Below are 57,671 nucleotides of genomic sequence, written 5' to 3' on the forward strand. Positions count from 1 at the left end.
TAAAATAAAACTCTTCCAGTCTATACGCTCTAATATAATTTTTCCTTCACTGCGAAGATCCACGCTATTTTTCATAAAAGATGTCAACAGCAATAGCCCAGGTATAACTCCATAAATTTTAAACAAAAAAATTATATTAAAATCATATTCAGTAAACACGTAAGCATCTAAAAGTTGACACAATGGAGCAGAACCTAAAAGTGAGGCATACAAAGTGGCATATCCCAATACTCGACTACGCTGTGCATGAAATTGTCGAAATATTAAGGTAAACATAGTCCCTATAAAACCTAAAGAGAGCATCCCTCCTAAAAATCGAAAAACTAATAATATTGCAAAGTTTTTACTGAAATAGAGCAGTAAATTCAACAAAACAAAGATGATGCTACAACCAACTATATAAGGTTTCGAGGCAAAACGATTAAAAAAGTGTTTCTCTAATGGAAAAGCAGTTGCAATTGCAATGTAGAATACAACAACCGAATATTTGATATCTGTATTATCTACACCATAATAACTTGCTGCACTAGAAAGTCCACCAAGGTATATCCCTAATACCGAAGCAATAGGAATAAGTGTTAAGAATATAGCTATTAAAATTAGCCAATCTGGAACCCATTCTCTAAAAATCTGCTGATTCTTTTCGCTAGCCATAAATTAAGATTTTGGAATAGCAACCTCAGCATTCATACCGGCGCGTAATTTTTTTAGCTTGGCATTTTTATCTACAAACTCTATACGAACCGGAAATCGTTGTGTTATTTTTACAAAATTACCGGTAGCATTATCGGGAGGTAATAATGAAAATTGAGATCCTGTTGCTGGAGAAAGTGATTCTATTTTACCATGAAATTCCTCGCTAGGATAAGCATCTACAGTAATTTTCACATCTTGACCTTCTTTCATATTGGCAATTTGTGTCTCTTCAAAATTCGCAACAATCCATTTTCCTTGGTTTTGATCTACAATAAAACCAATTGTCTGCCCCTTTTGCACATATTGTCCTTCTTGTAAACTTCTTTTCCCCATATATCCATTAGAAGGTGCTTTAATTACGGCATATTTCATATCTAACTTAACACGGTCTAACATCGACTTTTTTTGCTGAATATCTGCTTTTGCTACCGCTATTTGAGCATTAACATCTCTAGTTTTTCCTTGAGAAGCACTAAATGAATTTTGTAAGCTCTCAAAGTTTGCTTTTGCTACCGCTAAACGAGTTTTTACATCTTCAAATTGTTGTTGCGTAACCGCTTCTCCTTCTAATAATTTTTTATATCTATTAAACTCTTGTTGTTGTTGCCACAACCTTGCTTTTGCAGCATTAATTTTAGATTCACTTGCATTTGCAGCACTACTTGTAGTGGTTACATTGCTTTCTAAAACTTTAAGCTTTGCCTCTGCTGATGCTAAAGCTGCTTTAGCTTCTTCTAAACGAACATTGGCTTCATCTATATCTAAAATAAGTAGAGTATCGCCTTTAGTGACTTTTTGGTGGTCTTGATATCTTATCTCTTCTACGTAGCCATTTGCCCTACTCAAAATAGGATTAATATACTCCTTTACTTGAGCATCATTAGTTTCTTCATAATTCCAAAAATTGATCATTGAAATTACTCCCCAAACTAAGAGTGCTAACAAAATTAGTAATGCAACGACATAAGTTACTTTTACGGCTATTTTATCTATATTTTCGTATTTCTTTATTTGATCGCTCATTATAACTGACCTGTGATTTTTAACAATTGGTAATAGTGTATTTTTGCTGAAATTCGGCTATTTACTAATTCGAATTTTGCTTGTAATAATTGTGTATCGGCATCTAATAAATCAGTTAATAATGATAACTGATTGAAGTAGGTTTGATTGACGATACGATAACTTTCTTTAGCCTGATCAATATTCATTTTTGCTACTTCAATTTTTTCTAAATCTTCCTGAAGACGCTTAAACGAGGTTTTAATTCCTTTTCTTAATTTATCGTCGGTATCCTTTTTAAGTAAGCGTTGCTTTCTCACTTCAATTTTTGCTGCTTCTTCTTTATGTTTATCATGATACAGGGCAGAAAGATCGTATGATAGTTTTACTCCAGCTATCCCTAATAAATAAGGAGCCGTTTCATAAGGGTATAATTTGATTTGTGGATACGAATACGTATACTCTCCAAACAAGCCTATTTTTGGCAACTTATCTGCTTTTAGGTTTTGCTCTTGCAACTCACTCATTTTAATTTTAGATTCGGCTATTTTAGAACGTGGCGAAGCTTCTGTTGCATCTGCTATATAATCCTGATAGGTTTTTGTAGCCTTCAAGAAATTTACCGGAATACTATCAATAGGATTTATAGGATGTTCATCTTCTAGGCCTATTAAAATATTGAGTGATTGCGTAGCAATACTTGCATTATTATTAATTTCTAACAAATTAGTTTGTTGCCGAGATAGCTGAAGTTTTGCTCGTAATAAATCACTTTTTAAAACCACACCGTTTTCATAAAGTTTAGTGATTTGATCTAAGCGTTTTTTATTGCGCTCTATATTCTGGAGAATAAGCTTTTTAAATGCTAAAGTTCGTTGCAAATCTAAATAAGCATGTGCTACTTTATAGTGAACTGCTGAAGTTGTCTCTTCTTTTAAGTATTCTACTAACTCTTGTCGAGTTTCAGCTTTCGAAACATATATATTAGTCTTGTTCCCACTATAAATATTGAAATATGCTTCAACCCCGGCACTATAAGTAGTATGATCTTCTAGATGAATAAAATCGGCATCCTCTCGAATTCCATCTGTAAAAACAGGAATATTAGATAATTGCCCATAACTACCATCAAAACCTAGTTCAGGTAAGCGTTTGCGTTTTGCATCTAACACCTTTTCTTTCCCAATATCAATATCAAAATCTTTTATGCGCAGCTCTTTACTATAGCTATTTGCTTTTTGCCAAGCAGTTTCTAGACTTAAGGCTAGACTATCTTTTTCTATTTGCGCGTTTGCTAATTGACTCAGCATCAACAGTACACTTGTACTAACAAGTACAATCGAGTTAAAATTTAGTTTCCAAAATTTCATCCTGCAAATATCCAACATAACTTCAAGTCTTATTTTATTAAATTAGACATTTTTTTTATAATTTAAGCCAACTAAAATTACTGCTTTATGGCAAGCTTTCTATCTCGTGTTGATAATAATCCATCCAGTGTTTTTATTCACCATTCTAAAATCGAAGAGCATATCCCCATGCACTGCCATGATAAACACCAAATGAGTTATGTAGAAGGTGGCGTTGCTTTTTTGAACACTAAAAAGAAATCGTATTTTTTTCCTGCCAGACATTTTATTTGGATCCCTGCCGGCAGAGAGCATAATGTAACTTCTAGAACCTCTGTGAAAATGGTTCACAATATTTATTTTCCAAAAACATTAATTCCAACAAATCATAAATTACAAAAGCATGGAGGTATTTTTCCCGTAACTAACTTATTAATGGAAATGATTTATTACACGGAAAATTGGAATGGCGATATCAATAAACTACAAAAGAAATCTAATTATGAATTTATGTTGGCGCTTAAAAATATAGTGTTAGATGTGGCCGAAACCCCATTGCCTGTTGTATTGCCAACTACTGAAAATGAAATTTTAAGACCAATTTTAAAATATATTCATCAAAATATCGAAAAACCATTAAATTTAGAAGGAATCGCTTATGAGTTTGGACAAAGTTCGAGAACGCTCTCTCGCTTATTTCAAAAAAATATGGAAATGTCTTTCCTACAATATGTAAAACTAACTCGTATAATTAAAAGCATGGAACTTCTACTACAATCTGAACTTTCTATCACACAAATTGCTTTTAGTTGTGGGTACAATAGTCTTTCGGCTTTTAGCTATGCATTTCAGCAAATTGTGCACCGATCTCCAATTAACTTTAGAAAGCAAAATCGATAGTATAAATATTATGTTGAATTACAAATTCAAAAAGTATCAAAAAAAAATACTGTTTTGCTGTAATCAAATTGAAATTTATATGACTTATAACCTTCAGAATTGATTCAAAATTTAATAGTTATAAATAATTATTAAATAAAAAATTGACGCTAACATACATTTAAAAAAGCGATACTTTTGGTATACATTAAATAGTATTTTATATGAAAAAAATTACACTGCTAATAAGTTTCTTTCTGATAACCAGTGGTATTTACGCACAGTTTAGGAAACAAGAACTTATAGATTCTTTAAAAAATCTACCGGCTTTCGGTATTCATAAAGACAATTACTTTATCACAGGGATTCCGTTACACACCGGAATAGATTCTAACACAGCAGATGCTAAATACCAAATCAGCTTTAAACAATTACTTTTTAGAAATAAAGTTCCTAATGATTCTTATTTCTATTTAAAATATACACAAAAAGCTTTTTGGAATATATACGAGTTTTCAAGCCCATTTAAAGAAATAAATTTTAATCCTGGATTGGGATTCTCTAAATTCTTCTATAAAGATGATATTGTAAAAAGCCAAGCTACACTTACTTTAGAGCATGAATCTAATGGTAGAGATAGTATTTATTCTCGTAGCTGGAATTTTGTTTCATTAGAATATAATGTAGCGCTTAGTAAAAAATTAGTTGGTAGTATTCGTGGTTGGCTACCCTTTTATTATAAAGATGATAATCCGGATTTAATGGATTATACCGGATATGGACAACTAAATTTTGATTACGAATTTCTACCTAATAAACTTTATGCACAAGTAATGATTCAGAAAGGAATTTCTTGGGACTGGAAAGGAGCCACTCGCACTCGAATTCTATACAACCCTTTTAATAGCACTAACCAATTTTTGGTATTAGAATGGTATAATGGATATGACGAAAACCTACTTAATTACGAAGAATATAGAAATATGATACGAGTAGGATTTGTACTTAAAAGTGATGAACTAAACTTTTTACGCAAATAATTTAACTTTTTTTTAAGTTTTATTAGTTCGGTATATTCCGAACTAAATGTATTTTTGCGAACAATTTTTTTAAATGCCTATGAATTGTTGTACAGATGAAAAGAGAAAATTAATTGAAGAGGTTGGCGTTCATTTTGAGCAAATCCATCAATTTGCCCCATTAGCTGCAAGGATTTATGCTATTATGATTCTTTCTCCAAAAGACGGACATACTTTTGATGATATTTTAGAAATAACATCTGCCAGTAAAAGTTCAGTTTCTACTCACCTTAATAACTTATTACACTTAAGAAAGGTGGAGTATTTTACAAAACCTGGAGAACGAAAGCGGTATTTTAGAGCAAGTCCATCCTACTTAAAAAACACATTAGTGGAATATAAAACTACCATTGATGGAGAATTAAAAGTAATCGATAAAATTATTGATTTTAATAAAACAAATAATAGAAAAAAATTTGAAAAAAATGGAGAGATCACAGCCTTATTTAAAGAATATTTAATAAAGCAAAAAGATAACATTCAAAATGTTATTGCAAAAATGTCCAATATAGAATACTAAAATTCAACCCCTAATTAATATAAAATGAAAAAAATTAAAACTTATATTTTATTATTTGCCGGTGCTTTATCGCTATTTTCATGCGGTAAAGGTGCAGAAGGTCAACAGCAACAAGCGCGAGCTAATCAAGTTCGACCTTTTCCTGTAATAAGTATTCCTGAGAAAACTGTAACCGGATACAACTCTTACCCTACACGAATTGAAGGTATTGTAAATAGTGATGTACGCGCTAAAGTACAGGGATATATAAAAGAAGTTCTTGTAGATGAAGGAGAGAAAGTTAAAAAAGGGCAACCTTTATTTAAACTAGAAACTCAGTCACTTACGCAAGATGCAAATGCTGGTAAAGCAAATGTAAATGCTGCTCAAGTAGAAGTAAATAAATTAAAGCCTTTGGTTGATAAGGGTATTATTAGCGAAGTACAATTAGAAACTGCTAAAGCTAAATTAGAACAAGCTAAAAGTCAATACGAAAGTGTTACTGCAAATATTGGGTATGCTACTGTAAAAAGCCCTGTAGATGGCTTTGTTGGTTCTATCCCTTTTAGACAAGGAGCTTTAGTTGGACCTAACGATCAAAACTCACTAACTACTGTAACTGATATTACACAAGTTTATGCTTATTTTTCTATGAATGAATCGGATTATTTAAACTTCATTCAGTCTACAGAAGGAAAAAATTTACAAGAAAAAATTAATAATTTCCCAGATGTTACTTTAATTTTAACTAATGGCAGTACTTACGATCAAAAAGGTAAAATTGAAACTGTTACTGGTCAAATAAACAGAAATACAGGTACGGTTAGTTTTAGAGCTGTTTTCGATAATCCAAATCAATTAGTTACCAATGGAAATAGTGGAACTATAAAAATACCTGTTACTTACAAAAATGTACCAGTAATTCCTAAAAATTCAACTTTTGAACAACAAGGAAATATTATGGCTTATAAAATTGCTGACAGCAATAAAGTAGAGTCAGTAGCAATTCAAACAAAAGCTAATGTTGGTAATTTATATATAATTAACTCAGGTATTAAAAAAGGAGATAAAGTAGTAGCTAAAGGAGCTGGAAAATTAAGTCCAGGAGCAACTATTAAACCTCAAGAGGTTCCTTTCGATAGTATAGCGAAGCCTGTAGATCAATTATTCCAATAACCATATAGATAATAATAAAATGCTTAAAACATTTATACAAAGGCCCGTCCTCTCTACAGTAATTTCAATAATTATTGTAATTCTAGGGGTTTTAGGGCTTAGTAATTTACCGATAGAGCAATATCCCGATATTGCTCCACCTACCGTAGAGGTTTCCGCAACTTATACCGGAGCCAGTGCAGAAACAATACTAGAGAGTGTAATTATCCCTATTGAAGAACAAATAAACGGTGTAGAAGGGATGACATATATTACCTCTACTGCTACCAATAATGGTACAGCATCAATTACCGTTTATTTTGACCAAAGTACCAATCCGGATATTGATGCAGTAAACGTACAAAACAGAGTTGCATTAGCAAGTCCATTACTTCCACAAGAAGTAACACAAGCCGGTGTGGTAACTCAAAAAAAGCAAACAAGTGCTTTAATGTTCATGTCTTTTTATTCTACAAATCCAGACTACGATGCTACTTTCTTAAACAACTATCTTAATATAAATGTTGTTCCGGAATTTAAAAGGGTTAATGGGGTTGGAGATGTAAATGTATTCTCAAGACAAAATTATGCAATGAGAATTTGGTTAAAACCAGAGAAACTTAATGCTTATAGTCTTGCTCCTTCGGATATTACCGCTGCTTTAAAAGAACAAAGTTTAGAGGCTGCAGCAGGTACTTTAGGACAAAATAGTGGAGAAACATTTTCATACACTATAAAATATCCAGGCCGTTTTAAAGAAGAAAAACAATACGAAGACATTATAATTAAGGCTTTGGGCAATGGTGAATTTTTAAGACTTAAAGATGTTGCGGATATTCAATTAGATGCACAATCCTATCAAGTAAGTTCAAATACATTAGGTTATCCTAGTGTAAGTATGGCTGTTTACCAAACTAAAGGGTCGAATGCTCAGGAAATTATTGAAAACATCAAATCTAGATTGCATGACTTAAATAAAGATTTTCCTGAAGGAATAAAAGTGTTTATACCTTATGACACTAATGAATTCTTAAATGCATCTATAGAAAAAGTGGTGCATACTCTTATTGAAGCGTTTATTCTTGTATTTATAGTAGTATTTATATTCTTACAAGATTTTAGATCTACACTTATTCCAGCTATTGCAGTACCTGTTTCTATTATTGGTACGTTCTTTTTCTTGAACTTATTTGGATACTCCATTAACCTCTTAACATTATTTGCTTTAGTACTAGCAATTGGTATTGTGGTGGATGATGCGATTGTTGTTGTAGAAGCAGTCCACGCCAAAATTGATCAAGGTGCAAAAAGTGCTCAAACGGCCACTATTGATGCCATGCACGAAATTTCAGGTGCAATTATATCTATTACACTTGTAATGGCAGCTGTATTTATTCCGGTAACATTTATAACAGGTCCTACGGGGGTATTTTATGAACAGTTCGGGATTACACTTATTGTAGCTATATTTATATCTGCAGTTAACGCATTAACATTAAGCCCTGCTCTATGTGCTTTATTTTTAAATACACATGATGAAAATGAAGAACATAAGAAAAAAAACTTCTTACAACGATTTTATGCAGCTTTTAATAGAGGTTTTAATGCTACAATTAATAGATATGGACAATCACTACATTTTCTATATAAAAACAAATGGATAACAGCTGTAATATTACTATTATCAGGTGTTGGTATTTGGTGGGCGGCTTCTACAACTCCTAGTGGTTTTGTTCCTAGCGAAGACCGTGGAATTGTTTTTGCTAACATTGAACTTCCTGCTGGATCTTCTTTAGATAAAACAAATTCGATAAGTCAAGAACTTTATAATAAAGTAAAAGATCTTCCTGGCGTTCAAGGTTTGAACATGGTTGATGGTTTTAGTTTATTAAGTGGACAAGGTAGTAACTATGCCCTTGGTTTTATTAAATTAGATGATTTTGAAAATCGTAAAGATGAATCATTATCAGCTGAAGCTATTACTGGAAAATTATTTGGTATAGCCTCAACAATACCTGATGCAAATATAATTTTCTTTGCTCCACCGAGTATTCCTGGGTTTAGTGCATCTGCTGGTGTTGAAGTAAACTTATTAGACCGAACAGGTGGGAAATTCACTGATTTAGATAAAGCAAATCAGGAATTTATGAGAAACATCATGTCTCATCCAGAAGTACAATATGCCCAATCTTCATTCAACACTAATTACCCTCAGTATAAATTAGATATCAATATTCCACTTGCCAAACAAAATGGTGTAAACGTGAGTGATATTTTTGCTACCATGCAAGGATATATTGGTGGTATTTATGCTGCAGATTTTTCTAGATTTGGTAAGCAATATCGTGTATATATACAAGCCTATCCTAATGCCAGAGCAGAGAAGGAAGATCTTAGCCAGATGTTCGTAAAAACAAATTCAGGAGAAATGTCTCCATTGAATGAATATGTTACCTTAAACAGAGTATATGGTCCACAATCTGTTACTAGGTTTAACCTTTTTAACTCTACAACTCTAAATGTTGCCATGAATCCTGGCTTTAGTACTGGAGATGGTATTAATATCGTTGAAAAAGAAGCTGCAAAACTAGGTAGTAACTATTCTACTGCATATTCAGGATTAACTCGCGAAGAGGTTAGTTCAGGAAGTCAAACAGTATTGATATTTATTTTATGTGTTGTGTTTGTATACTTTTTACTTTCTGCTCAATACGAAAGTTATTTACTTCCTTTAGCAGTAATTCTATCATTGCCTTTGGGTATTTTCGGAGCTTATTTTAGTACCAAATTAATGGGACTAGAAAATAATATATACTTCCAAATTGCCTTAATAATGCTTGTAGGTTTATTAGCGAAAAACGCAATTTTGATTGTGGAGTTCGCCATACAGCGTAGAAGGAATGGAGAATCTATTGTAGACTCTGCGATAGATGGAGCAAAAGCGCGTTTACGACCTATTTTAATGACTTCATTTGCATTTATTTTAGGTTTAATGCCTCTAGTTTTAGCAAATGGTGTTGGAGCTGCAGGTAACCGATCTATCGGTACTGGAGCAGTAGGAGGTTTATTAATTGGTACAATACTAGGTGTATTTGTTATCCCAATTTTATATATCCTATTCCAGTGGCTACAAGAAAAAATAGGAAAAAAGCCTGAGGCTGTAACCCAAGCGGAATCATAGAAAAGAAAAGAAAATGAAAAAATTTATAAATTTTAAAGTCGTACTATTTCCGGCTATAATTCTCAGTCTACAGTCTTGTTTTGTAGCTAAAGAATACGAAAGGCCAGAAGATGTAGTAAAAGAAGAAAATTTCAGAACAGATAATTTGTCACAGGATAGCATATCCATGGCAGATATCTCTTGGCGAGAAATGTTTACCGATCCAGTATTGCAACAGTATATCGAAGAAGGACTCCAAAACAATATCGATATTCGAGTTGCGCTTCAGCAAATATTGTCGGCCGAAGCTTATCTAAAGCAAGGTAAATCCGGGTATTTTCCAACAATAAGTGGAAGTGGTACATTTACTCGTAATTATTTCTCTAAAAATGGGCAATTAGGTTTTCAATTAAACAACCCCAATAGCGGCAACAGTCAAAGCAGTATAGGAGATCATATTGATAACTATGAATTAGCCGGTAACCTTTCTTGGGAAGCCGACATTTGGGGTAAAATCCGTAGTAATAAACGAGCTTATGAAGCTACTTATTTACAAAGTGTAGCAGCACATCAAGCTGTAAAAACGCAGTTAATAGCAAATATTGCTAGCTCGTATTATCAATTATTATCTTTAGACGAACAAATTAAAATAACTAAAGAAACCGTTGAAACACGTAAAAATAGTTTAGAAGTTACTAAAGCTTTAAAAGATGCTGGTAATGTTAATGGAGCAGCTGTTAAACAAACAGAAGCTCAATACTATACCGCCCAGAGCATCTTATTAGATTTAGAAAATCAGTCTAAAATTCTAGAGAATACACTTTCAATTTTATTAGGCGAAGCACCTCATAATATTGAACGTACCGATCTAGAGGATCAAAAAATTGAAACGGAACTTAAAACAGGAGTACCCTCTCAATTATTGAGAAACAGACCTGATGTAATTGCTGCGGAATATGGCTTGGTAAACACGTTTGAATTAACTAATGTTGCCAGAAGTAACTTTTATCCATCAATTACTATTACTGCCAATGCAGGTTTACAAAGTTTGAAAACAGGAAATTTATTTGATACAAATTCTCTATTTGCAACTCTAATTGGAGGTTTTACCCAGCCAATTTTTAATGGAAGACAAATTAGAACTCAATATGAAGTTTCTAAGTCGCAACAAGAACAAGCTCGTTTAAATTTTAGACGAGCTGTACTTACTGCAAGCAAAGAAGTTTCGGATGCACTTTATAGTTATCAAACTGCAACTAAAAAAATTGATATTAAACAAAAAGAATATGATGCATATAAAACGGCAACAGAATATTCTGAAGAATTACTAAATAATGGTTTAGTAAACTATCTTGAAGTATTAACAGCTCGTGAAAGTGCGTTAAATTCTAGATTAGATTTAATTAATGCTAAATATTCACAGCTTAACTCTGTAGTAAACCTATACCAAGCAGTTGGTGGCGGATGGGAATAAAGTAATTTAAATTTTAATTGTTAAAACCAGCCCCGTATCCTAAAGATTCGGGGCTGGTTTATCACTACTGAAAGTGAAATATCATATGAAGCAACTTTACTATTCTAATTTTTATTCTTTTTTTAATGCGCACCCTATTTTAGGAAAAATATTAAAGCAAATTGTTTTTTGGATAATATCGTACGGGTTACTATTTGTTATAATACATTTTACAGCTTTATCGGTTTTAAAAACTATGGAGGCAGAACCAATAAATTTATCAATTTGTGGACTACTCTCTTTATTTATTCTTTTAGGTGTTGTGCTAGGGGTCACTCTTGGTTTTCTTGATACTGTTTTAAAAGATCATCTTCTTAAAAATCGGTCGTTAGGTTCTAATATATTAATTGGAGGTATCGCTTATTTTGCAGTATTAATAATCATAATATTGTTTATTCGTTTTATTGTATTGCAATATTCATCGGAAAATTTTTTAAATAGTTATACCCGTGATATTATCCGGCTTAATTGGAAATATTATAATGTAATTATTCTAAGTTACACGCTGTTTATGACGCTTATACTTAGTTTTATTACACAAATGACAAGTAAATTCGGTCCAGGACTTATTCTTCCCTTTTTATTAGGAAAATTTAGATATCCTAGAGAAGAAAATCGATTGTTTATGTTTCTAGATTTAAATAATTCTACTCAATTAGCGGAACAATTAGGACACATAAAATACAGTGGTTTTATCCAAGAAAGTTTTATGGACATTAATCAAGTAGTAAAAAAATATAATGCTGAAATTTATCAATATGTAGGCGATGAGATTGTTCTTAGTTGGCCTTTAAAGCGATTTGAGACCTCAGTTGCAATTAAATTTTTCTTCGCTGTGAATAAACGTTTTAAAGATAGAAAAGAAAGCTATCTGAAAAATTACAACAGCATTCCTATTTTTAAAGCTGGAGTCCATCAAGGCCTTGTTACTGCTGTTGAAGTAGGAGAAGTAAAACGTGAAATTGCTTATCATGGAGATGTATTAAACGTAGCATCTAGAATTGAAGGTCTATGCAAAACATTTAACAAACGCATCTTAGTATCAAAAGAAATACAACAAAACAAAAGTATCCAAAATGAATTCAACATCAACTCCCTTGGAAATCAAAAATTAGAAGGTAGAAAAGAAAGTGTTGAGGTATTTTCTGTAGAAGAGATTGAAATGCAATAACTTCTTTGTTTAGATTTTAATCTATATTTAGTAAATTTATAGGAAACGAATAAAGCTTATGAGCACTTTTGGAACTATCATTTCTGAAGAACAACCTGTTTTAATCGATTTTCATGCTTCTTGGTGCGAGCCCTGTAAAGCTCTATCTCCTGTTTTGAAAGAAGTAAAAAATGAACTAGGAGAAACTGTAAAGATTATTAAAATAGATATTGATAAAAATCAACAGCTCGCTAAAAAATATCAGGTTAAAAGTGTCCCAACACTTATTTTGTTTAAAAACGGGAAACAAGTTTGGAGGCAATCAGGCATTGTACAAAAAAATGTTATTGTAAGCATTATTAATTCACGTAAACCACTTCCCTAACAAAAACTTATTTCTTCCAGTTTTTAAAAGGGTTTTTAGATAACTGAGAATTATAATATTCAGGATGGCCTGTTACTTCTACTCCAAGCCATTCCGGTTTTTCGAATCGTTCGTCTTCTTGCAATAATTCGATTTCTGCCACTACTAAACCTTCGTTATCTCCATAAAATTCATCCACTTCAAAAACATGATCATCAAACCTTACTAAGTAACGTGTTTTATCAATTATTTCTGATTCGCAACGTTTAATAAGTTCTTCAGCTTCATTAGAAGGAATCTCGGTTTCCCATTCAAAACGAGTCAGCCCACTCTCATTATTCTTCCCTTTAATAGTCAAAAAACCTGTATTGTTTGTTATACGAACTCTGACTGTTCGCTCAGGATGAGAATTTAAAAATCCTTGTTTTATTCGAGTAAAAGCATGAGATTGTTTCTTAAAATCTTCATTTTTCACCAAAAATTTTCGCTCTATTTCAATCATCTGCTTTTTTTGCTAAGCTACTAATTTCATCAGATTTAATTATTATGTTCGAATAGCTATTATTTGCCACATATAGCATAGCTTTTGCTATTTTTTCAGCAGAAATTGATCGATATTTTTTTAATTTACCAATTAATAAAGGGTTCAGAACAGAAAAAATAGATTGTCCTAATTTTTCAAAAAAACGCACTTCACCTCGATTACCGGTTATTAGAGAAGGTCTCAAAATATAAAGCTTTGGTATAGCTTGTTGCTTTATTCCATTCTCCATTTTTCCTTTTATTTGATTATAAAGAAAAGAACTGTTTGCATTAGCACCCATAGCAGAAATTACAGTATATACTTTTACACCATTTTTAGCACTTAATTTTGCTGCAGTAACCGGAATACCACAATCTATCTTAAAATAAGTTTCTTTGTTAGGTGTTTTTTTTCGAGTAGTACCTACGCAACAAAACACATGATCTGCTTTAAAAAGGTTCTCAAAATCATCTAATTTCAATAGATCTATAAGGTGTTCTTCTATTTTATTATCTTTAATTGTGCAACTACTTCTAGAAAACAATATAACCTTTCCATATTCCTTATCTACTAAGAGTTCTTTCAAAACAAAACTTCCCGTAAGCCCCGTTGCTCCAAGTAAAATTGCTGTTTTAGTCATTATTTTTATTTAAATATACAGATTATTCGATAGGTATTACCATACTGTAATTCTTCAATTTAGTCTTAACTTTGCAATAGTATAGAGCATGATGAGGAAGATTATTCATATCGATATGGATGCATTTTACGCTTCTGTGGAACAATTAGACAATCCTGAATTACAAGGTAAAGCCATTGCTGTGGGTGGTAGCTCTAAAAGAGGCGTAGTAAGTGCTGCAAGCTACGAAGCTCGCAAATATGGCGTTAAAAGTGCTATGAGCAGCGTTATTGCTACACGCAATTGTCCTCATTTAATTTTTGTAAAACCAAGATTCGAAAGATATCGAGAAATTTCTAAACGAATTAGATCCATATTTTTAGAATATACTGATTTGGTAGAGCCACTATCTCTAGACGAGGCTTATTTAGATGTTACTGAAAATAAAAAAGGACTCCCTAGCGCTACATTAATTGCTAAAGAAATTCGTGAAAAAATAAAAGCAAAAACAGGTTTAAATGCTTCTGCCGGAATATCTATTAATAAATTTATAGCTAAAGTAGCAAGCGATTATAATAAACCTAACGGACAAAAAACAGTTTCCCCAGAAGAGGTTGAAAGCTTTTTAGAAGATTTAGAAATACGTAAATTTCATGGTGTTGGTAAAGTTACTGCTGAAAAAATGTACCGATTAGGTATTTTTACCGGCAGCGATTTAAAAGCTAAAACAAGAGAAGAACTCGGAAAACATTTTGGCAAAAATGGCCCCTATTATTACGACGTGGTTCGAGGAATACACCGTGCAGAAGTAAAACCAAACCGAATTCGGAAATCCTTAGGTGCAGAACGTACATTTAATGAAAATATTTCTTCGGAAGTTTTTATGCTAGAGCGCTTGGAAAATATTGCTGAAGAAATTGAACGCCGATTGAAAACAAGTAAGGTAGCCGGAAAAACAATTACACTAAAAATAAAATATAGTGATTTTACATTACAAACCCGTAGTAAAACTATTGCTTATTATATAGCTGATAAGCATTTAATTTTAGAAAATGCGAAAGAGTTATTATACCAAGAACGCATGAAAAATTCAGTCCGGCTTTTGGGAATTTCGCTTTCTAACCTTAATACCGAAAAAGATAAAACAGCTTTTAAAAAAGAAGAAATCATAGTACAACTCAAATTTGAATTCTAACAAAAAAACCCCGAAAATTAATTCGAGGTTTATTATAGAATACTAAGTTAATTTAGTCTATTTCAGATACTCTGATAGTATTCACCATTCCTTTAGAAGCAATAGGCATTGCCGCTAAGTTAATTGTAAAGTCTCCACTTTCTACAAATTTTCCTTCTTTTGCGATATGGTTAATATCTTCTATAGTTTCGTCTGTTGTAGAATATTTATCGTAATAAAACGCTTGTACTCCCCAAAGAAGACTTAAACGATTTAAAATTCTTTTATTAGAAGTAAATACAAGAATATGACTTTCTGGACGCCAAGCTGATATTTGAAAAGCTGTATACCCACTATTTGTTAACGTACAAATAGCTTTAGCTTTAATTTCGTTAGCCATATTTGCTGCATGGTAACAAACCGATTTTGTAATATATCGTTTGGTACGTACATGTGGATGATCCTGAGGAACTTTAACTAAAGGAGAATTTTCTACACTTCTAAGGATAGAAGCCATTTTCTCTATTACCTCTACTGGGTATTGCCCTACTGAAGTTTCTCCACTAAGCATTACTGCATCAGCTCCATCCATTACAGAGTTAGCAACATCATTCACTTCCGCACGAGTTGGAGTAAGACTGTTAATCATAGTCTCCATCATTTGTGTGGCAATAATAACAGGAATTCTAGCTTTTTTAGCCATCAAAACCAATTGCTTTTGAATTAATGGCACTTCTTGAGCAGGAATTTCAACTCCTAAATCTCCACGAGCTACCATAATACCATCACAATACGCTACAATTTTCTCGATATTTTCAACTCCCTCTGGCTTTTCGATTTTAGCAATAATAGGAATTTTATATTTGCTATGTTTCTCGATTAGCTCTTGTAATTGGATAATATCGTGCTCATGCCGAACAAATGATAATGCTATCCAATCTACCCCTAAACTACAAGCAAATTCTGCATCCTTTATATCCTTTTCTGTTAAAGCAGGAAGTGAAATATTAGTATTAGGAAGATTTACTCCTTTTTTAGATTTTAAAGGGCCTCCTTGAACTACTTTTGTTAAAACCTCATTCTTTTTATTAGTAGAAACAACTTCAAAAATAAGCTTTCCATCATCTAATAAAATACGTTCTCCAGCATTCACATCTTTAGGAAAAGCATCGTAATTCATATATACACGCTCTGCATTTCCTTTAAAAGCTTCTCCGGTAGCAAAAACAATTTCTTGCCCATCTACTGCCTCAACATCATCTTCCATAACTCCTACCCTTAATTTAGGGCCTTGAAGATCGGCTAATATTGCAGCATTATAACTATATTCTTCATTTAGTTCTCTAATGTATGCAATCCGTTCTTTTACATCATCATAATCAGCATGCGAGAAATTTATTCTGAAAACGTTAACACCTGCTTCAAGCATGTTTTTCAAAATTTCTTTTGAACTGGTTGCTGGACCAAGTGTTGCTACTATTTTAGTCTTTTTACTTATTGACATTATTCAAAAATTAGATTTTGTTTGGATTTAAGTTGATTGACCTCGATCTTGTAGGCAGCCTGTATTTTGGGAATATTGCTTATAATTCCTACCATTTTATGTACTTGTTGATCTTCTATATTTTCTTCAATCTTCAAAAAAAAGTCAACTTTCTTATACTGTGGTATTAGACTGATCAGCAAAGGTCTTATTTCTTCTTCAATGAATAAAGAGCCGGCTTTTAAAATTTGCCTACTTTCTCCTTTGAATTTATTACTCACTAAGCTATAATCTCTATAGTTTTTTTGGTCTTTGTATGTAAATAAAGCATACATAGCTTGAATATTGTTTTCTGTAAAATCAACATCAAAGCGATGACGCTTCAATTTTAAATCAAAATGTTTATTTAACAAATAAGCCATCTTGTAAGCTTCTATATTTGCATAAATAGCAATTAACTTAAAATCAATATCTTCAAATTCATTAAGCGACATTTTATGCGCTTGCATACCCTTTTCTCTTTAGCGATAAAGTAACTACAGCAAAAATAAGGACTTATCTTGGATAAATACCCATAATTTTAATCGAAAATGATGGATATTCCTTATTAATCAATTTTTTTTTGAAGTGCATAATAAGCACGCTTTGAAGCTTTTTCTTCCGCCTTTTTTTTAGATGTCCCTCGTGCTTTAGCTACTACTTTTTTCGAAATCCATAATTTTACTGCAAAATGTTTTAATTCATTTTTACCAGTATCTTCATAAATTTCAAAGCTAAATTCCTTTTTTTGCTTTTGGCACCATTCTATCAATAAACTTTTATAGCTAATTATTCGCCCTTCTAGTTTTTCAATATTTATATAAGGGGCTATTATTTGTTTATGAATAAATTTAGTACAGTAATTGTACCCTCTATCTAAATAAATTGCACCTACTAGCGCTTCAAATATATTTCCATAAATATTAATGCTAAATTGATCGCTAGGAATATTCGATTTTATAAATTGTATTAAATTAAGCTCTTTCCCTAATTGGTTTAATTGTTGCCTGCTTACAATTTTAGAACGCATTTTAGTAAGATAACCTTCATCTTCATCAGGAACTTCTTTATATAAGTGAGAAGCTATAACAGCTCCCAACATAGCGTCTCCTAAAAACTCTAACCGTTCGTAGTTAAGAGCATTCCCTTCCTCATCCTTTATATTTAAAGAACGATGGGTAAATGCTTTTTTGTAGATTTTTAAATTTTTAGGTTTAAAACCTAAAAGTTGATTTAAGTTATCAAAAAAAATCCCGTCCTCTGGAGAACGGGAGTTAAATATGTTTTGAATAACTCGCATTCTCGAGTATTATTCGTTTATTTTTTTAAATAAAACACAGGCATTGTGACCTCCAAAACCAAAAGTATTACTCATTGCAACTTTTACATCACGTTTCTGAGCTTTATTCAGGGTTAAGTTTAGTGAAGCATCAATATTTTCATCAACATTCTCGTGATTTATTGTTGGCGGAACTATACCATGTTTCATCGCTAACACACTTGCTATACTTTCTATAGCTCCGGCAGCACCTAGTAAATGCCCCGTCATAGATTTTGTTGAATTAATATTAATGTTTTTAGCGTGATCGCCAAATACTTTAGTAATCGCTTTTAATTCTGCCACATCTCCTAATGGAGTAGAAGTACCATGCGTGTTAATCGCATCTACATCTTCAGGCTTTAAGCCAGCATCTCTTAAACAATTTTCCATCACACGCACTACACCATTCCCATCAGGATGCGGAGCTGTCATATGATGAGCATCGGAAGAAAGACCGCCTCCAATTACTTCTGCGTAAATTTTTGCACCTCTTGCTTTGGCATGCTCATATTCTTCCAATATAAGTGCCCCAGCTCCTTCACCTAATACAAATCCATCTCTAGTTGCATCAAAAGGTCTTGATGCAGTTTCTGGACTTTCATTACGTGTAGAAAGGGCATGCATTGCGTTAAACCCACCCATTCCTGCAAGTGTAACAGCAGCTTCAGAACCACCAGAAACAATTACATCATTGTATCCTAAACGAATATTGCTTAAGGCATCTATCATTGCATTGGCAGAAGAAGCACATGCTGATACCGTAGTATAGTTAGCTCCCATAAAACCATGCTTGATAGAAATATTACCAGGGGCAATATCAGCAATCATTTTAGGAATAAAGAAAGGATTAAAACGCGGAGAACCATCGCCTTGCGCAAAGTTTATTACTTCATTTTGAAAAGTTTCCAATCCACCAATTCCGGCGCCCCAGATTACTCCAACACGATATTTATCTACCGTATTAAGATCTATCCCGGAATCTTGAATAGCTTCATCTGAAGCTACCATGGCGTATTGCGCAAACTTATCCAACCTTCTTACTTCTTTTCGATCGAAATAATCAAGCGGATCAAAATTTTTGAGTTCACAAGCGAATTTTGTTTTAAACTTTTCAGGATCAAAATGTGTAATGGGGCCACTACCACTTTTACCATTAACAAGGCCATCCCAATACTCATCAATATTATTACCTATTGGCGTAAGGGCACCCATACCCGTTATTACAACTCGCTTTAACTCCATATAATAATGGTTCTTTTAAAATTTATTTTTTCGCGTCTTCAATATAAGAAATTGCTTGACCAACTGTTGCGATATTTTCAGCCTGGTCATCTGGAATTTGAATATCGAATTCTTTTTCGAATTCCATAATTAATTCCACAGTATCCAATGAATCAGCACCTAAGTCATTTGTGAAACTAGCTTCATTAACAACTTCATTTTCGTCAACACCTAATTTGTCAACGATAATTGCTTTTACTCTTGATGCAATGTCAGACATAATTCTCTATTTTTATTTTGATTTAGGAGGCAAAAATAAAAAACTTTATTTTAAAACCGATTTTTCCTTTAAAAATGTGGCGTTAAATTACACAATTTTCAGTTAAGAAGTTTAACTTTAAGACCAAATAATTTTTAATCGTCTTATTTTGAGCATTTCACAGAAAAATAAAAAAGAAAAAAAAATAGTGATTTTTGCTTCCGGTTCTGGGTCAAATACCGAAAAAATCATTCGTTATTTCGAAAATTCCGAAGAAGTGAAGGTTGCAGCCGTCTTTTCTAACCGAAAAAAAGCTAAAGTTTTGCGTAGAGCTTTCGATCTTGATGTGAAAGCTTTACATTTTGACAGAGAAGCCTTTTACCATACTAACGAGGTACTACATGTGTTGCTCGATATTAATCCTGATCTTATTGTGCTTGCTGGTTTCTTATGGTTAATGCCTGAATCCATAATAAAAGCATTTCCAACCCGTATTATTAATATTCACCCTGCTTTGTTACCCAATTATGGAGGAAAAGGTATGTTTGGAATGAATGTTCACAATGCTATAATTGCAAATAAAGAAAAAGAATCAGGGATAACTATCCATTATGTAAATGAACGATTTGATGAGGGTAATTCTATTTTTCAGGCCAAAATAAGTATTTCAGAAAAAGATTCTCCTGAAAGTTTAGCTTCAAAAATTCATGAACTAGAACATCAGCATTTCCCAATAGTTATTGAAAAAATACTACTAGAAAACAACGATTCTTAATGCAAGAGGATGTTCATATTTACACAGACGGTTCTGCAAGAGGAAATCCTGGACCAGGAGGCTATGGTATTGTAATGGAATGGGTTGGAAAACCATATAAAAAAGAATTCGCTCAAGGATTTAAGCACACTACTAATAACAGAATGGAATTATTGGCTGTGATTGAAGCTTTGAGAAAATTAAAAAAGAAAAAATTAAAAATTAGAGTTTTTACAGATTCTAAATATGTAGCTGATGCTGTAGAAAAAAAATGGGTTTTTGGCTGGGAAAAGAAAAAATTTAAAGACCGAAAAAACAGCGATTTATGGAAATATTTTTTAGTTGAGTACCGAAATCACTCCGTAAATTTCACTTGGATTAAAGGACACAACGATCATCCTCAAAATGAACGTTGCGATTATTTAGCCGTTCAAGCTTCCAAAGAAAAAAATCTACTAACAGATATCGGTTTCAAAAATTAAGAAATTAGCCAAAGGAATTTCTTTTTTTGATTTAGTCCTTGAAAAAACAAACTGTATATTTGCAGCATAATTTTTTTAATGCATTTATGAGCAAATTATTGATTATAGGCTCTGTAGCCTTCGATGCCATAGAAACACCCTATGGTAAAACCGATAAAATTTTAGGCGGAGCGGGAACTTACATAGGACTTTCTGCTTCTAATTTTAATGTAGATAGTGCTATAGTTTCTGTTGTTGGAGGCGATTTTCCAGATAAATATATAGAGCTTTTAGCATCTAAAAACATCAATACAGAGGGTATAGAAATTGTAAAAGACGGAAAAACATTTTTTTGGAGCGGTAAATACCATACCAATCTAAATAAACGTGATACTATAGAAACACAGCTAAATGTATTAGCAGATTTTAATCCTGTAGTCCCTACAGCTTATAAAGATGCAGAATATGTAATGCTAGGAAACTTGCATCCTCTAGTACAACTTAGTGCTTTAGAACAAATAGAAAATCCAAAATTAGTAGTCCTAGATACTATGAATTTTTGGATGGATTCTTGTTTAGACGATCTTAAAAAAGTAATTGCAAAAGTAGATGTAATTACTATTAACGATGAAGAAGCTAGACAACTATCTGGAGAAGAGTCTCTAGTTCAAGCTGCACGTGTTATTGAAGCAATGGGACCAAAATATGTAGTTATCAAAAAAGGGGAGCATGGAGCTTTACTCTTTTACGAAGATCAAACATTTTTTGCACCAGCACTTCCTTTAGAAGAAGTTTTCGACCCAACTGGTGCCGGAGATACCTTTGCCGGAGGTTTTATTGGCTACCTAACCAAAACAGACAATCTGTCTTTCGACAATATGAAAAATGCCGTTATTTACGGTTCAAATTTAGCTTCTTTTTCAGTAGAAAAATTTGGAACAAATCGAATGCAAGAACTAACTAAAAAAGAAATTGGAGAACGCTTAGAGGCATTTAAGCAACTGACGCACTTTAATATAAAATCATATTAAAAAAACACACGCCCTGTAATTTCAGGGCTTTTTTTATTACTAAGCTTATACAAAAATCCCCACGGGAAGAATAAAAAAATTATGAGTGACGCTATAAAACACGAATGCGGAATTGCCCAACTTAGGTTATTAAAGCCTTTAGAGTACTATAAAGAAAAATATGGCACTGCTTTTTATGGAGTAAACAAGATGTATCTTTTAATGGAAAAGCAGCATAACCGTGGACAAGATGGTGCCGGATTTGCCAGTATAAAATTGAATCTAGACCCAGGGGAACGCTATATAAGCCGTGTTAGATCTAACAAAGCACAGCCAATACAAGATATTTTCGAGCAAATTAATTTACGAATTAATGAGGAAATTAAATCACACCCTGAGTATGCGGACGATGTTGACCTCCAAAAACGTAAAATTCCTTATTTAGGAGAGTTATTTTTAGGACATGTTCGCTACGGAACATTTGGAAAAAATAGCATCGAGAGCGTTCATCCATTTTTACGCCAAAATAACTGGATGCACCGTAACTTAATTGTTGCCGGGAATTTTAATATGACCAACGTAAATCAACTTTTTGATAATCTAGTTGAAATAGGTCAGCATCCCAAAGAAAAAGCCGACACCGTTACTGTAATGGAAAAAATCGGGCACTTTTTAGATTCTGAAGTACGTAAGTTATACAAAAAGCTTAAAAAAGAAGGTTTCAATAAAAAAGAAGCTTCTCCACATATTGCCGAACAACTAAATGTTGCCAAAATATTAAGAAAATCGGCTAAAAACTGGGATGGTGGTTATGCAATGGCTGGCCTTATGGGACATGGCGATTCATTTGTACTTCGTGATCCTTCAGGAATTAGACCAACTTATTATTATAAAGATGATGAAGTTGTTGTAGTTGCCTCGGAGCGTCCTGTTATTCAGACTGTTTTCAATGTAGATTTTGATGATGTAAAAGAACTAGAACCAGGTCACGCTATTATCACCAAAAAAAGTGGTGAAGTACAGATAAAGGAAATTGTTACTCCTTTAGAAAGAAAAGCTTGTTCTTTTGAACGTATTTATTTTTCTAGAGGAAGTGATGCTGAAATTTACAAAGAACGAAAAAAACTAGGCCGATTATTAATGCCTGAAGTTTTAAAAGCTATCGATCACGATACAATTAATACCGTTTTTTCATTTATACCAAATACAGCAGAAACTTCTTTCTATGGAATGGTAGAAGCTGCTCAAGACGAATTAAATCGTCAAAAAAATGAAGCAATTTTAACTGAAAAAGAAACGCTAACAGATGATCGGCTTCAAGAAATTTTAGCGCATCGTTTAAGAACAGATAAAATTGCTATTAAAGATGTTAAGCTTAGAACTTTTATAACCGAAGATAGCAGCCGAGATGATTTGGTAGCCCATGTTTACGATGTAACATATGGCGTTATAAAACCCGAAGATAACCTCGTTATTATAGACGATAGTATTGTTAGGGGAACTACTTTAAAAAAGAGTATCATTAAAATGATGGACAGGCTAAACCCAAAACAAATTGTAGTGGTTTCTTCTGCTCCTCAAATACGTTATCCAGACTGTTATGGTATCGATATGGCTCGTCTAGAAGATCTAGTTGCATTTAGAGCTGCTTTAGAACTACTTAAAGAGAATAACCAATATCATATAGTTGAAGAGGTATACGAAAAATGTAAGAAACAAGTAAATTTAGATGATAAAGAGGTTATTAATTTTGTAAAAGAAATTTATAATCCTTTCACTGATGAAGATATTTCTGCTAAAATCTCTGAATTATTGAGTGAACCAAGTGTAAAAGCAAATGTAAAAATCATCTATCAATCTGTTGAAAATTTACATAAAGCATGTCCTAAAAATTTAGGAGATTGGTATTTTACTGGAGACTACCCTACACATGGAGGTAATCGCGTAGTAAATAGAGCTTTTATCAACTTTTATGAAGGAAATAAAGATAGAGCTTATTAAAAACGAGCACTTTAACTAAAATTTAAGCCTTTCATCTAAAATATTTTATAAAACATATAATACTAAGTATGTTTGATTTGCCATAAAATTTAATAGGTTAAGTTCATGGTAGATTTGGGGCTAAAAGGTGGATGAAAATCCGCCTTTTTTTATTCCTCAAAAAATTATTATGCATAAAAAAAGACTGCTTACATAGTAAACAGCCCTCTCCACTTTAACAATTAATCACTTTTCTATTTTTCTTTTGCATAGCGACTTGCTACTTCTTTCCAGTCGATTACATTAAAAAATGCATCGATATAAGCAGGACGTTTATTTTGATAATTTAGGTAATAAGCATGTTCCCACACATCTAAACCTAAAACTGGTGTTCCTCCACAACCAATCTCTGGCATTAGTGGGTTATCTTGATTTGCTGTTGAGCAAATTTCTAATTTTCCGCCTTCATGAACACAAAGCCAAGCCCAACCTGAACCAAACTGACCGGCTGCAGCTTTAGAGAATTCTTCTTTAAAAGCTTCAAAAGATCCGAAAGCACTATCAATAGCACTTGCTAATTCTCCTTCTGGCTGTCCTCCTCCGTCAGGAGACATTACTTCCCAAAATAAGGAGTGATTATAAAAACCACCACCATTATTTCGAACTGCTTTATTAGAAAGATCTAAATTTTCAAGAATATTCTCGATAGTTTTACCTTCAAGATCAGTTCCCTCAATTGCATTATTTAATTTAGTTGTATATCCTGCATGGTGCTTATCATGGTGAATTTCCATGGTTTTTGCATCTATATGTGGCTCTAACGCATCGAATGCATATTTTAGCTTTGGTAACTCAAATGCCATAATTATTGTCTTTTTTTTATTATTACTATTTAAATTCACTCAAATTTACTATTTAGACTGTGTAAAAAAAACTATATAATGTTATAAATTACTTAAAACCATAGTGAAAACTAAAATCAATTTTATATTGGCTTAGACCTAAAATTAGCGACTTGAAAAATACTTTTGCAATATATAATGCCTCGGCAGGATCGGGTAAAACCTTTACTTTGGTTAAAGAATATTTAGCGCTTCTGTTTAATTCGAAAAAAACCGATGCTTATAAAAATATTCTAGCAATTACGTTTACTAACAAAGCAGTAAGCGAAATGAAAACCCGAATTGTAAATAGTCTTTACGATTTCACAAAACAACCTACCCCAGATTCTTCTGTTTCGTTATTAAATGCTGTTGCTGAAGCTACTGGACACACTACAACCGAAATTCAACAAAAATCGGTAGGTATTTTAAAAAATATAATCCATAATTACGCTGCTTTCGAAATATCAACTATTGATGGGTTTACGCACCGTATTCTCAGGACTTTTGCCAAAGATCTTGGTTTACCAGTTAATTTTGAAGTTGAACTAGATACCGATAAAATTTTAACGGAAGCTGTAGATAGTCTTATTAGTAAAACCGGAGAAGACGAGCAACTAACTAAAGTACTTACTAATTTTGCACTAGCTAAGGCAGACGAGGATAAAAGTTGGGATATTAGCCTAGATTTATTAGACATTGCGCGACTTTTAGTTAATGAAAATAACCAGCATTACCTTCAATTTTTAAAATCGAAATCGGTAAAAGATTTCGAAGCATTTCGAGAAAAATTAAAAGGAGCTATAAAAAATCACCAAACCGAGATTAAAGAAAAATCGAATAAATTTTTCAGTATCATCGAAAATCAAGGTTTATCGGTAGCTGATTTTACAGGACAATATCTTCCGAAACATTTTCAGAAATTAATAGAAGGAGATAAAGAACCCAATTTTTCATCAAAATGGGTTGAAAAACTAGAAAATGAACAAATTCTGCCTATCAAAAAGGCAAAACAAGATTTAGGAGAGGCTGTTAGTAGCCAAATAACCGAAATTTTTAAGGAGACAAAAAAACAGTATTTTAAAATTAGTTTTTATACTGAAATAGGAAAACGCTTAACCCAATTGTCGCTGTTAAATGCTTTAAACAAAGAAATTGAAACCATAAAAAAAGAGCGACAAATTTTATTGATTTCCGAATTTAATCCCATGATAAGTGCTCAGGTAAAAAATCAACCAGCACCATTTATTTACGAACGTTTAGGGGAACGATATCGAAATTATTTTATCGATGAATTTCAAGATACCTCAGAAATGCAATGGGAAAATTTAATTCCGTTAATCGATAATAAACTTTCTGCGGAAGCTTTACCAAACGAACAGGCAAGCTTGCTATTAGTGGGAGATGCAAAGCAATCTATTTATAGATGGCGAGGTGGAAAAGCCGAACAATTTATAAGTTTAAGCCACCAAAACAATCCGTTTCAAATTGAAAAACAAGTATTTAATTTACCTGATAATTACCGAAGTGCGCCCGAAATTGTAAATTTCAATAATAACTTTTTTACCTATACAGCTTCATTTTTAGGATTTCCAGAATATCAATCTTTATTCGAAAATAGTACGCAAAATCCGAAGAAAAATCGCTCCGGCTATGTTGATATCAGTTTTATTTCTGCGGAAAACCGAACCGAGGAATTTGAAGTTTATCCGGAACGTGTTTTAGAGATTATTACATCGCTTTCTGAAAAAGGATTTAGCCGATCTGATATTTGTATTCTTACCCGAAGAAGATCAGAAGGAGTTGCCATTGCAAATAGCCTTAGCGAAAATGGCATTGAAGTAGTTTCTTCGGAAACCTTATTAATTTCACGCTCGCCTGAAGTGCTATTTCTATGCGATATTCTACGATTTTCGCAATCTCCCGGAAATAATGAATTAAAAATTAGCATTTTCGATTTTATTCAGAAACAGCTATTACAACTAAACGATCCGCACCATCAAATTGTAAGTATACTTGAACAAAATGGCAACGATTTTTTCGAGTGGCTACAAGAATTCGAAATTGATTTTAATTTAGATAAACTAAACTCACTATCGGTTTACGAAAGTTGCGAATACATTATACGCTGTTTCAGTTTAGTGGCACACTCAAATGCTTATATTCAATTCTTTTTGGATTTTGTGTACGAAACTACTCAGAAGCAAGCCGAAGGAATTCAGGGATTTATAGAAATTTGGGAGCAAGAACACGAAAAATTAAGCATTATCGCGCCAGAGCAAGAGAATGCAGTTAGCATTATGACGATTCATAAAGCTAAAGGACTTGAATTTCCAATTGTTATTTATCCATTTGCAAATTCCGATTTTCAGGATACTAGAAAAGATTCGCTTTGGGTTCCTAACGATGATGAAATGAATGACATCCCATTTAGCTACATCAGTGCTTCTTCAAAAATGCAAAACTGGGGAGAAATTCCAGATGCATTATATACACAACTTCTTTTTCAAAATGAATTAGATACGCTTAACGTTCTTTACGTAGCTTGTACTCGACCGGTACAGCAGCTTTACGTAATCTCTAAAAAAGAACTCGATCATAATGGGAATGAGAATCCTGCCAAAACATCTGGGCTGTTAATTGGATATTTAAAAAGAAAAGGAATATGGGATGATGAAAAAGATCAGTATTCCTTCGGAGAAATTGAAGTTCCTAAACAAAAAAGCACTTCTTTATCTGGCAATTTTCAGCAACAATTTTATTCGGCTTCTACTCAAAACGATGCCGTTTCAATTGTAACACAATCTGGAAGTTTATGGGATACTACTCAGCAAGAAGCTATTGAAAAAGGAGAAATTTTACACGATATTTTAGCTGAAATTAATACTGTTAAAGATGCAGAAGCTATTATTCAGCAAGCTGTTGTAAACGGAATTGTTTCAAAAGAAGCTTCAGAAAAAATACAAGACGTTATCAAACGTATTATTACCCATCCTCAATTAGAGACCTTTTTTGATGGTAGTACAGAAAATAGTAACGAGATAGACATCATTACAGCAAACGGAAAGCGTTTACGGCCCGATAGATTAAATTTTTCGGAAAATGGAGTGAGTATTATCGATTATAAAACCGGAAAATTCGATCCAACTTATAAACAACAAATCTATAAATACGCAGATGCTTTAAAAGAAATGGGATACAAAATCGATAAAAAAATTCTTATATACACAAATAAAAAAATAAGTTTAGAATTTGTATAATTTCAGATTCTTAATTTTGCAAAAAAACATTTATATGTACGGAAAAATAAAAGAACACTTAGAAAACGAACTTGAAAATATAAAAGAAAACGGTCTTTTTAAAAAAGAACGAATTATTACGTCACCACAGGATGCGGTAATAAAAATTAATACCGGAGAAGAAGTAATTAACTTCTGCGCTAATAATTATTTAGGGCTTTCTTCTCACCCGGAGGTAATTAAAGCAGCAAAAGACACTATGGATACTCATGGCTTCGGAATGTCTAGCGTTCGCTTTATTTGTGGTACTCAAGATATTCATAAAGAATTAGAGCAAAAAATCGCTGATTTCTACGGAACAGAAGATACTATTTTATATGCTGCTTGTTTTGATGCTAACGGAGGTATTTTCGAACCGCTATTAACTAAAGAAGATGCAATTATTTCAGATTCATTAAATCATGCTTCTATTATAGATGGTGTCCGCCTTTGTAAGGCAGCTCGCTATCGCTACCAAAATGGTGATATGGCAGATTTAGAAAAACAATTAAAAGATGCTACCGCAAATGGCGCTCGTTTTAAATTAATTGTAACAGACGGTGTTTTCTCTATGGATGGTTTGGTTGCGCCACTAGATAAAATCTGTGATCTAGCCGATAAATATGATGCCTTAGTTATGATTGATGAATGCCATGCTACCGGTTTTATTGGTGAAAAAGGAATAGGAACCTTAGAAGAAAAGAATGTTTTAGGCCGAGTAGATATTATAACCGGAACTTTAGGTAAAGCTTTAGGAGGTGCTATGGGTGGTTATACTACTGCCAAAAAAGAAATAATAGAACTGCTAAGGCAACGTTCTAGACCTTATTTATTTTCAAACTCCCTAGCTCCTTCAATTGTGGGTGCTTCTTTAAAGGTTTTTGAAATGTTAGAAAACGACGATAGCCTTAGGAAAAAATTAAAAGAAAACACCCAATACTTTAAGCAAGGAATAAAAGATGCAGGTTTCGATATTATAGATGGCGATGCTGCAATAGTTCCGGTAATGCTATATGATGCAAAGCTGTCTCAAAAAATGGCAGATAGACTTTTAGAAGAAGGTATCTATGTTATTGGATTTTTCTATCCGGTTGTTCCTAAAGAAAAAGCACGTATTCGCGTCCAATTATCAGCAGCACATCAAAAAGACCATTTAGATAAAGCTATTAAAGCTTTTACAAAAGTTGGTAGAGAATTATCGGTTATAAATTAAGGTTCCTTTAATAAGGAATATTATAATTCTTAAAAATAACATAAAATTATAAATTTAAGGCTGTTTTTTGAGAATTTTATAGTTTATAATTAAGAAAACTTTATTACAACAAACTTTGGGGATGCCTTGTTTGCAACTACTTTTGCTTCAATTAACACTCAAAACTAACAATTAGATATGAAACATCTTTCTAGAATTCTAGTGCTATCGATTTTTTTACTGGGAATTACCTCAGTAAATGCACAGGATGCAAATAATCCTTGGGCCGTAGGTATTGCAACAAACGCAGTAGATTTTTATCCAAATGGGGAAGGTAACCCATTTAGTAGTGGAGTTTTCGACGAATATTTTAATACTGGTGATCACTGGAATATACTTCCATCTGTATCACAATTAACAATAGGTCGTTATATTGGAGCAGGTCTTGTTGCTGAAATCGACGGATCTATTAACCAAATAGACAAAGTAGGGGATCAAGATGCTGATGATCTTGCTTATTATTCTGTAGATGCATCTATTAACTATAGCTTACGATCTATGCTTAACGACGGATGGTTTGATCCTGTTGTTGGTATTGGTGGTGGTTACACTTGGGTAGGTGATCAAGATGGAGATGACTTAGAAAATTTCGATGCGCCTACTTTAAACGGTAGCGTAGGTATCAATTTCTGGTTTACAGATAACTTAGCTCTTTTTGTAGAATCTAAATACAAAAAAGCTTTTGATCCAGATACTGGTTCTCACTTCCAACACAGTGCAGGTCTTAGATTTGCTTTTGGCGGTACAGATACTGATGGCGACGGTATTTACGATAAAGACGATGAATGTCCAGAAACTCCAGGTTTAGCTGAATTTAACGGTTGTCCTGATTCTGATGGCGATGGTATCCCAGATAAAGATGATGAGTGCCCTAACACTCCTGGATTAGAGGAATTTAACGGTTGTCCTGATTCTGATGGCGATGGTGTTCCAGATAAAGATGATAAATGTCCTGAAGTAGCTGGTTTACTAGAACTTAACGGTTGTCCTGATTCTGATGGTGATGGTATTGCTGATAAAGATGATGAATGTCCTGAAACTCCTGGATTATCTGAATTTAACGGTTGTCCTGATTCTGATGGCGATGGTGTTGCAGATAAAGATGATGAATGTCCTGAAGTAGCTGGTACAGTTGCAAACAACGGATGTCCAGAACCAACTGTTGAAATAATGAACGAATTAAATGAATATTCAAATACTATTTTGTTCGATTTCAACAAATCTTCAATTAGAAGCGAATCTGAAGAAGCTTTAAATAATATCACCGATATTATGAAAGAATATCCTAACACTGTTTTCCACATTGGAGGACATACTGATAGTGTTGGTAACGATGAATATAATTTAAAACTTTCAAAAGAAAGAGCTGCTTCTGTAAGAGAGTATTTAACTAATCATGGTATCTCTACTGACAGAATTACTTCTGAAGGTTATGGAGAAACAAAACCAATTGCAACTAATAAAACTGCAGCTGGTAGACAAGAAAACAGAAGAGTTGAAATTAGTTTAGATAAAAGTAAAGAAATGAAAGATAACATGTAGAATGTTTCTTTAATCTTAAAACTTCAATAAAACGCGCTGCAAACACAGCGCGTTTTTTTATTTTTAGCCTATGAAATCTTTTATTCGTCAGGTTCTAGAAAAACTCCAAGAGTCCAAAACCCCTATTTCTAATTATACTTTTGTACTCCCTAGTAAACGGGCAGGCGCTTTTTTATTAAATGAATTAAGCCAGCTAACTACTAAAACTATATTTGCTCCCAAAATTTATAGTATTGAAGAATTTACTGAAGAAATTTCTGGATTAAAATCTATAGATAATACTACTAGTTTATTCGAGTTCTATGAAGTCTATCAAAAGTTAACTCCAAAAGAAGAACTAGAAAGCTTCGAAACATTTTTAGCTTGGGCACAAAGCTTATTACACGATTTTAATGAGATTGATAGGTATTTAATTGAAGCTGCTTCTTTTTTCGATTATCTATCCGATATTCAAGATGTAAACCACTGGTCTAAGCAAAACCGAACAGAGCTAATTGAAAATTACCTTAAATTTTGGGATAAACTTCCCATTTATTACAATGCACTTCAGGAGAATTTATTAGATAAAAATCAAGGTCACCAAGGACTTATTTATCGGGTTGCAGCTTCAAGAGTAAGTAATTATGCAACTGTTCATAAAAATCCCCATATCTTTTTAGGCTTTAATGCGCTAAATACTTCAGAACAAGAAATATTTCAGCACTTATTAAAAGTCGGAAAGGCTAAAGTATTTTGGGATATCGATGATGTTTTCTTGAATGATGCTCAGCATGAAGCTTCATTATTTATCCGGCAATATTTAAAAGAATGGGATTATTACCAAGAATATCCTGAAAAACCAGGTATTAAAGAATATGCTACAGAAAAAAATATTCATATTACTGGAATTCCTAAAAATATAGGCCAGGCTAAACATTTAGCCGAAATTTTATCGGGTTATAGTGATGAAGAATTAGCAAAAACAGCTGTTGTTTTAGGTGACGAAAGTTTACTACTTCCTGTATTAAATAGTTTACCTCCCAATATTAAAGAGTTAAATATCACAATGGGGTTTCCATTAAAAAATGCTCCTATTACATCGCTTTTCAATAATTTATTTGATTTGCACACTACAAGTACTTCAAACTATTATTACAAACAAGTAATAGCTATTTTAAACCATGCTTCTTTAAGCAATATTCTGCAGCCTTATGCGCACAATTTTATTGAAAAAATCCATAAGAATAATATTGTTTATTTAAGTTTTGAGAAAATTAAAAGTGCGTTTCCGGAAGAGCTTTATAGTGTAATTGAAGCCTGTTTTAAAAATTGGGAGAATAAAGCTCAAGAAGCATTAAATAATTTTCAACATTTAATATTCAGTATAAAACCTACTATAGATAAAGAGACTAATCAGCTAACATTAGAATTTTTATACCATTTCCACACGCTATTCAATCAACTGGAAACTTTAAATAGTAGTTATCCTCATATCCAAAGTTTAACCGCTTTACGTAATTTTTACGATGAGATAATGAGTACTCAAAATCTAGATTTTCAGGGTAAGCCTTTTAAAGGATTACAATTAATGGGAATGCTAGAGTCTAGAGCTTTGGATTTTGAAAACATAATTATTACCTCTGTAAACGAAGGTACATTACCTTCTGGTAAAACAAATGCTTCATTTATTCCATACGATCTTAAAAAGGCAAACCAATTACCTACTTACCGAGAAAAAGATGCGGTATACACCTATCACTTTTACCGACTTTTACAACGTGCTAAAAATATTAGACTACTATACAATACAGAAAGCGGGGGATTAAATGCCGGAGAAAAAAGTAGATTTTTAACGCAATTGGTAATTGAAAAACAAGATAAACATTATCTAACCGAACAGACTATTTCTCCACAAGTTCCCAAAATTACCTCATCGCTTAAGATAGTTGAAAAAACACCGGAAATAATCGATAAAATTAAAAATTTAGCGGCATACGGATTCTCACCCTCAGCATTAACCACATATATGCGTAATCCTATCGATTTTTATTATCAGTATATTTTAGGAGTTAAAGAGCAAGAAGAAATAGAAGAAACTGTGGCTTTCAACACGCTGGGAACAATCATACATGATAGTTTAGAAGAATTCTATAAGCCTTTGCAAGGCAAAATTTTAACAAAAGCGCACATTCTCAAATTTAAAAAGAAAATTACAAGCGAGGTATCAAATCAATTTAACAAGACCTATAAATCGGCTAAGCTACAAGGTAAAAATTATCTTATTTACGAAATATCGAAACGGTATTTAGAAAACTTCTTAAGCTTTGAACAAAAGCGCCTTACAGAAGAAGATTCAATTAAAATTCTAAAAATTGAAACTAACCTAAAATCAAAAATCAATATTTTTGAACTCGATTTTCCAGTTTTTATCCGTGGTAAAGTAGACCGAGTAGAAAATTGTAACGGTATTACCAGAATTATTGATTATAAAACGGGGAAGGTAAACCAAAACCAAATAGAAATTGTAGATTGGGATAACCTAACTACCGATTACGAAAAATATAGTAAAAGCTTTCAAGTATTAGCCTATGCTAGTATGATCAAAAAAGAAGAAAACTTGCCTTTACCTGTAGAAGGTGGTATTATTTCATTCAAAAATTTAAAAAGTGGTTTATTAAAATTTGCTAAGCGAGAAAAACCTCGCGGCGGAACTAAGAATCATTTAATAGACGAAGAAATTTTCTCTGATTTCGAAATACAACTACAAAAGCTAATTATTGAAATTTGTAATCCGGAAGTTCCATTTACCGAAAAAGAAATATAAAGCTATGGAAATTACTAAAAAGAAGAATATCAGTATAGAAGGAAAGCATAATAAACCTATTTTATGCGATTACTATTTTAATACGGAAGAGAAACCAAACCCCATCGTCATATTTTGCCATGGTTATAAAGGCTTTAAAGACTGGGGAGCTTGGGATAAAATGGCTGAATGTTTTGCTGAAAATGGATTTTTCTTTATAAAATTCAATTTTTCACATAACGGAACCACTCTAGAAAACCCAACAGAATTTTTAAACATAGAAGCTTTTGGAGATAATAATTACTCCATAGAGTTGGACGATCTACAATCGGTTATTGACTGGGTTTTACGTCCAGATTTTAAATATGCTTCTCATATAGATGTTAGCAATTTAAGTTTAATTGGCCATTCTAGAGGCGGTGCTATTGCAATTTTAAAAGCCGCACAAGAAAAACGAATTAAAAAACTAATTACATTTGCTTCTGTAAGCGATCTTAGTAAAAACTTTCCTACCGGAGATGCTCTAGAAGAATGGGAAGAGAAAGGGATTTATTATATTACAAACTCCAGAACAAAACAACAACTTCCACATCACTACCAATTCTACAGAGATTTTGAAGAGCATAAAGAAGATTTCAATATTAAGAAATCTACTGAAAATCTAGAAATTCCGTATTTAATAACTCATGGTAGCAGCGATACTTCTGTTTCAATAGCTGCTTCCGGGCAATTATTTGAATGGAGCTCAATTTCCAAATTATTGTTAGTTGAAAATGCTAACCATGTATTTAATACTTCACATCCATGGAAAGAAGAAAGCTTACCAGAAAAATTTACCTATTTAATAGAACACACATTAGATTTCTTAAAGACTGATAATGATACATTAATTGAAGAGTATGGCGACAATGATGATTAAGAAAAGATTCTAAATGTAAATTAACAACCTCCTTTTTTCTTCTAAGATATCTGGAGGTTCATTTTTTTAATATTCTATTATCTTTGGCCAAAACCTATACAAAATGTATCAATTAATAATTTTCTGCTTTCTACTTAGTATTTCTGCGAATGCACAGTTTAATAAAGAACATAATTTAAACTATGAAGAAACGATTACTGTTGAAGGAAAAACTCAAGCACAACTCAAAGAAAAATTCCACAAGTGGATGCTATCGGAATTTGATAAATCTAATATAAAAGCTTCAAAAAACACCGATAATGAAATATTGCTAGATATTGCCTCACAACTTGATATAAAACAAGGCAATACTAGTATGCCAATAGCTATTTATTTTGGGATATTAAGTGAATTTGAAGACAATCAATTCAAGATTCAGATAAACCACATTGATGTAGGGCCAACAAAAACACCGGTTAAAATAGATTTCCCCGATTTCAAATCCTTCAAAAAGGAAATGCAAGAAACGGTAAACCATTTAAGTGGCGACGCAAAAGCTAAAAACCAAGCTATTTTAGATGATGAAAAAAAAATAAAACAGATTTATAATCGCGGATTAAACAACCATAACAACATGCTAACAGCAGTAAAAAAATATATTACTGAATTAGTTAAAAAAATGAAGAATTATATAAAATAAAAACCCCGCAATATTGCGAGGTTTTTGTGGAGAATATCGGAGTCGAACCGATGACCTTTTGGCTGCCAGCCAAACGCTCTAGCCAGCTGAGCTAATCCCCCTATTTTATAGAGCAAATTTATACTTTTTTTCGAACTATAAAAGTTTTACAATCAATTTCTAATAGAAAAATTAGCTTGTTTTAACTTCTCTAAAGAATAAAAAAGGGTTCTATCTTTATACAGGTTATGAAAAAAATAGATGCTTCTTCAGTTAGTTTTAAAAACATAAATAAAATTGCAATACCAGCAATATTTGCTGGTATTGCGGAGCCTTTAATTTCTCTTACCGATATGGCCATTATTGGTAATATTAAAGATCATTCTGTAGAAGCATTAGCCGCAGCGGGTATTGTAGGTTCTTTTTTATCGGCTATTATCTGGATTTTAGCACAAACTAAAACGGCTATTTCAGCCAAAGTTTCTCAATATTTAGGAGCTAATCGTTTACATGCTGTAAAAACATTAATTCCGCAAACAATTGCTATTAATTTAATGCTTAGCTTATTAATATATGGAATTACAGCACCACTTGCTGAATTAATATTCAAAGCTTATAACGCAAATGGCTTAATTTTAGAATATTCAGTTAACTACTATCAAATAAGGGCCATAGGTTTCCCATTAACTCTACTTACTTTTACTATTTTTGGTGTTTTTAGAGGACTGCAAAACACCTCTTGGGCTATGAAATGTAGCCTTAGCGGTGCCGCCATTAATATTTGTCTAGATTATTTACTAGTTTATGGAGTAAAAGGATTTATCCCAGCTATGGGTCTAGAAGGTGCAGCTTACGCTAGTTTAACAGCACAAGCTGTTATGCTAATAATGGCTTTATATTATTTCTTCAAAAAAACTCCTTTTCATTTAAAGGTCAGTAAAAAAATTAATCCTGAATTAAAGCCATTATTAATTATGGCTGGCAATTTATTTCTTCGGACATTATCACTAAATATTGCCATAATGCTAGCTAATGCATACGCTACTGATTATGGCGATAATTATATTGCGGCACAAAGTATATTAATGAATATCTGGTTATTTTTCAGCTTCTTTATTGATGGTTATGCCAATGCTGGCAATGCTATTGGCGGAAAGTTATTAGGGGCTAAAGATTATACTAACTTATGGAATCTCAGTAAAAAAATAAGCAAATATGCTGTTATTATTGCTATTATTCTGGCAATAATTTGCCTAGGGCTTTATACCAATATAGGTTTATTATTTAATAAAGATGAAGCTGTATTAGCGTTGTACGGAAGTATTTTTTGGTTATTACTACTCATGCAACCTGTAAATGCCATAGCGTTTATGTTCGATGGGATTTTTAAAGGTCTAGGTGAAGCCAAATATTTACGCAATTTATTATTAGTTGCCACTTTTTTAGGCTTTACCCCTACGCTTCTTATTGGCGATTATTTTGGTTTGAAACTTTACGCTATTTGGATTGCTTTTTTTGTTTGGATGCTTATTCGAAGTATAGGCTTGGTTATCAAATTCCGAAGAAAATATTTACAAAAAGAAGTTTAATTTTAAGCAATATCGGTTATTGATTTGCCACTCTTCTACTTTTTTGATTTAATGGCATTTTAAAACTAAAAATAGTTTGGCCATCTTCAGAAGAAAAATCCATACTTCCATTATGTGCCTTTGCAATCTCATGCGCTACATACAAACCTAAGCCTAAATGTTTGATGTTATTTTTCGAATTTTGCTTAACATAAGGCTTAAAGATATTTTTGTGCATAAATTCCGGAATAGTACGGCCACTATTAATTACCGAAATTATAAAATTTCCGGAACTACATAATACCCGAATTGTAATGTTTTCCTCAGGATCGCCATACTTCATTGCGTTATCTAAAACATTATGAAAAAGCTGGGAAATTCGATATAAATCACAATTAACTAAACTGGTTAAAGAAATGTCATAATCTACATTTTTATGATTATATAAAGAAGATAAAGAATCTATTATTTCGGTTAAATAATATTTTAGTTTTAAATTATCTTCTTGTAAATCTAACTCTAAATTATTCTCAAGATTCATTTTTGCATAACTCTGTAAGTTATTTATAAGATCTTGCATTTTTAATGAGGATGATTTTATAGCTCTTAACTGATCTTTTGTTTGCGGAGAAAACTCTTTACCTAATAAATTTTCTGTATTTTCTCGTACTGTATTAACCGGTTTTGCTAAATCTTTACCAACAATAGACATGAAAATTTCTTTCAATTCTTTTGTTTTATTAGCTGTATTTAAAGCACTATTAGTTCGCTCTAATTCTTTTATAGATTCTAAATGAAAAGAAATAAGGTCGGTATACAATTCAAACATTGTTCGGACTTCCTCTACATTAATAGATCGAGGTTCCGAATCTATAGCGCAAAGTGTCCCAAAAAATTCTCCGTTCTTTTTAAAGATCGGGTACGAAATATAACTTTTAAAACCGTATAATTTTGGAGCGCAATGTTTCTTAAAAATAAAGTTATTAGCTACATCGTTAATAATAACCGGAATATTATGTTCCCTAATTTCATAACAAATTGTTGTTTCTACATCTAATTCATCTCCAGGTTTTAAACCAAAATCAAGTTTATCTTCAGAAACACAAGTCACCCATCGATCTTCGGTAACTCTAGCTATAGCTACAAATCCCATTTTGGAACTATGCCTAATAACCCGTAAAAGTTTCTGAATGCCGGGAATCATATTAATATCTTCGACATCCTTTTTTAAATCTGTTGATAAACCCGCTCTCCCTTTCATAATAAAAATTGAAACAATTCGAAATTTACAAAAACTAAACCGCCCTTTATAGGTTTTTAACTTAGCTTTTAAATTTAAGTTCCGTTCAAATACTATATTTATCCATAATATGTAAATTGAAATAAAATGTCCACTTCTAGAAAAAATGGTAGCCTATATACTAACATTATCAACAACGTAGCATATCTTGAGTTTGGCCATCCGGCAAGTAACAGTTTTCCATCGGTATTGCTAGATCGTTTAGCTAATGCTTTCGAAAAATTATCTGATAACGAAGAGGTTGCTGTTATCGTTTTAAAATCTGAAGGTGAAAAAGCATTTTGTGCAGGAGCTTCCTTCGATGAGTTATTGACTATCGAAAATATGCAACAAGGAAAATTATTTTTTTCCGGTTTTGCAAAAGTTCTTAACGCCATGCGAAAATGTAAGAAATTGATTATTGGCAGAATTCAAGGAAAAACAGTTGGTGGAGGTGTAGGCCTTATTGCTGCCTGCGATTATGCTATGGCAACCGAAGCTGCTTCTATTAAACTTTCCGAATTAAGTATTGGCATTGGTCCATTTGTAATTGCTCCTGCTGTAGAGCGAAAAATAGGAGTTTCTGGATTAGCAGAATTAACTCTCGCTGCTCAAGATTGGAAAAATGCATACTGGGCAAAAGAAAAAGGCTTATATGCTCGTGTTTTTGAATCTATAACAGACATGGATAAAGAAATTGAAATTTTTGCTGAAAAATTAGCCAGCTATAATCCTGAAGCCTTGCACGAAATGAAAAAATTATTGTGGAAGGGTACCGAAAATTGGGCTACTATTTTGGTAGAAAATGCAGCGATAAGTGGTGAATTGGTATTATCCGATTTTACCAAAAATGCACTCTCTAAGTTTAAAAATAAGTAATTATAATTTTACAATACAACGTATAATACATGTTTTAAAACAGATAGATATTAACTATTTACACGAGAAAATTTATTAATAGGTTTTCCTCTATTTTTTATTTTTTCCAATAGCTTATTTTAATATAATTACGTCACGAAAAATAAAATCATAATCTTTCATAAAAAACACTAAAACAAGTGTTTAAAAATTAGATTTAAAATTGTTGATAACCGGTTTATAATTTGGTGATTTTCTGATTCTACTTCAGAAAAATCTATTGTACTTTTAAGCTAAATAAATTATTTAAGAGATATCTCTAGGAGTAATTTATAGATAGAATTTTTGGTTTCGAACTTAACACAGAAATTCTTAATATAAAATATGAAGTAAGGTTTTTGAACTGCTTCCTGTAGCTCAAAATTAAAAGGGAATATTAGTGAAAATCTAAAACTGTTCCCGCAGCTGTAAGCAATTTAAACGGCACCACATAGTCACTATCTAATTAAGGTGGGAAGACGCCAACATGCAAAGTCAGAAGACCTGCCTTACTATACTAGTATAGAACTTTCGGGTAAAAAGTTACTGTATTATAATAAACACTGACTATTAATTTTCTGAATAAAAATCAGATTAGTGAACAAGGCTTATGAAGTTTGCGCAAAAAGAAATTGTGCTACAAGAAGTACCTGGTGAAGTAAGTATTTGCTTCAGTATTACTGGTTGCCCTTTAAAATGCAAGGGGTGCCATTCTCCTTATTTATGGAAAGAGAATAATGGAGAACTTCTAACTACCGATATTTATAAAAATATACTCGAACAATACAAAGGTTTTGCAACTTGCGTCCTATTTATGGGTGGCGAATGGTTTCCTAAAGATTTGGAAGAATTTTTAAAAATCGCAAAAACCTTTAATTATAAAACCTGTTTATATACAGGCTACAATGCTATCCCCGATTCTATATTGCAACAATTAACTTGGCTTAAAACTGGGCCTTGGAATCCTTCGTTAGGCGGATTATCAAATCCTAATACGAACCAAAAATTTATAGAAGTAGCTACTGGAAAAAAACTTAACCACTTATTTATAGCGTCATGATACGATTAACTCCTAAACAAGTAGATAAAAAAATAGCATTTATAGAAGAGTATATCTCTGCACAAAATGCAGCCGATGGGTCTAGTGTTGATGCCAATGCAAATGTTACTTCCAAAAATATAGCTACTATGGAAGCCGAGCTCAATAAAGACATTAACATTCAGGTAAATCGACAACTCATTAAAAATCAAATAGCCGAGTTATACGATGAAACTTTAGCTAACGAATATATACGCCAAATCGAAAATCATGAAATTTATGTTCACGATGAAACATCACTAAAGCCCTATTGTGTTTCTATAAACATGTATCCGTTTTTATTAGATGGGCTTACTAAAATTGGAGGTGAAAGTAAAGCACCTTTACACTTAGAAAGCTATTGTGGAGAATTTGTAAATTTAGTATTTGCCATTAGCTCTCAATTTGCAGGTGCGCTCGCTACAGTAGAATTTTTATTGTATTTCGATTATTTCGCAAGGAAAGATTATGGAAAAAACTACTTAGAAACAAATACAAAAACTATAGAGAATCACCTTCAGCATGTGGTGTACGCCATTAACCAGCCTGCTGCTGCTAGAGGATATCAATCTGTTTTTTGGAATATTTCAATTTACGACGAGAAATATTACGAAAGCATGTTTGGTGATTTTGTATTTCCGGATTTCGAAAAACCAGCATGGGAAAGCTTAAAAAAACTACAGGTCTTTTTTATGAAATGGTTTAACAAAGAACGTAATAAAGCACTGCTTACTTTTCCGGTAATAACAGCAGCTATGCTTATAGAAGATGAAGAACCCGCCGATACTGAATTTGCTGATTTTTGTGCTGAAGAATTAAGTAATGGAAATTCATTCTTTATTTACCAATCTGAAAGTGCCGATAGTTTAGCTTCTTGCTGCCGTTTACGGAACGAAATTGGTAAAAACACATTTAGCTATTCTTTAGGAGCCGGTGGAGTAGCTACCGGCTCTATTAATGTTATTACCATGAATGTAAATAGATTATTACAACAAGGTAAAAACTTAACTACAGAAGTAGAAAAAATTCATAAATATCAGGTGGCTTACCGAAAATTAATGGAGCGCTACCAAGCTGCAGGAATGCTACCTGTTTACGATGCCGGTTTTATAGATCTTAACAAGCAATTTCTAACTATAGGAATTAATGGTATGGTTGAAGCTGCCGAAAGTTTAGGTATTAAAGCTACCAACTCCAAAGAATATAAAGACTTTCTAAGCTATCAATTAAAAAAGATTTACAAAGCTAATCAAGAAGCTAAAAAGCAATACGGCTATCAATTCAATACAGAGTTTGTTCCTGCTGAAAATCTAGGGGTAAAAAATGCAAATTGGGATAAATTAGATGGTTTTGAAGTAAACCGAGATTGCTACAACTCGTATTTCTATCCGGTTGAAGATTTATCGATTAATATTCTCGATAAAATAATGCTACACGGTAAAGAAACTATTCAGTATTTAGATGGTGGCTCTGCACTTCATTTAAATTTAGAAGAATATCCTAATAAAGAAGGATTCTTAAACTTATTAAAAGCTACCGCAAAAGCAGGTTGTAATTACTTTTGTTTCAATATAAAAATCACCATTTGCAATACTTGCAACCATATCGATAAACAAACCTCTTTTTCTTGTAAAAAATGCGGTTCTGAAAATATAGACCATGCTACTCGAATTATAGGCTATTTAAAGCGAGTTTCTAGTTTTAGCACGCAACGCCAACAAGAACACCGTTTACGATTTTATCATCAAGAAAATTAAAAAACATAAAAAAGACTGCTTATTTTTAGCAGTCTTTTTTTATATCGATTTAACGCAAAATTGGCGGATTCCCTTCTATTTTTTGGTATTTTTTATTAAAAAATGATTATTCAGCAACCTGAATTACCCAAAGATAAACCCGCAACCGAATCGCAACAGTATGGGTTTGAATTATCCGACTTTATTTCTGAAAATATCTGGTATTTAGCTATCTTCGTTTTAATAGTTGCCTTAGTAATTCTTGATTATTACCGCAGAAAAAACCGTTAACTATGCAAAGCACTTTACCTGAAAACGAGGAAACTTTTGAAATTTTAAGCTTTTTAAGCGGATACGGATTTTGGATGATTTTAGCTGTAATACTAATCATATTGGTTTTATATAAGAAGTTTAGAAAATAAATTCTTCAACCTAATTTTTTTGCGTTAGGGATTGTAATGAAAATCCTTTTGCTCGTCCCTCGCAAAAGATTGTAATGGAAAGCCCGGCCGAAGGCAACGCCAAATAACTAAAATTCTTTAAATTTTATCTGGTTTTCAACCATCCGGTAATACTCAACCGCTCGGAGTTTTTAACTTCTTTTACCTCGTGCTCTAGAATCTGACTTTCGAAAATCACGACCCTTCCCGGTAATGGATAAATTACTTCTTCGCTTCCATCTTCTTTATAAATCACCAGTTCTCCGCCATTAGTTTTCAACCAGCTTTTATCATTTAAATAACTTACAACAGAAAGTTTACGGCGAGAATCATTTTGAAAAGTATCTAAATGTCGCTTATAAAATGTGCCTTTTGGGTAGACTGCGTAGTGGAATTCTTTATGAAGAATTCCCATAAAACAAGTCCTGTTAAGATACTCGATAAGATTATTGATTTTATTAAAAAAAATCTTCTCGGTTTCACCAGCTTCGGCTTCATTCATCCATAAAATAAAATCACCACGAATGGTTTTTGCCACCAACTCGTTTGTTTTATTACCGATGGCCGATTTCTTAAATTGATCTTCTTGAAATTTAGTAATTAAATTATTGCGTAATTGCTGAATTTCTTCTGCTTTAAAAAAATTGTCGATAATACTGTAATTTTTAATAAGTAAATCATCGATAATGCGCTCGTATTGCTTATTCAACCTATAATCGAGCTGCTCAAAAAGTTCTGTTTGTTGCACCTATTTTTAAAAAATTTGCGCAAAATTAAGCTATTTTTGGTTTGCTTGTACCAAATTTATTCCTCCTTCTAAATTTAAAATTTTTTTCTGCGGAAATTCCTGCTGAAGTTGGGTTACTGCTATTTTACTTCGGCTTCCTGCTGCGCAATACACCACCAAGTTATCGTTATTTTCGAGTTCAAGAGCTCGCTTACTAAGTTCGGAAAGCGGAATATGCAAACCGCCTAAACTTTTTAGGTTTCGTTCGGAATCGGTTCGAACATCTACTAGTGTAAACGACTCTTTTTTTTGCTGAAATTCTTCAAAACTGATGGTCTTTATGGCATTTTCGTCAGGACAAGAAATAGCGATTTTTTCGAGTTTATCGATATCTATTGAAGAATCTTTCTGAAAACTGAAGACTTGAAATTGAAACGTTAAACTATTGAATCTTAATAAACGCCCTTGCAATATTTCGCCTATTCCTAAAATAATTTTCAAAACTTCGTTCGCCATTAAATTTCCCATAATTCCCGGAAGCACCCCCAAAACACCAACTTCACTACAGGTTGGTATACTTTCGGCAGCTGCCCGATCGGGAAATAAACAGCGATACGTTGGTCCGTTGTTATAATTGAATACACTTAATTGGCCTTCAAACTTAAAAATGGAAGCCATCACTAATGGTTTATTCGCGAGTACTGCAGCATCGTTCGCTAAATATTTAGTACTGAAATTATCACTGCCTTCTACAATGAGATCAAAATTTTTAAAAAGTGACAAAGCATTGTTGGCTGATAAAGCTTCTGTAAAATATTGAATTTCAATAGTTGGATTTTGGGCTTGCAATCGCTTTGCTGCCACTTCAGCTTTGGGTTTACCAATATCTTTTTCAGCATACAAAATTTGGCGTTGCAAATTACTTCTGGAAACAATATCTGCATCTATAATTACGATATTTCCTACGCCTGCCGCTGCCAAGTATTGCAGAGCCGGACAACCGAGCCCCCCGGCTCCTATCACTAAAACCCTCGAAGCTTTTAATTGCTTTTGGCCTTCTTCGCCAACTTCATCTAGTAAAATATGGCGAGAATAGCGTTCTTTTTCGATAGCTGTTAATTCCATATTACCAAGCTTTTTCCCAATCTTTCCAAACCGGTTCAATTCCGTTTTCCCGTAACATGGTAGCGATAGTTTCGGTACTACGCTCATCTGAAATTTCAAACTGCTCCAACGACTGCGGTTCCACCACATAACCACCCGGATTGGTTTTTGATTCAGCACTCATAGAAGTAATGCCCAGATGTGCAATATGATCACGGAATTTTTGCTGTTCTCGCGTCGAAATAGAAAGCTCAACATCTTCATCTAAAATTCGGTACGCACAAATCAATTGCAATAAATCAGGATCGGTCATTTCAACCTTAGGTTCTAAGCCACCGCTAAAAGGTCGTAATCTCGGGAAAGAAATCGAATACTTTGTTTTCCAATATGTCTTCTGCAAATATTTTAGATGTAAAGCGGTAAAAAAACTATCTGCACGCCAATCTTCTAATCCAAATAATGCTCCGATTCCAATTTTATGAATTCCGGCTTTCCCCAAACGATCCGGTGTTTCTAAGCGATAATCAAAATTTGATTTTTTTCCTTTAGGATGATGAATTTTATAGGTCTCGCGATGATAGGTTTCTTGATATACTAAAGTAGCATATAAGCCATCGTCAATCAATCGTTCGTATTCTTCCAGATCCAGCGGTTGGACTTCAATAGAAATATTTGCAAAATGTGGTGTTAAAAGACGAACAGCATTACTCAAATAATCAATGCCCACCGTTCTATTCGCTTCCCCTGTAACCAGTAAAATATGCTGGTAGCCTTTCTTTTTCAGAAATTCAGCTTCTTTTAAAATTTCAGCATCGGTTAAGGTGCGCCGCGGAATCTTATTCGTTAAACTGAATCCGCAATACGTACAAATATTCTGGCATTCATTACTTAAATACATTGGCGCGTACATTTGCATGGTATTCCCAAAACGCTTTTTGGTAATCAGCCTGCTTTTCGTAGCCATTGGCTCTAAATAAGCTTTGGCAGCCGGAGAAATTAAGGCTTTAAAATCTTCAAGATCGGGTTTTACGGCACTTAAAGCGCGCTCTACATCCACGATGCTTTTTTGCTGAATACTTTCCAACACCTCATCCCAATCATACTGCGCAAGTACTGTTTTAAAACTACTCATATAAAAATTGTGTTAGTGGACTACTAGCTTCAGCAAGTTTGCCGGTTTCGGCAAGTTTTGCTTCGTAAGCCATTCGCCCGGATTCTACAGCCATTTTAAAGGCTTTTGCCATTTGCACCGGATTTTTAGAAACGGCAATCGCGGTGTTTACCAAAACCGCATCAGCTCCCATTTCCATCGCAAAAACAGCGTGTGAAGGGGCACCAATACCGGCATCTATAATTACCGGAACATTACTTTGCTCGATGATGATTTCTAGAAAATCGAAGGTTTTTAAGCCTTTATTAGTACCAATAGGAGAACCTAAAGGCATCACACATTGGGTGCCGACATCTTCTAAGCGCTTACACAAAACCGGATCGGCATGAATATACGGCATGACCACAAAGCCTAATTTCACCAATTCTTCACAGGCTTTCAAAGTTTCTATGGCATCGGGTAATAAGTATTTAGGATCGGGATGAATTTCGACTTTCACCCAGTTTGTTCCCAGCGCTTCCCGAGCCATCTGGGCCGCAAAAACAGCCTCTTTGGCATCGCGAACTCCTGAGGTATTGGGTAACAAACTTAATTTTTTGTGAGCTAGGCTACTAATCATATCATCTTCTGTATTGCCCGCTTCAACTCTTTTGAGCGCCACGGTTACCAATTCACTTTCTGAAGCTAAAACCGCTTCGCGCATTAGCTTTGAATTACTGAATTTCCCCGTTCCCGTAAATAACCGAGAATCGAAGCTTTTATCTGCTATTTTTAGTTTTTCCATTTTGTATTTTTTAGTTGTTAGCCATTAGCTTTTTAAAATTTAAGCGGGTTATGGTTCGTCATTCCGGACTTGCTCAGCAATCCCATTCCTAGATGAATCAAGTTCAACATGACGTGCTAAATAATTCAGGTTGAAATTTCACGAGGAATTTTCGCCAAGCCGGAACCTCAATCATTTAAAATTCAACATTTAGCATTCAAACTAAATAAGTCTTTATTCTTGTTTCATGATTCTCTTGTCTCTCATCTATTTTATAACATCTAAACTCTCACAGCAAATCGATCTAAAACCTGCTGAATCTCTTTTTCCGGATGTTCCGAATGCGTCAATAAACCGGAAACCGCGATTCCGCTTAATCCAATTTCTCGGAGTTCTTCTATGTCGTTTAGTGTAATTCCGCCAATGGCAATTATAGGAACCGTCTTTTCCTGCTGCGAATATTTCTCTATCAATTCCTGATAACCTGAAAATCCAAGAATAGGACTCAGTTTTTTTTTGGTGGAAGTAAATCGTAAAGGGCCCAAACCAATATAATCAACTCCGTTTTGCAGATGTTCCATACAATGTTGAAGCGTATTGGCAGTACCGCCAATTATTTTTTCTTCTCCTAAAATCTGGCAAGCTTCTAAAACATCGGTATCTTCTTGTCCTAAATGAACGCCGTCGGCATTACAGGTTTTTGCAATTTCTACGTGATCGTTTATAATCAGTTTTGCTTGATAAGCTGAGCATATTTCACGAGCTGAAATTGCGGTTTCTAACACTTCTTTTGCTGAAGTTTCTTTCAGTCGTAGCTGAATACAATTGCCACCGGCTTGTAACACGCGTTCTATATTTTCTAAATGAACTTTAGCATTTTCTCCTTGAGAGATATAATGCAGTGCAGAAATTTCTTTTTGCAAATTCACCGGTTTATTTAAAAACTGATTCATAGTGTTGCTGAATTTTAATAAAACTTTTTATTGGATTTTCTTGTTGCCAAACCGCGCCAAGCACTGCCGCGCCACTAAAACCCATTTTACGAATTGCTGAAATTTTTGCTGAATCAATTCCGCCTAGTGCAATCACTTGCTGCTGAAGGTCGTTCACCTGAAACTTTTTTCCCGAATATCCGGTTTTGGAAATCGAATTAAAAACAGGGCTCAAAAAACAGTAATCGAAATTCAATGTTTCTGAAAGCAATTCTTTTTGATGCACCGAAGTGCTTACCGTAAATTTTTCTTGCTGAAAAGAGGTGATATAATCATCTAAATTTTCCTTCAGATTTGTTCTGAAATATTCCGGAAGATGAATGCCTTTCAGCCCAAATTCTCGTGCCAATTCGTGATGCTGATGTAGCACCATTTTGCAGCGGTATTCAGCTTCAAATTTTGCTAGCCAGCGTTTTAACACTTCAAAAGAAACCTTGGGTTTACGAATATGAAGAATTTCTAAACCTGCATCGAGTATCGACTTCAGTTGAAATTCTTCATTTTCAATACATTTTTCCGCAGAAATTACGATTAGCATTATTCAGAAATTATAAATACACTTCGCTTCCTTTTTTCTTAAACTCTTCTGACTTTTCTTCCATTCCTTTGATAATGGCTTCTTCGGTATCCATTCCGTTTTCTTTGGCATAATTCCGTACATCCTGAGTGATTTTCATCGAGCAGAAATTTGGTCCGCACATCGAACAAAAATGAGCTACTTTCGCATTGTCTGAAGGTAAAGTTTCATCGTGATACGCTCGTGCCGTATCTGGATCTAGCGCCAAATTAAACTGATCTTCCCAACGAAACTCGAATCTCGCTTTACTCATCGCATCGTCCCGATGTTGTGCTCCCGGATGCCCTTTTGCTAAATCTGCCGCGTGGGCAGCGATCTTATAAGTAATTACACCTTCTTTTACATCTTCTTTATTCGGTAAACCCAAATGTTCTTTTGGCGTTACATAGCATAACATTGCACAACCGTACCAGCCAATCATTGCCGCTCCAATTCCGCTGGTAATATGGTCGTAACCCGGCGCAATATCGGTGGTTAGCGGACCAAGCGTGTAAAAAGGCGCTTCGCCACATTCGGCCAATTGCTTGTCCATATTTTCCTTAATCATATGCATTGGGATATGTCCGGGACCTTCAATAAAGCATTGCACATCGTGCTTCCAGGCGATTTTGGTTAATTCGCCAAGTGTTTCCAATTCGGCAAACTGCGCATAATCATTCGCATCGGCAATACTTCCCGGACGCAAGCCATCGCCAAGAGAAAATGCTACATCATAAGCTTTCATAATTTCGCAGATCTCTTCAAAATGCGTGTATAAAAAGCTCTCCTGATGATGCGCTAAACACCATTTTGCCATAATGGAACCGCCACGAGAAACAATTCCCGTTACTCGTTTTGCGGTATGCGGAATATATTTTAAACGAACCCCGGCGTGAATGGTAAAATAATCAACACCTTGTTCGGCTTGTTCTATTAAAGTGTCTCTAAAGATCTCCCAGGTAAGATTTTCAGCTTTTCCGTTTACTTTTTCTAAGGCCTGATAAATAGGAACCGTCCCAATGGGTACCGGAGAATTCCGAAGAATCCATTCTCGGGTTTCGTGAATATTTTTTCCGGTAGAAAGATCCATTATGGTATCGGCGCCCCAACGGCAAGCCCAAACTGCTTTTTCTACTTCTTCTTCAATCGAAGAACTTACGGCGGAATTCCCAATATTAGCATTGATTTTAACCAAGAAATTACGCCCAACGATCATCGGTTCACTTTCCGGATGATTAATATTACTCGGTATAATTGCACGTCCTTTGGCAACCTCATCTCGAACAAATTCAGGAGTAATTACTTTAGGAATACTCGCCCCAAAACTTTCGCCCGGATGTTGCTCGGTAATCTGATTAATTTCCTGAAGTTTCTGATTTTCCCGAATAGCAATAAACTCCATTTCCGGCGTAATAATGCCTTTACGCGCGTAATGCATTTGGGTTACATTTTGCCCCGGTTTCGCTTTTAAAGGTTTTCGAATTCGTTTAAACCGAAGTTCATCTAACTTTTCGTTCTCTTCACGCTGCCGGCCGTATTCCGAGGAAAGTCCGCTTAACTGCTTCATATCTTCTCTGGCAGCAATCCATTGCTGGCGAATAGGTTTTAAACCCTGGCGCACATTGATCTCTACATTAGGATCTGTGTAAGCACCGCTGGTATCGTAGACCAATACCGGATCATTTGGCGTTTTTGTTCCGTTAAATTTATCGACGGTATCATCAAGCGTAATTTTGCGCATAGGTACCTTCACATTTTCGTGAAGTTGACCTTTTACATAAATTTTTTCTGAATTTGGAAAAGGCGTTCTGCTGATGGCTTCTTCCCTTGGTAATTGGTTAGGTTTCATACTAAAAAGGTTTAGATTGATGTTTAAAATTTGATTACTGAAAATAAAACGATCAACCGCCTTGCGTAGCACGAATCACCAATACATTACTGCCTTCTTCCACTAGTGTGTGTTCCCACTGTGGTTTAGAAATAATTTCATTATTAATGGCAATAGCAATTCCTGAAGCCTGAATATTCAATTGCTCCAATAATTCCTGAAGCTTTACAGGTTCTTTAAAAGAATGGTTTTGGTTGTTGACGTTTACAGTTATCATATCATTTCGATTTTAATAGCCGTAAACCAAAGAGGATTGTCTTTGAAGAAAAGTAATATGAAATAGAATTTATCCCCTAATTTGGATAAAATCGAATCAAAAATTTCTAACTTTTCCCTTCGCAGATGCTAATCTGGATCAGGTTCAAAGGGTTTTTCTCAGCCGAATTGAATCAGCACCCCTAAAGTTTACTCTCTCAAAGTTAGGATAAATAAAAAAGCCTTACAACTTATCCACTGAAAACAATTTGAAAAATTAAGACCTTAGTTTTAACATTTAAAGCATTAAAATAACCAACAGATAGGCTTTTTACACTCATTTTCCCGACTTGTTTAGTATCTTTGCGCCCTAAATTTACAGGTATGGCAAATATTAGAATTACCAAACAGTTCTCTTTTGAAACAGGGCATGCGCTTTATGGCTATGATGGCAAGTGCCGCAATGTACATGGCCATAGCTATAAATTAAGTGTTACGGTAATTGGACAACCAATTACTGATACCAATAATGTAAAATACGGTATGGTAATCGATTTTGGTGATCTAAAAAAGATCGTAAAATCTGAAATTGTAGACCAATTTGATCACGCGACAGTTTTTAATAAAAACACACCTCACCTTCAATTAGCTAAAGTACTAAAGGAGAGCGGGCATCATGTTATTTTGGTAGACTACCAACCAACTAGTGAAAATATGGTAATTGATTTTGCTGAAAAAATAAACAAATATTTACCAGATCATATTCAACTACATTCTTTAAAACTTCAAGAAACTGAAAGTAGTTTTGCAGAATGGTATGCCAGCGATAATTCCTAAAAAATCTGCTATCTTAAAAACAAGGATGCTTTATAACTTTCTATTAACTTTGCTGAAGCTAAGAAAATATACATGACTATTCCCGAAGGAAAAAAAATATACTTCAGTAGCGATAATCACTTAGGAGCTCCTACAAAAGAAGCTAGTAAAGTTCGCGAAGCCATCTTTATAAAATGGCTAGACGAAATTAAAGAAGATGCTATGGCTATTTTTTTACTTGGTGATTTATTCGATTTTTGGTTTGAATATAAACATGTAGTTCCCAAAGGTTTTGTTCGTGTTTTGGGGAAATTAGCTGAAATTAGAGATAGTGGTATCCCTGTATATTTTTTTATTGGAAATCACGATCTGTGGATGGAAAATTATTTTGAAGAAGAGCTTAATATTCCCACTTTTAGAAAACCACAAGAATTTGAATTCAACCAAAAAACATTCTTAATTGGCCATGGTGACGGACTTGGTCCCGGAGATTATGGATATAAACGCATGAAAAAAGTGTTTACCAATCCATTTTCAAAATGGCTTTACCGTTGGTTACATCCTGATATTGGTGTACCGCTTGCACAATATTTTTCGGTAAAGAACAAACTGATTTCCGGCGATGATGATGCTAAATTTTTAGGAGAAAATAACGAGTGGTTAGTACAATATTGTAAACGAAAACTAGAAACTAAACATTACGATTATTTTCTATTTGGACATAGGCATTTACCTATGGAAATTAAGCTGAAAGAAGATTCTAAATACATAAACACGGGCGACTGGATAAACCACTATACATATGCCGAATTTGATGGAACAGATTTATATTTAAAAAAACTGAATAAGGAATAATTTATATTAATTCAACGAAACAGAATTAATATAATAATCTAGTTTCATTTTAAAAATAGTTCCTTCTACCAGATCACAAATCTTATCAAGCTCAGATAAGTTTAAGGTAAAATCCATTTTTTCTAGTGGTGATTTCAGTAAAACTTTTCGCTCACAATTTCTAGATTCTGAACAAATTTCGCATTCCGAACTTCGACTTTTAGCACATTTAATATAATCGGAAAAAAGTGCTACTTCTTCACTATTTAAGTAAAAACCCATATTTTTAAAAACCAGCTGTACTCGGTTTTGATCGGCAAATACAGTGTCTTTCCATTTAAACGCAATTCCAAAATCATTGTGATGAATAATATCTACGTCTTCCATCTTTTTATAGGTTTATTTCAAAGATAAAAATTTTATTTAAAATGAATCTAAATAAAACCGAAAAATTATTCTTTAATATCTTTCAATTTCAATTGCAAAGAAACATTTCCTTTCCATTCATTCTCGTCTACGGAATATACTGCGCTAAAAAGATTTTTATGTTTAATCACTTCAATTTTATCTCCTAAATTGAAACCGATCGCATTAAATGACGATTTATTCTCTAATTGCGAAACCTTACATTTTAGATGCGTTTCTTCTCTACCCACACATTTTCCAAATCCGGAATCGGTTAAATTTCTAGACATAAAAACAGGAGACATATTTCCTGGACCAAATGGTGCAAACTGTTTCAATATTCTCCAAAATTTAGGAGTAATTTCATTTAACTGAATTTCAGCATCTATAGAAATTTCGGGAGTTAGTAATTTCCGGTCGATTGTATTAGAAACTACTTCTTCAAATTTACTTTTAAAACCTTCGTATTGTTCTTCCTTTAACGTTAGTCCTGCTGCATATTTATGACCTCCAAATTGTTCAATATGGTCTTGGCAAGCTTCTAATGCATTATACACATCAAATCCCTTTACCGATCGGGCTGACGCCGCTAGTTTATCGCCACTTTTAGTAAACACCAAAGTTGGTCGGTAATAGGTTTCGGTTAATCTAGAAGCTACTATACCTATTACACCTTTATGCCAATGGTCTGCATAAACAACTGTTGTTAATCGGTCTTGTTCTTTTAACTCTTCAATTTGAGATAAAGCTTCTACCGTTATTGTTTTATCGGCATCTTTTCGGCTAGAATTATAGTTCTCTATTTCCGCTGCAAATTGTTCAGCTTGTAATTCATTTTCTTCAGTAAGCAATTGTACAGCATGCAGGCCATGTTTCATTCTTCCGGCTGCATTAATTCTAGGAGCTATTACAAAAACCACATCGGTTATGGTAATCTCTTCCTTTTTAATCTGATTTAGAATAGCTTTAAAACCCGGTCTTGGTGCTACATTAATAACATGTAAACCATGATAGGCTAAAACACGATTCTCTCCGGTAATAGGTACGATATCTGCACCAATAGCAGTAGCTACTAAATCTAGATAAATTAATAAGCTTTCTATAGTTTCTCCTCTTTTTCCGGCCATTGCCTGAATTAATTTAAAACCAACTCCGCAGCCACATAATTCTTTATAAGGATATTCACAATCTTCCCGTTTGGGATCGAGCACTGCAACTGCTTCAGGAATTTTTGCTCCCGGACGGTGGTGATCGCAAATAATAAAATCGATATCTTTTTCCTTAGCATAACCTACTTTATCGATCGCTTTAATTCCACAATCCAAAGCAATTATTAAAGTAATATCGTTATCAGCCGCAAAATCGATTCCTTGGTAAGAAACACCGTAACCTTCGGCATAGCGATCGGGAATATAAGTTGCAATATTTGGATATAATTTTTTTAAATAAGAAGCCATTAAAGCAACACTAGTAGTTCCATCTACATCATAATCTCCATACACCATTATGTTTTCTCCTTCTGCTAATGCCTGTTCTATTCTCGATACGGCTTTATCCATATCTTTCATTAAATACGGATCGTGCAAATCGTTTAAATTTGGTCGGAAAAATTTCTTCGCCTCTTCGAAAGTATTAATATCTCGTTGCGCTAAAAGTCGCGCAATTGGCTTATCGATACCTAAAGATTGCATTAAAGAAGTTACAATTTCAGAATCAGGATTAGGTTTTATGGTCCAGCGGGTGTTCATCAGCATTTATCTTCTATTGAAAAAAGTAAGTTGCCTTATAATGAAAGTAAAAGGCATTGTTAAGAATATAATTTAAAATCGAAATAAACCTCGAAGTTTATAGCTCAATTATCGATTCAAAAATACAAAAAGATCCTAGTTTTTTGGATTTAGAGGTTGCTCGTCAAAAGAAATTCCACTCCAACCGGTTCTCATAAAATTTCGAATGTTTTGATGCCCCTCGCCTTCAGGATGTTTCAGTACATTTTCAAAATAATGTTTCCCGAAAAGCGACAAAGTTATTTCTTCACTAAGTCTTTTAACTTACCTAAAGCAAAAATTTTACAACTACCAATATTAGTTCCTGCTTCATTATAAATTTCTGCATTTTTAAAAGGAGTAGGTGTAAATGCATAATATGCATCAATTAAAGCAATTGTAGTTTTAAAATCGGCAGATTTAGGATTCATTTTAACGTGCTCTAAATATTCAGATAAGCTCATTTTTTAAATTTTATGGGATTGCTAAAATATAAGTTCCCGAATTAATTTGTTACTTTCAAGCTTCAAAATCTATACTAATGAATATGGTTAAAGGGCAACTAGTTGATATTGAGAATCGACGAATTTTTCCGGCAGAAATTACTATCGAAAATAAAAAGATCGTAAAAATTGAAGAATCTCAGCATGAGGAAAAACAATTTATTATGCCCGGTTTTGTAGATGCACATATTCACATCGAAAGTTCCATGTTAGTTCCTTCTGAATTTGCTCGTATTGCAAGTATTCATGGTACAGTAGCTACAGTTTCCGATCCGCATGAAATTGCTAATGTTTTAGGTGTTGAAGGTATTAATTTTATGATTGAGAATGGTAAAAAAGTACCGCTAAAATTCCATTTTGGAGCTCCAAGTTGTGTGCCTGCAACTCCTTTTGAAACTGCCGGTGCAGTTATAGATTCAGATGCTATTAAAAAATTAATGCAATCTCCCGATATTTTTTATATGGCGGAAATGATGAATTACCCAGGGGTTCTTTATGACGATGATGAAGTCCTGAAAAAAATAAAATGGGCGCAACATTTTAATAAACCAGTAGATGGACATGCGCCAGGATTACGCGGTAAGGATGCTGAAAAATATGCAAAAGCAGGCATTAGCACCGACCATGAATGTTTTACTTATGAAGAAGCTGAAGAAAAGCTAAAGTTAGGAATGAAAATTTTGGTTCGTGAAGGTAGTGCCGCCAAAAATTTTGAAGCGCTTATTGATTTGTTACCCCAAAATTACGAGAATATGATGTTTTGTTCTGATGACAAGCATCCAGATGATTTGGTTTTAGGACATATCGATCAGCTTTGCCAACGAGCGGTAGCTAAAGGAATCGATGTGTTTAAAATATTGCAAGTAGCTTGTGTTAATCCCATAAAACATTATAATTTAAATGTTGGTTTATTACAAGAAGGCGATGCAGCCGATTTTATTTTAGTTGAAAACTTAACCGATTTTAAAGTTCTTAAAACCTATATCGACGGAGAAATTGTAGCTAAAGATGGGCAATCTAATATTGCACCTGTAGCCTTTATAAAACCAAATAATTTTAATATTTCTGAAAAGCATACTGAAGATTTTAAGCTGAAAGCAGATACTGAAATTGTTCGGGCAATTGAAGCTTTAGATGGTGAATTGATTTCGAATGAAATTGAGGCAAAAGCCAATTTAAAAAATGGTTCGCTTTCCTCGAATGTCGAAGATGATATTTTAAAAATGACGGTAGTAAATCGTTACAAAGACAAGGCACCTTCGGTGGCATTTATTAAAAATTTCGGACTAAAAAAAGGAGCAATTGCCAGTTCGGTTGGGCACGATTCCCATAATATTATTGCTGTAGGAACTTCAGATAAAGAAATTTGTGAGGCTGTAAACCTCATCATAAAAAATAAAGGCGGAATTTGTGCTGTAAATGGTAAAAATCAAAAATCTTTGCCACTGCCTGTTGCCGGAATTATTAGTGATAAAGATGGTTGGGAAACTGCAAAATTATACGAAGAAATAGATAAAATGGCTAAAGATTTAGGAAGTACACTTAAAGCCCCTTTTATGACATTATCGTTTATGGCGTTACTGGTAATTCCTGATCTTAAATTATCAGATAAAGGATTATTTAGCGGTAAAAAATTCGAATTTGTAAATGTCATTAAATAATTCAAAATAGTAATAAATCTAATATCAAAAAGCCCAAATAGTATTTGGGCTTTTTCAATAAAACTACTTTCACTGCGTTGTGACTTTAACTATTCTCAATTTTAAACCGAAATATTAAAATATTCTTAAAATTGAAAGAATATATTTTCAAACTGTAACATTTCTATTTGAATGTCGTCTTTTAGGTAAACAATCATATCAATCATTAAATTCATTCATCATGAAAAAATCAATTTTTACCTTAGCATTGGCACTTGTACTTACTTCTGGATTTGCAACTGCATCTGAAAACAATTCATCTACTGAATTTCCTATTGAAAATTTAGCCGGAATCAATTTAAATTCTTTTTGTAAAGCAATTATTGCAGGAAATTACGAAATGGTAGCGCAGCTTATTGAAATGGGTGAAGACATCAACAAAAAATCATTAGGGAAAACACCGGCTATGTATGCAGCACGCTATAATAAAGCCAATATTTTATCTTTATTAATTGAAAAAGGAGCTAATCTTTCTGCAAAATCGGATCAAGAAGATAAAACTGCTCAAGAATTGGCTGCCATGTCTAATGCGAAAGATGCATTAGAAGTATTTAAAAAAATAACCAAAAAATAAGGGTTTTCGATTAAATAAATGTAAAAGTGCTATTTAAAAATAGCACTTTTTTTATGCTAAAATTTTGGTAATCAGCTTTTGTATTTCCGGAACCATTTCATCTTCAAACCACGGGTTTTTCATTCTCCAAAACCGATTAACCGGAAATGGATGCAGTAAGGGCAAAAAATCAGGTAAAAATTCATCGAAATGCGCTACTTTTTGGATTAAATTTTCGTCAGTTACATTTAACCATTCTCTTAATTTTTTACCGATTTAATCGTTCCAAGCTAAGCCGGTTTCGTGAACAACTGTTCTCGAAGCCTGACTTATTAAAATAATTTTAGAATCTTTAACTTCTTCAATAATTGGTCGTGATCCTAAAGGCTAATGTTCTCTGCACAACTCACAATCACGTATTTCACTCAGTAATTTTTGCATTACTTTTTTCCATCTACAATAATTACAATTTCTCCTTTAGGCGGTTTTTGTGTGTAATGTTTTAAAACTTCTGTAGCTGTTCCTCTTACTGTTTCTTCATGAAGTTTGGTTATTTCTCTTGAAACCGAAACTTGACGTTCTGGCCCGAAATACTCAGTAAAATTGGTAAGCGTTTTTAATAATTTATGCGGAGATTCATAAAAAATAATTGTTCTACTTTCTTCTGCTAATAATTTTAAACGTGTTTGCCGTCCTTTTTTTACCGGCAAAAATCCCTCAAATACAAATTTATCGTTTGGCAAACCACTGTTTACTAATGCCGGTACAAAAGCTGTAGCACCAGGTAAACAATCTACTTCTATTCCTGCTTCCACACATGCACGAGTTAATAAAAATCCTGGATCTGAAATAGCTGGTGTTCCTGCATCGCTAATTAAAGCGAAGGTTTCTCCACTTTGAATTCTTTCTACCAAACCTTCTACCGTTTTATGCTCATTATGCATATGGTGACTTATCATAGAAGTAGAAATCTCAAAATGTTTCAAGAGTTTGCCGCTATTTCGAGTATCTTCTGCAAGAATTAAATCGACTTCTTTTAAAACTTTTATTGCTCTAAAAGTGATGTCTTCCAGATTACCTATTGGTGTGGGAACTAAAAAAAGTTTTCCCATTATTGCTGAAATTTATTTTCTACTGTTCTTATAAATCGTTCTTCGTACTGCTCCTTACCTTCCCAATTATTATAATCTGGTTTTACTACCAATTGAATAAACTTATAAGCTTCCTCGTAATCACTAAACGTATTTAATTGTGAAAGTACTCTATTATAATCTGCTGTGTTTCCTGCAAAAAGATGTTTTATGTACGCCAACCTATCGTTAAGACCAATACTAATCCCGCGTTTTAACCGATCGTTTACAGATTTTGGCTTATTTTCATTAGCACGATGTTTAACTGGTTCGAAGCTAGGTAAATTATCATAGTCTACTGCTAACTGTCTAAAATCGTCTTCTGATTTTTGTTGCGCTGAAATTTGTTCGTCTTCAGTATTTGCTTGCGGTTCTACTTCTTTTTGAGATGCCTCCGGAGTTTCTACTTGTGGTTTTACTTCTTTAGAAATATCAGAAATCTCCTCTTCATCTAAATTTGCATGATGTTTTTCAGGGTCTCCACTTACATCTAACATTTGCATAAGCCTATCTAAACCTTCCGTTTCCGGTGGCATTTGGGCTACAATATCTTTTATTTTTTCGGTATTAGGTTCTGTAATATCGTTACCTTCATTATACTGAGTTCCATCTGGCACAAAATAATTAC

53 protein-coding genes, 1 tRNA gene, 1 pseudogene and 2 riboswitches (2 of these 57 cut by a window edge) are annotated in these 57,671 nt (G+C 33.4%); of the genes and pseudogenes, 29 read left to right on the plus strand and 26 right to left on the minus strand.

Annotation, left to right across the window (positions count from 1 at the left end):
• The 3 genes in view from ACN0WI_RS04390 to ACN0WI_RS04400 are tightly spaced (at most 3 nt apart) and all read right to left on the minus strand, a layout consistent with a single transcriptional unit that may run on beyond the window.
• On the minus strand, positions 1-654 hold the 5' end (the start) of the coding sequence (locus tag ACN0WI_RS04390; RefSeq protein WP_417885412.1) for an MFS transporter. The gene continues 948 nt to the left of window position 1, outside the view; the window shows 654 of its 1,602 coding nt (coding positions 1-654); it begins with the start codon at positions 652-654; its stop codon lies off the left edge, out of view.
• A gap of 3 nt (positions 655-657) precedes the next feature.
• Positions 658-1,719, minus strand: a complete 1,062-nt coding sequence (locus tag ACN0WI_RS04395; RefSeq protein WP_417885413.1) for an HlyD family secretion protein — start codon at positions 1,717-1,719, stop codon at positions 658-660.
• Positions 1,719-3,008 carry a TolC family protein gene (locus ACN0WI_RS04400; protein ID WP_417885414.1) on the minus strand — a complete coding sequence of 430 codons (1,290 nt, stop codon included), beginning with the start codon at positions 3,006-3,008 and terminating at the stop codon, positions 1,719-1,721. The genes ACN0WI_RS04395 and ACN0WI_RS04400 overlap by 1 nt, the downstream gene beginning before the upstream one ends.
• Before the next feature lie 147 nt (positions 3,009-3,155).
• On the opposite strand from ACN0WI_RS04400, the gene ACN0WI_RS04405 reads away from it, so the two are divergent.
• The 8 genes from ACN0WI_RS04405 (at position 3,156) to trxA (ending at position 12,867) form a co-directional block, all read left to right on the plus strand.
• Positions 3,156-3,947, plus strand: coding sequence for a helix-turn-helix domain-containing protein (locus tag ACN0WI_RS04405; protein ID WP_417885415.1), 792 nt, complete (start codon positions 3,156-3,158; stop codon positions 3,945-3,947).
• Between the two features lie 203 nt (positions 3,948-4,150).
• Complete coding sequence (locus ACN0WI_RS04410; RefSeq protein WP_417885416.1) at positions 4,151-4,966, plus strand: phospholipase A; 816 nt, start codon at positions 4,151-4,153, stop codon at positions 4,964-4,966.
• Positions 4,967-5,045: 79 nt separating this feature from the next.
• Positions 5,046-5,525 (plus strand): GbsR/MarR family transcriptional regulator, encoded by a 480-nt coding sequence (locus ACN0WI_RS04415; RefSeq protein WP_417885417.1) that lies wholly within the window; start codon positions 5,046-5,048, stop codon positions 5,523-5,525.
• Positions 5,526-5,549: 24 nt separating this feature from the next.
• Complete coding sequence (locus ACN0WI_RS04420) at positions 5,550-6,680, plus strand: efflux RND transporter periplasmic adaptor subunit (protein ID WP_417885418.1); 1,131 nt, start codon at positions 5,550-5,552, stop codon at positions 6,678-6,680.
• 19 nt (positions 6,681-6,699) lie between these two features.
• The gene (locus tag ACN0WI_RS04425; protein WP_417885419.1) at positions 6,700-9,840 is read left to right on the plus strand and encodes an efflux RND transporter permease subunit; all 3,141 of its coding nucleotides are present in this window, start codon (positions 6,700-6,702) and stop codon (positions 9,838-9,840) included.
• Between the two features lie 13 nt (positions 9,841-9,853).
• The gene (locus ACN0WI_RS04430) at positions 9,854-11,293 is read left to right on the plus strand and encodes an efflux transporter outer membrane subunit (protein ID WP_417885420.1); all 1,440 of its coding nucleotides are present in this window, start codon (positions 9,854-9,856) and stop codon (positions 11,291-11,293) included.
• Between the two features lie 85 nt (positions 11,294-11,378).
• Positions 11,379-12,503, plus strand: coding sequence for an adenylate/guanylate cyclase domain-containing protein (locus tag ACN0WI_RS04435; RefSeq protein ID WP_417885421.1), 1,125 nt, complete (start codon positions 11,379-11,381; stop codon positions 12,501-12,503).
• A 58-nt stretch (positions 12,504-12,561) separates the two neighbouring features.
• On the plus strand, positions 12,562-12,867 hold the full coding sequence (gene trxA / locus ACN0WI_RS04440) for a thioredoxin (RefSeq protein ID WP_417885422.1): 306 nt from the start codon (positions 12,562-12,564) through the stop codon (positions 12,865-12,867).
• Between the two features lie 7 nt (positions 12,868-12,874).
• Here trxA and ACN0WI_RS04445 read toward each other — a convergent pair whose 3' ends face one another.
• Complete coding sequence (locus ACN0WI_RS04445) at positions 12,875-13,348, minus strand: CYTH domain-containing protein (RefSeq protein WP_417885423.1); 474 nt, start codon at positions 13,346-13,348, stop codon at positions 12,875-12,877.
• The gene (locus tag ACN0WI_RS04450; RefSeq protein ID WP_417885424.1) at positions 13,341-14,009 is read right to left on the minus strand and encodes an NAD(P)H-binding protein; all 669 of its coding nucleotides are present in this window, start codon (positions 14,007-14,009) and stop codon (positions 13,341-13,343) included. Before ACN0WI_RS04450 ends, ACN0WI_RS04445 begins: the two co-directional genes overlap by 8 nt.
• Positions 14,010-14,097: 88 nt before the next feature.
• On the opposite strand from ACN0WI_RS04450, the gene dinB reads away from it, so the two are divergent.
• Positions 14,098-15,183, plus strand: coding sequence for a DNA polymerase IV (dinB, locus tag ACN0WI_RS04455; RefSeq protein WP_417885425.1), 1,086 nt, complete (start codon positions 14,098-14,100; stop codon positions 15,181-15,183).
• A gap of 52 nt (positions 15,184-15,235) precedes the next feature.
• On the opposite strand, the gene pyk is transcribed toward dinB, so the two are convergent.
• The 5 genes from pyk to ACN0WI_RS04480 form a co-directional block, all read right to left on the minus strand.
• Complete coding sequence (gene pyk, locus ACN0WI_RS04460) at positions 15,236-16,666, minus strand: pyruvate kinase (RefSeq protein WP_417885426.1); 1,431 nt, start codon at positions 16,664-16,666, stop codon at positions 15,236-15,238.
• Entirely contained in the window at positions 16,666-17,154 is a 489-nt protein-coding gene (locus ACN0WI_RS04465) for an IPExxxVDY family protein (protein ID WP_417885427.1), read from the minus strand. Before ACN0WI_RS04465 ends, pyk begins: the two co-directional genes overlap by 1 nt.
• Positions 17,155-17,252: 98 nt before the next feature.
• Positions 17,253-17,984, minus strand: coding sequence for a ribonuclease III (rnc, locus tag ACN0WI_RS04470; RefSeq protein ID WP_417885428.1), 732 nt, complete (start codon positions 17,982-17,984; stop codon positions 17,253-17,255).
• 9 nt (positions 17,985-17,993) lie between these two features.
• The gene (fabF, locus tag ACN0WI_RS04475; protein WP_417885429.1) at positions 17,994-19,247 is read right to left on the minus strand and encodes a beta-ketoacyl-ACP synthase II; all 1,254 of its coding nucleotides are present in this window, start codon (positions 19,245-19,247) and stop codon (positions 17,994-17,996) included.
• 22 nt (positions 19,248-19,269) lie between these two features.
• Positions 19,270-19,506 (minus strand): acyl carrier protein, encoded by a 237-nt coding sequence (locus tag ACN0WI_RS04480; protein ID WP_013069791.1) that lies wholly within the window; start codon positions 19,504-19,506, stop codon positions 19,270-19,272.
• Positions 19,507-19,654: 148 nt separating this feature from the next.
• Between ACN0WI_RS04480 and ACN0WI_RS04485 the strand changes: the two genes are divergently transcribed.
• The 4 genes from ACN0WI_RS04485 to ACN0WI_RS04500 all read left to right on the plus strand — a co-directional run bounded on the left by ACN0WI_RS04485 (position 19,655) and on the right by ACN0WI_RS04500 (position 23,711).
• The gene (locus tag ACN0WI_RS04485; protein ID WP_417885430.1) at positions 19,655-20,260 is read left to right on the plus strand and encodes a phosphoribosylglycinamide formyltransferase; all 606 of its coding nucleotides are present in this window, start codon (positions 19,655-19,657) and stop codon (positions 20,258-20,260) included.
• Positions 20,260-20,721: a ribonuclease HI gene (gene rnhA / locus ACN0WI_RS04490; protein ID WP_417885431.1), complete on the plus strand. Its 462-nt coding sequence runs from the start codon at positions 20,260-20,262 to the stop codon at positions 20,719-20,721. The genes ACN0WI_RS04485 and rnhA overlap by 1 nt, the downstream gene beginning before the upstream one ends.
• 86 nt (positions 20,722-20,807) lie before the next feature.
• Positions 20,808-21,731, plus strand: a complete 924-nt coding sequence (locus ACN0WI_RS04495; RefSeq protein WP_417885433.1) for a PfkB family carbohydrate kinase — start codon at positions 20,808-20,810, stop codon at positions 21,729-21,731.
• 81 nt (positions 21,732-21,812) lie between these two features.
• Positions 21,813-23,711, plus strand: coding sequence for an amidophosphoribosyltransferase (locus ACN0WI_RS04500; protein ID WP_417885434.1), 1,899 nt, complete (start codon positions 21,813-21,815; stop codon positions 23,709-23,711).
• Between the two features lie 233 nt (positions 23,712-23,944).
• Here the strand turns inward: ACN0WI_RS04500 and ACN0WI_RS04505 are convergent, their stop codons facing one another.
• A complete protein-coding gene (locus ACN0WI_RS04505) occupies positions 23,945-24,553 on the minus strand; it encodes a superoxide dismutase (protein ID WP_417885435.1) in 609 nt (202 codons plus the stop codon).
• Positions 24,554-24,705: 152 nt separating this feature from the next.
• On the opposite strand from ACN0WI_RS04505, the gene ACN0WI_RS04510 reads away from it, so the two are divergent.
• From ACN0WI_RS04510 to ACN0WI_RS04535, 6 genes are all read left to right on the plus strand, one after another.
• Positions 24,706-27,831: a UvrD-helicase domain-containing protein gene (locus ACN0WI_RS04510; RefSeq protein ID WP_417885436.1), complete on the plus strand. Its 3,126-nt coding sequence runs from the start codon at positions 24,706-24,708 to the stop codon at positions 27,829-27,831.
• Between the two features lie 34 nt (positions 27,832-27,865).
• Positions 27,866-29,062 carry a glycine C-acetyltransferase gene (kbl, locus tag ACN0WI_RS04515; RefSeq protein ID WP_417885437.1) on the plus strand — a complete coding sequence of 399 codons (1,197 nt, stop codon included), beginning with the start codon at positions 27,866-27,868 and terminating at the stop codon, positions 29,060-29,062.
• Positions 29,063-29,239: 177 nt separating this feature from the next.
• Positions 29,240-30,643: an OmpA family protein gene (locus ACN0WI_RS04520; protein WP_417885438.1), complete on the plus strand. Its 1,404-nt coding sequence runs from the start codon at positions 29,240-29,242 to the stop codon at positions 30,641-30,643.
• Positions 30,644-30,713: 70 nt separating this feature from the next.
• On the plus strand, positions 30,714-33,446 hold the full coding sequence (locus ACN0WI_RS04525) for a PD-(D/E)XK nuclease family protein (RefSeq protein ID WP_417885439.1): 2,733 nt from the start codon (positions 30,714-30,716) through the stop codon (positions 33,444-33,446).
• A 4-nt stretch (positions 33,447-33,450) separates the two neighbouring features.
• Positions 33,451-34,344, plus strand: a complete 894-nt coding sequence (locus tag ACN0WI_RS04530; RefSeq protein ID WP_417885440.1) for an alpha/beta hydrolase family protein — start codon at positions 33,451-33,453, stop codon at positions 34,342-34,344.
• 103 nt (positions 34,345-34,447) lie between these two features.
• Entirely contained in the window at positions 34,448-35,023 is a 576-nt protein-coding gene (locus tag ACN0WI_RS04535; RefSeq protein WP_417885441.1) for a DUF4468 domain-containing protein, read from the plus strand.
• A 27-nt stretch (positions 35,024-35,050) separates the two neighbouring features.
• Here ACN0WI_RS04535 and ACN0WI_RS04540 read toward each other — a convergent pair.
• A tRNA-Ala gene (locus tag ACN0WI_RS04540) sits at positions 35,051-35,124 on the minus strand.
• 126 nt (positions 35,125-35,250) lie between these two features.
• On the opposite strand from ACN0WI_RS04540, the gene ACN0WI_RS04545 reads away from it, so the two are divergent.
• Complete coding sequence (locus ACN0WI_RS04545) at positions 35,251-36,591, plus strand: MATE family efflux transporter (protein ID WP_417885442.1); 1,341 nt, start codon at positions 35,251-35,253, stop codon at positions 36,589-36,591.
• A gap of 16 nt (positions 36,592-36,607) precedes the next feature.
• Here ACN0WI_RS04545 and ACN0WI_RS04550 read toward each other — a convergent pair whose 3' ends face one another.
• Positions 36,608-37,831: an ATP-binding protein gene (locus ACN0WI_RS04550; RefSeq protein WP_417885443.1), complete on the minus strand. Its 1,224-nt coding sequence runs from the start codon at positions 37,829-37,831 to the stop codon at positions 36,608-36,610.
• Between the two features lie 126 nt (positions 37,832-37,957).
• Here ACN0WI_RS04550 and ACN0WI_RS04555 point away from each other — a divergent pair, with 126 nt between their 5' ends.
• From ACN0WI_RS04555 to ACN0WI_RS04575, 5 genes are all read left to right on the plus strand, one after another.
• The gene (locus ACN0WI_RS04555; protein ID WP_417885444.1) at positions 37,958-38,728 is read left to right on the plus strand and encodes an enoyl-CoA hydratase/isomerase family protein; all 771 of its coding nucleotides are present in this window, start codon (positions 37,958-37,960) and stop codon (positions 38,726-38,728) included.
• Positions 38,729-39,082: 354 nt separating this feature from the next.
• Positions 39,083-39,273, plus strand: a riboswitch (cobalamin riboswitch).
• Between the two features lie 83 nt (positions 39,274-39,356).
• A complete protein-coding gene (nrdG, locus tag ACN0WI_RS04560; RefSeq protein ID WP_417885445.1) occupies positions 39,357-39,806 on the plus strand; it encodes an anaerobic ribonucleoside-triphosphate reductase activating protein in 450 nt (149 codons plus the stop codon).
• Entirely contained in the window at positions 39,803-41,581 is a 1,779-nt protein-coding gene (nrdD, locus tag ACN0WI_RS04565; protein ID WP_417885446.1) for an anaerobic ribonucleoside-triphosphate reductase, read from the plus strand. The genes nrdG and nrdD overlap by 4 nt, the downstream gene beginning before the upstream one ends.
• 102 nt (positions 41,582-41,683) lie before the next feature.
• Positions 41,684-41,851, plus strand: a complete 168-nt coding sequence (locus ACN0WI_RS04570; RefSeq protein WP_417885447.1) for a hypothetical protein — start codon at positions 41,684-41,686, stop codon at positions 41,849-41,851.
• A 2-nt stretch (positions 41,852-41,853) separates the two neighbouring features.
• The gene (locus ACN0WI_RS04575; protein ID WP_417885448.1) at positions 41,854-41,982 is read left to right on the plus strand and encodes a hypothetical protein; all 129 of its coding nucleotides are present in this window, start codon (positions 41,854-41,856) and stop codon (positions 41,980-41,982) included.
• 124 nt (positions 41,983-42,106) lie between these two features.
• On the opposite strand, the gene ACN0WI_RS04580 is transcribed toward ACN0WI_RS04575, so the two are convergent.
• The 8 genes from ACN0WI_RS04580 to thiS all read right to left on the minus strand — a co-directional run bounded on the left by ACN0WI_RS04580 (position 42,107) and on the right by thiS (position 49,358).
• The gene (locus tag ACN0WI_RS04580; protein ID WP_417885449.1) at positions 42,107-42,748 is read right to left on the minus strand and encodes a 2OG-Fe(II) oxygenase; all 642 of its coding nucleotides are present in this window, start codon (positions 42,746-42,748) and stop codon (positions 42,107-42,109) included.
• Between the two features lie 30 nt (positions 42,749-42,778).
• Positions 42,779-43,939, minus strand: coding sequence for a molybdopterin-synthase adenylyltransferase MoeB (gene moeB / locus ACN0WI_RS04585; RefSeq protein WP_417885450.1), 1,161 nt, complete (start codon positions 43,937-43,939; stop codon positions 42,779-42,781).
• Positions 43,854-44,963 carry a 2-iminoacetate synthase ThiH gene (thiH, locus tag ACN0WI_RS04590; RefSeq protein ID WP_417885451.1) on the minus strand — a complete coding sequence of 370 codons (1,110 nt, stop codon included), beginning with the start codon at positions 44,961-44,963 and terminating at the stop codon, positions 43,854-43,856. The genes moeB and thiH overlap by 86 nt, the downstream gene beginning before the upstream one ends.
• On the minus strand, positions 44,956-45,726 hold the full coding sequence (locus ACN0WI_RS04595; protein ID WP_417885452.1) for a thiazole synthase: 771 nt from the start codon (positions 45,724-45,726) through the stop codon (positions 44,956-44,958). Before ACN0WI_RS04595 ends, thiH begins: the two co-directional genes overlap by 8 nt.
• Before the next feature lie 260 nt (positions 45,727-45,986).
• Entirely contained in the window at positions 45,987-46,658 is a 672-nt protein-coding gene (locus ACN0WI_RS04600) for a thiamine phosphate synthase (RefSeq protein WP_417885453.1), read from the minus strand.
• Positions 46,639-47,235 carry a thiamine phosphate synthase gene (locus tag ACN0WI_RS04605; RefSeq protein WP_417885454.1) on the minus strand — a complete coding sequence of 199 codons (597 nt, stop codon included), beginning with the start codon at positions 47,233-47,235 and terminating at the stop codon, positions 46,639-46,641. Before ACN0WI_RS04605 ends, ACN0WI_RS04600 begins: the two co-directional genes overlap by 20 nt.
• Before the next feature lie 10 nt (positions 47,236-47,245).
• A complete protein-coding gene (gene thiC, locus ACN0WI_RS04610; protein ID WP_417885455.1) occupies positions 47,246-49,102 on the minus strand; it encodes a phosphomethylpyrimidine synthase ThiC in 1,857 nt (618 codons plus the stop codon).
• A gap of 52 nt (positions 49,103-49,154) precedes the next feature.
• On the minus strand, positions 49,155-49,358 hold the full coding sequence (gene thiS, locus ACN0WI_RS04615; protein WP_270062750.1) for a sulfur carrier protein ThiS: 204 nt from the start codon (positions 49,356-49,358) through the stop codon (positions 49,155-49,157).
• A gap of 97 nt (positions 49,359-49,455) precedes the next feature.
• A riboswitch (TPP riboswitch) is annotated at positions 49,456-49,551 on the minus strand.
• Positions 49,552-49,720: 169 nt separating this feature from the next.
• On the opposite strand from thiS, the gene ACN0WI_RS04620 reads away from it, so the two are divergent.
• Both ACN0WI_RS04620 and ACN0WI_RS04625 read left to right on the plus strand, forming a co-directional pair.
• Positions 49,721-50,173 (plus strand): 6-pyruvoyl trahydropterin synthase family protein, encoded by a 453-nt coding sequence (locus tag ACN0WI_RS04620; RefSeq protein WP_417885456.1) that lies wholly within the window; start codon positions 49,721-49,723, stop codon positions 50,171-50,173.
• A gap of 72 nt (positions 50,174-50,245) precedes the next feature.
• Positions 50,246-51,007 (plus strand): UDP-2,3-diacylglucosamine diphosphatase, encoded by a 762-nt coding sequence (locus ACN0WI_RS04625; protein ID WP_417885457.1) that lies wholly within the window; start codon positions 50,246-50,248, stop codon positions 51,005-51,007.
• 6 nt (positions 51,008-51,013) lie between these two features.
• Here the strand turns inward: ACN0WI_RS04625 and ACN0WI_RS04630 are convergent, their stop codons facing one another.
• From ACN0WI_RS04630 to ACN0WI_RS04640, 3 genes and pseudogenes are all read right to left on the minus strand, one after another.
• Complete coding sequence (locus ACN0WI_RS04630) at positions 51,014-51,373, minus strand: DUF6686 family protein (protein WP_417885458.1); 360 nt, start codon at positions 51,371-51,373, stop codon at positions 51,014-51,016.
• Positions 51,374-51,438: 65 nt separating this feature from the next.
• On the minus strand, positions 51,439-53,139 hold the full coding sequence (gene recJ, locus ACN0WI_RS04635) for a single-stranded-DNA-specific exonuclease RecJ (RefSeq protein ID WP_417885505.1): 1,701 nt from the start codon (positions 53,137-53,139) through the stop codon (positions 51,439-51,441).
• A 135-nt stretch (positions 53,140-53,274) separates the two neighbouring features.
• Positions 53,275-53,621: pseudogene (locus ACN0WI_RS04640) on the minus strand (HopJ type III effector protein).
• 77 nt (positions 53,622-53,698) lie between these two features.
• On the opposite strand from ACN0WI_RS04640, the gene ade reads away from it, so the two are divergent.
• Together ade and ACN0WI_RS04650 are read left to right on the plus strand one after the other, a co-directional pair.
• Positions 53,699-55,321: an adenine deaminase gene (gene ade, locus ACN0WI_RS04645; protein ID WP_417885459.1), complete on the plus strand. Its 1,623-nt coding sequence runs from the start codon at positions 53,699-53,701 to the stop codon at positions 55,319-55,321.
• Positions 55,322-55,541: 220 nt separating this feature from the next.
• Positions 55,542-55,934, plus strand: a complete 393-nt coding sequence (locus ACN0WI_RS04650) for an ankyrin repeat domain-containing protein (protein ID WP_417885460.1) — start codon at positions 55,542-55,544, stop codon at positions 55,932-55,934.
• 419 nt (positions 55,935-56,353) lie between these two features.
• On the opposite strand, the gene rsmI is transcribed toward ACN0WI_RS04650, so the two are convergent.
• A complete protein-coding gene (gene rsmI, locus ACN0WI_RS04655) occupies positions 56,354-57,025 on the minus strand; it encodes a 16S rRNA (cytidine(1402)-2'-O)-methyltransferase (protein WP_417885461.1) in 672 nt (223 codons plus the stop codon).
• Positions 57,025-57,671: the 3' portion of a hypothetical protein gene (locus ACN0WI_RS04660; protein WP_417885462.1), read on the minus strand. It continues 262 nt past the right edge of the window; the window shows 647 of its 909 coding nt (coding positions 263-909); its start codon lies off the right edge, out of view; the stop codon is at positions 57,025-57,027. The genes rsmI and ACN0WI_RS04660 overlap by 1 nt, the downstream gene beginning before the upstream one ends.

Origin of the sequence: Zunongwangia sp. (assembly GCF_048269745.1) — a bacterium.
Lineage (GTDB): Bacteria > Bacteroidota > Bacteroidia > Flavobacteriales > Flavobacteriaceae > Zunongwangia.

Excerpts from the sequence above, each read along its gene's own strand:
- ACN0WI_RS04395 (WP_417885413.1), bottom strand. The coding sequence starts at position 1,719 with ATGAGCGATCAAATAAAGAAATACGAAAATATAGATAAAATAGCCGTA.
- ACN0WI_RS04400 (WP_417885414.1), bottom strand. The coding sequence starts at position 3,008 with ATGCTGAGTCAATTAGCAAACGCGCAAATAGAAAAAGATAGTCTAGCC.
- ACN0WI_RS04405 (WP_417885415.1), top strand. The coding sequence starts at position 3,156 with ATGGCAAGCTTTCTATCTCGTGTTGATAATAATCCATCCAGTGTTTTT.
- ACN0WI_RS04410 (WP_417885416.1), top strand. The coding sequence starts at position 4,151 with ATGAAAAAAATTACACTGCTAATAAGTTTCTTTCTGATAACCAGTGGT.
- ACN0WI_RS04415 (WP_417885417.1), top strand. The coding sequence starts at position 5,046 with ATGAATTGTTGTACAGATGAAAAGAGAAAATTAATTGAAGAGGTTGGC.
- ACN0WI_RS04420 (WP_417885418.1), top strand. The coding sequence starts at position 5,550 with ATGAAAAAAATTAAAACTTATATTTTATTATTTGCCGGTGCTTTATCG.
- ACN0WI_RS04425 (WP_417885419.1), top strand. The coding sequence starts at position 6,700 with ATGCTTAAAACATTTATACAAAGGCCCGTCCTCTCTACAGTAATTTCA.
- ACN0WI_RS04430 (WP_417885420.1), top strand. The coding sequence starts at position 9,854 with ATGAAAAAATTTATAAATTTTAAAGTCGTACTATTTCCGGCTATAATT.
- ACN0WI_RS04435 (WP_417885421.1), top strand. The coding sequence starts at position 11,379 with ATGAAGCAACTTTACTATTCTAATTTTTATTCTTTTTTTAATGCGCAC.
- trxA (WP_417885422.1), top strand. The coding sequence starts at position 12,562 with ATGAGCACTTTTGGAACTATCATTTCTGAAGAACAACCTGTTTTAATC.
- ACN0WI_RS04445 (WP_417885423.1), bottom strand. The coding sequence starts at position 13,348 with ATGATTGAAATAGAGCGAAAATTTTTGGTGAAAAATGAAGATTTTAAG.
- ACN0WI_RS04450 (WP_417885424.1), bottom strand. The coding sequence starts at position 14,009 with ATGACTAAAACAGCAATTTTACTTGGAGCAACGGGGCTTACGGGAAGT.
- dinB (WP_417885425.1), top strand. The coding sequence starts at position 14,098 with ATGATGAGGAAGATTATTCATATCGATATGGATGCATTTTACGCTTCT.
- pyk (WP_417885426.1), bottom strand. The coding sequence starts at position 16,666 with ATGTCAATAAGTAAAAAGACTAAAATAGTAGCAACACTTGGTCCAGCA.
- ACN0WI_RS04465 (WP_417885427.1), bottom strand. The coding sequence starts at position 17,154 with ATGCAAGCGCATAAAATGTCGCTTAATGAATTTGAAGATATTGATTTT.
- rnc (WP_417885428.1), bottom strand. The coding sequence starts at position 17,984 with ATGCGAGTTATTCAAAACATATTTAACTCCCGTTCTCCAGAGGACGGG.
- fabF (WP_417885429.1), bottom strand. The coding sequence starts at position 19,247 with ATGGAGTTAAAGCGAGTTGTAATAACGGGTATGGGTGCCCTTACGCCA.
- ACN0WI_RS04480 (WP_013069791.1), bottom strand. The coding sequence starts at position 19,506 with ATGTCTGACATTGCATCAAGAGTAAAAGCAATTATCGTTGACAAATTA.
- rnhA (WP_417885431.1), top strand. The coding sequence starts at position 20,260 with ATGCAAGAGGATGTTCATATTTACACAGACGGTTCTGCAAGAGGAAAT.
- ACN0WI_RS04495 (WP_417885433.1), top strand. The coding sequence starts at position 20,808 with ATGAGCAAATTATTGATTATAGGCTCTGTAGCCTTCGATGCCATAGAA.
- ACN0WI_RS04500 (WP_417885434.1), top strand. The coding sequence starts at position 21,813 with ATGAGTGACGCTATAAAACACGAATGCGGAATTGCCCAACTTAGGTTA.
- ACN0WI_RS04505 (WP_417885435.1), bottom strand. The coding sequence starts at position 24,553 with ATGGCATTTGAGTTACCAAAGCTAAAATATGCATTCGATGCGTTAGAG.
- kbl (WP_417885437.1), top strand. The coding sequence starts at position 27,866 with ATGTACGGAAAAATAAAAGAACACTTAGAAAACGAACTTGAAAATATA.
- ACN0WI_RS04520 (WP_417885438.1), top strand. The coding sequence starts at position 29,240 with ATGAAACATCTTTCTAGAATTCTAGTGCTATCGATTTTTTTACTGGGA.
- ACN0WI_RS04525 (WP_417885439.1), top strand. The coding sequence starts at position 30,714 with ATGAAATCTTTTATTCGTCAGGTTCTAGAAAAACTCCAAGAGTCCAAA.
- ACN0WI_RS04530 (WP_417885440.1), top strand. The coding sequence starts at position 33,451 with ATGGAAATTACTAAAAAGAAGAATATCAGTATAGAAGGAAAGCATAAT.
- ACN0WI_RS04535 (WP_417885441.1), top strand. The coding sequence starts at position 34,448 with ATGTATCAATTAATAATTTTCTGCTTTCTACTTAGTATTTCTGCGAAT.
- ACN0WI_RS04545 (WP_417885442.1), top strand. The coding sequence starts at position 35,251 with ATGAAAAAAATAGATGCTTCTTCAGTTAGTTTTAAAAACATAAATAAA.
- ACN0WI_RS04550 (WP_417885443.1), bottom strand. The coding sequence starts at position 37,831 with ATGAAAGGGAGAGCGGGTTTATCAACAGATTTAAAAAAGGATGTCGAA.
- ACN0WI_RS04555 (WP_417885444.1), top strand. The coding sequence starts at position 37,958 with ATGTCCACTTCTAGAAAAAATGGTAGCCTATATACTAACATTATCAAC.
- nrdG (WP_417885445.1), top strand. The coding sequence starts at position 39,357 with ATGAAGTTTGCGCAAAAAGAAATTGTGCTACAAGAAGTACCTGGTGAA.
- nrdD (WP_417885446.1), top strand. The coding sequence starts at position 39,803 with ATGATACGATTAACTCCTAAACAAGTAGATAAAAAAATAGCATTTATA.
- ACN0WI_RS04570 (WP_417885447.1), top strand. The coding sequence starts at position 41,684 with ATGATTATTCAGCAACCTGAATTACCCAAAGATAAACCCGCAACCGAA.
- ACN0WI_RS04575 (WP_417885448.1), top strand. The coding sequence starts at position 41,854 with ATGCAAAGCACTTTACCTGAAAACGAGGAAACTTTTGAAATTTTAAGC.
- moeB (WP_417885450.1), bottom strand. The coding sequence starts at position 43,939 with ATGAGCGTAGTACCGAAACTATCGCTACCATGTTACGGGAAAACGGAA.
- thiH (WP_417885451.1), bottom strand. The coding sequence starts at position 44,963 with ATGAGTAGTTTTAAAACAGTACTTGCGCAGTATGATTGGGATGAGGTG.
- ACN0WI_RS04595 (WP_417885452.1), bottom strand. The coding sequence starts at position 45,726 with ATGGAAAAACTAAAAATAGCAGATAAAAGCTTCGATTCTCGGTTATTT.
- ACN0WI_RS04600 (WP_417885453.1), bottom strand. The coding sequence starts at position 46,658 with ATGAATCAGTTTTTAAATAAACCGGTGAATTTGCAAAAAGAAATTTCT.
- ACN0WI_RS04605 (WP_417885454.1), bottom strand. The coding sequence starts at position 47,235 with ATGCTAATCGTAATTTCTGCGGAAAAATGTATTGAAAATGAAGAATTT.
- thiC (WP_417885455.1), bottom strand. The coding sequence starts at position 49,102 with ATGAAACCTAACCAATTACCAAGGGAAGAAGCCATCAGCAGAACGCCT.
- thiS (WP_270062750.1), bottom strand. The coding sequence starts at position 49,358 with ATGATAACTGTAAACGTCAACAACCAAAACCATTCTTTTAAAGAACCT.
- ACN0WI_RS04620 (WP_417885456.1), top strand. The coding sequence starts at position 49,721 with ATGGCAAATATTAGAATTACCAAACAGTTCTCTTTTGAAACAGGGCAT.
- ACN0WI_RS04625 (WP_417885457.1), top strand. The coding sequence starts at position 50,246 with ATGACTATTCCCGAAGGAAAAAAAATATACTTCAGTAGCGATAATCAC.
- ACN0WI_RS04630 (WP_417885458.1), bottom strand. The coding sequence starts at position 51,373 with ATGGAAGACGTAGATATTATTCATCACAATGATTTTGGAATTGCGTTT.
- recJ (WP_417885505.1), bottom strand. The coding sequence starts at position 53,139 with ATGAACACCCGCTGGACCATAAAACCTAATCCTGATTCTGAAATTGTA.
- ade (WP_417885459.1), top strand. The coding sequence starts at position 53,699 with ATGAATATGGTTAAAGGGCAACTAGTTGATATTGAGAATCGACGAATT.
- ACN0WI_RS04650 (WP_417885460.1), top strand. The coding sequence starts at position 55,542 with ATGAAAAAATCAATTTTTACCTTAGCATTGGCACTTGTACTTACTTCT.
- rsmI (WP_417885461.1), bottom strand. The coding sequence starts at position 57,025 with ATGGGAAAACTTTTTTTAGTTCCCACACCAATAGGTAATCTGGAAGAC.